Genomic DNA, 55571 nt, shown 5'->3' on the forward strand with positions numbered 1-55571 from the left:
GAATCAGCAGCGCGAACGCCATATAGTTCTTGACAAAAATATTTCTCATGGATCAATCCCTGGTTTCAAATTTATAGCCGACGCCCCAGACGGTTTTCAGCTCCCATTTATCGCTGACGCCCTCCAGCTTTTCGCGCAGGCGCTTGACATGGACATCGACGGTACGGGTATCGCCGAAATAGTCAAAGCCCCAGACATCATCCAACAGCTGTGCGCGCGTGAACACGCGGTTCGGGCTGGACGCCAGAAAATACAGCAGTTCGATTTCCTTCGGCGGCGCATCGACGCGCTTGCCGTCGATAATCAGGTCATACGCCTGCTTGTCTATCGTCAGCTTGTCAAACGAGATTTTGCCGCTGTCCTCCGGCGCAAAGCGGCGGAACACCGCACGCACACGCGCGACAACCTCGCGCATCTCCAGCGGCTTGACGATGTAGTCATCGGCGCCCATCTCCAGACCGTTGACCTTGTCGAAGGTTTCGCCCTTGGCGGTGAGGATAATAATCGGCACCTTACTCTCGGCACGGATGATCTTACAGACCTCCCAGCCGTCCATAACCGGCATCATGACATCCAGCAGGATCATGTCCGGATTGACCTTGCGCCACTGCGCAACGCCCTCCTCACCGTTTTCCGCCTCGGTAATTTCATATCCCTCGCGTTCGAGGTACAAACGCAGAAGCTCACGGATATTGCCGTCGTCTTCCACGATCAAAATTTTCTTACTCATGCCCGCTCCTCCTCTTCGTAACTGCATACTTCGCCTTCTATTATACGGCATTTTATGGCGTAATTCATCACTTTTTTTGTAAACGAGGGAAAATTGGCGCAAAAAATCCGGCCTGCACCCGTGTATCAGCCGGAAATCTGTGTATTCTGTGCACAAAAAACCTCCCGTTTGGGGGAGGTTTCCATATTATTCTTCGTTATCCTAAAAATGGGCATAAGAAAACCGCCTTGCTCGCGCTTGGCGGCTTACAATGCAGAAGCCGCTCGAAAGCGGCTCCGCACGATTTCTTGGTTATCTGGCAGGCGTCCGGTTCTCCTGCATCTCTCGGGTTTCCCCTGTCAAGCCATCGGCGTGTGGATCGGACGAAATTTTCCACCTCAGATAACCATTCTTATTGTACTATTATTATATCATTTCTATTCCTTTTTGTAAAGAATTCTTTTGTTTCGAAGTAAGCGATTCCACTCCTTTCTGTCAATTTTCATAAATGTAATGATCGAGTTCTTATACTTAGGATCATCTTGTGATGTTGCAAGTCTAACAACCATTTTAAAGACTTCCCCATGAATCATGATTTCTTTCAAAACCAAGGCTGAATTAGGTTTGTTTGCCTCAATGATATAATCTGGATTCGATACAATTTCTCTAAAATAAGAACAATATCTCTCAAAATCATTGGGATGCCGGTCTTTAATATGCTGAATCTGTTTATCCGTTATGATAACTTCGTCGGTGACAATATCGTTCGTTACACAGCGATAAATACTTCGATTCAACCTACCTATATGGTGCACATCTGCACCTCCGTTCCCAGTAATATTCGACTTAATTATATCAGGCTCCTTGTTATTTTCAATATCTTTCTTTCGTCCCCTCGTTGTCCTGCGCATAGCAGTCTGTTCCTGGTCAGCCTGTCGTTTGAAGCCGGTCTGCCGAATGAAATCATTCTGCCGTTCGTTCCAGCTGCGTATCTTGACCGCCGCTTCTGTGGTATCCAGTCCTGCTGCATCCATTGCAGCATACTCACGCTTCCAGCGCCTGATTTGCCGTTCGTGGTATCGTTGAATCTGGCTTGCTTCGTACTCCGTCAGTTTATTCTGTGCACAAAAAACCTCCCGTTTGGGGGAGGTTTCCACATTATTCTTCGTCGTCGTACCCATCATCTGAGTCATCTGTGTCATCTGTGTCGTCGGAATCGTCGTACCCGTCCGAATCGTCCTCCTGACTGTATTCGTCCGAATCGTTGTATTCCTCGGAATCATCGGAATAGTCAGAATGGTCATAAGAACCGGTCAGGCGGTTTTCCGCCGCATCCAGCGCGCCCTCACTGTCAGCAACACCATTCAGCGCCGCCGTGCCGTCATATGCGATCCATGCATCCCCACTGTAGAACACCGGGACAACAACCGCGTTTTCCGCCAGCTCGTGGATGGCATCCGTCAGGCTGTCCGCCTCGTCCGTGCCGTCCACCGGGACAAACAGCCGGTCTGCCGCATCCAGCAGCGCACCGACGTCGCCGACCGGAATGCCGTCCTCCGCGCCGTTTGCCGAGAGGTCGGTCAGATCGGACAGCGAATCCGCCGTCAGGCTGACGGCTGCATCGCCTGCCGCATGCCGGATCTCCTCCAGCGCGTCCAGCAGGACAGCAGCCTGATCGTCCGGATCGCGGTCAAACTCTGCGCGGTCGAGATGTCCGCGCGGCGGGAAGGTGAAATCGGCGAGCATCAGCTCATCACAGCCTGCCTCTGCCGCGCTCTTTGCGATGTCACACAGATAGCTTACCGTGTCATCATTCGTCGGATCGAGCCAGCGGGTGTTGTCATAATCCAGCCATGTGCCGCCGTTCTCGAACTGAATCGCAAGGTCGGAATTATAATCGGTCGCCTGTGCATCGTGCAGGCAGTAAATGCGCCCGATGACGTGCACGCCCGCCTCCTTCAGCGCGCCGATGGCTTCTTTCAGCGCATCCGCGTCACTGTCGACCAGATATTCCACCTCATCGATCTCATTGGTGTCGACAGAGAGATTCAGATTGCCCTCATCGTCCTTGATGTTGACCACGACGGTATCAAGTGCGCCGCTCTCCGCCAGCTCCAGAATACGATCCTGTTCGTCCGCGACGGCACTCGCCGCCAGCATGACAATGCGGTCTGTGCCTTCCGGTTCCGGCTCAGGCTGCTCCACAGGGGTCTCCTCCTGCGGCTGCTCCTCCACCGGCTGCGCACTGCCTGTGCTTTCCAGCTGCTGCGCCTCCTGCGCCAGCACACCGTAGCGGTCGATGACATGTGCGCCGTCCCCGTCGAACGACAGGCACTGTGCAACAAGAAAGACGCCCACGGCAACAACCAGCACCGCCACAATCAAGACAGCGGCCACCGTGCGGCGGATGCGGGATTGATTGGGGGTATGATTGCTGTTCATGGGCGTCTCCTCTTTACATACTTAAAATTTCGTTGGACCGACAGAACTTACTTATCTGCCGGAGCGGAAGCAGCTTCCTGTGCCTTCTTGGCAGCGGCAGCCTTTTCCATGGCAGCCTTCTTGGCAGCTGCCTGCTTTGCCTTGAGCTCCTGAAGCTCCTTGACCTTCTCCGGGGTGTTCCACGGCTCGATGATGTGGCGCGGGCAAGCCTTTGCACACATCTGGCAGCCCTTACACTTATCGTAATCGATAACCGGGAGGTTGCCTTCCATATGGATGGCGTCGAACTTACAGGTCTTCTCACACAGACCGCAGCCGATACAGCCGACCGCGCATGCATCCATAACGTCCTTGCCCTTTGCCTTGGAAGAACAGTCGACGCGGACTGCATTCTTCTCCGGAACGAGGGAGATGATGTGCTTCGGGCATGCGGCAATACACTTGGAGCATGCGGTACACTTGGAAGTGTCAACCTTGGCAACACCGTCGACAACATGGATTGCGCCGAACGGGCATGCCTTCTCACAGGTGCCGAGACCGAGGCAGGCAAATGCACATTCCTTATAGCCGTTTGCAACGCGGATTGCGCCCAGGCAATCCTCAATGCCTTCATACTTTGCACGGTTCTTTGCGTTTTCGCAGGTACCGGAGCAGTGTACGTGTGCAACCATCTTTTCCGATTCGGTGACCTCAACGCCCAGGACAGCAGCGATCTTCTCTGCTGCTGCTGCGCCGCCGACCGGGCAGCCGTTGACCGGTGCCTTGCCCTCGACGATGGCGGTTGCCAGGCCGTTACAGCCTGCGTAGCCACAGCCGCCGCAGTTTGCACCCGGCAGGCACTCCTGTACAGCCGGAATGCGCTCGTCTACCTCGACGGCAAAGATTTTGGATGCGAATGCAAGGATCAGGCCGAACAGCAAGCCCATGACGCCCAGAACCAGCACCGCAGAAACAATACTCATCATTTGTGATTCAACTCCTATTCTCTGACCGTCGGGTTTACCAGATCTTCATGCCGCTGAAGCCCAGGAACGCCATCGCCATCAGAGAAGCGGAAATCAGGGCAATCGGGAAGCCCTCAAAGCACTTCGGGCAATCTGCCGATGCAGCCAGACGCTCACGGATGGATGCGAACAGTACGATAGCCAGCGTAAAGCCGAGGCCACCGGTGATGCCGTAAACGATGGATTCGAGGAAATTATAGCTGTTCTGTACGTTCTGCAGCGCAACGCCCAGAACCGCACAGTTGGTGGTAATCAGCGGAAGGAAAATACCCAGCGCCTGATACAGCGACGGCATCGCCTTCATCAGGAACATCTCTACGAACTGTACGAGCGTTGCGATGACCAGAATAAATGCGACCGTCTGCATATAGTTCAGACCCAGCGGAACCAGAACGAAGGTGTTAATCAGCCACGTAACGGCGGATGCCAGACCCATAACGAAGGTTACCGCCATGCCCATGCCGACTGCGGTGTCGATCTTCTTGGATACGCCGAAGAACGGGCAGCAGCCGAGGAACTGGGACATGATAAAGTTGTTAATCAGAATGGCGCTGAGAGAAATCGATAAAATAGATGTCATTGTACATTACTCTCCTTTCTTCAGCAGCTTCTGCATGACAGCAATGACGAAGCCGAGCGTCAGGAAGCCGCCTGCCGGCAGGATCATAATGGTGGCCGGCTGGCTGAATACCGTAATCAGGCCGCCGCCGATGGTTCCTGCACCCAGCAGCTCACGGACAACGGACATGATAACCAGCGCGAACGTAAAGCCGAGACCCATAACCAGACCGTCGACTGCGGATGCGCCGACCGAATTCTTGGAAGCGAACGCCTCGGCACGGCCGAGGATGATGCAGTTTACGACGATCAGCGGGATGAACAGACCCAGCGACGCGGACAGCGACGGGATAAACGCCTGAAGCAGCAGGTCGATCATCGTAACGAAGCCTGCGATAACGGTGATGTATGCCGCGATACGAACCTTATTCGGGATAAACTTACGCAGCAGGGAAATAACGATGTTGGAGCAGATCAGTACCGCTGTAGCGGACAGACCCATGCCCACGCCGTTGACGACTGAGGTCGTGGTTGCCAGTGTCGGGCACATGCCGATCAGCTGAACAAGTACCGGGTTATTGGTAAACAGACCCTCTTTCAGATTTTTTCCAAAGCTCATGATATGGTCCTCCTTAACCCTGTTCCGCAGCGAACTTCACGGCAGCGTTGACGCCTTCCGATACTGCGCGGGAGGTGATGGTCGCGCCGGTCAGTGCGACGATGGAGCCGCCATCCTTCTCAACGGCAACCGTGCCGTCGGCAGGCTGGCCTGCGAACTGCTCCTGGAACTCCGGCTTGGTGCTGTTTGCGCCCAGGCCCGGGGTCTCAGACGATGCGGAAATAATGGAAATACCGGTGATCGTGCCGTCAACGCCGATGCCAACCATGGTATCTACGCCGCCGCCGAAGCCGGTCGGTGCGACTTCAACGCAGTAGCCTGCGTCCTGGCCGTCCTTGGTCATCTTATAAGCGGAAACGATTTCAACAACCGTGCCCTTGTCGGTGGTTGCCGTAGTGCCTTCCGCAACCTCAATCGGCTCGGAATCCGCATCCATGACCTGTGCCAGCGCATTTTCCGTCTTAATCTGGTTCTGCTTGGCAATCGGGTCAACGGTGATTGCGTTTACTGCACCGAGGCACAGTGCAACGACCAGCGTGATTGCACAAAGGACGCCGCCGAGCTGTACAAATTCATTCTTCTGCTTGCCAGCCATTGATTAGCCCTCCTTCTTCTGCTTTGCCGGTGCGCCGAACTTGGTCGGGCGGGTGTACTTATCAATCAGCCATACGGTGGTATTCATCAGCAGGATGGAGTAGCAGACGCCTTCCGGATAGCCGCCGAAGAAGCGGATCATGACGGTCAGCAGGCCGCAGCCGATGCCGAAGATAACCTGACCCTTGCGGGATACCGGGGAAGTCGAGTAGTCGGTCGCCATGAAGAACGCGCCGAGCATCAGGCCGCCGCCGAACAGGCTGTACAGCATGGAATCCAGATGGCCCAGGCCGCCCTGCGGGAACAGGAAGGTCAGAACTGCAACCGTCAGGATGTAAGCTGCCGGGATGTGGATGGTGATAACCTTGCGAACCAGCAGGTAAACGCCGCCGATAATCAGGGCAATCGCGGAAACCTCACCCATGGAGCCGCCACACATGCCGAGGAACATATTGGCAATGCTCGGCAGTTCGCCATCCGCCGTGCCCTTGATGATCGCGAGCGGGGTTGCGCTTGCCATCGCATCGAGCGCCTCGGTGGAATTGGAAATCAGGCCGACGCCGGACTTTGCTCTGACCCAGGTGGTCATGGCAACCGGCCAGGAAGCCAGCAGGAATGCACGACCGGCCAGTGCCGGGTTGATGAAGTTCTTGCCGAGGCCGCCAAACAGGCACTTGGCAACGATGATTGCGACGCCGTCGCCGATAATCAGCATCCAGTACGGAAGCGTAACCGGGCAGACAAACGCCAGCAGCACGCCGGTAACAGCAGCGGACAGATCCGTGATCGTGTTCGGCTTGCCGACAATCTTGTCGTAGATTGCCTCAAATACCATGCAGGCTGCAACGGAAACCACGGTCATCAGAATCGCGCGGAAACCGAAAACATAGGTCGAAACTGCCAGCGACGGGATCAGTGCGAACAGCACGTCGAGCATAATCGACTGGGTATCCTCTTTGCTCTTAATGTGCGGGGAGGATGTAATTACTACTTTACTGAAATCATACATTTCGTTCCACCCTCCTTACTTCTGCGCCGCAGCGGCTGCTGCCTTGCGCTTTTCCTGGACGCGCATCTTCGCAACGCGGAACTGCTGTACCAGCGGGATGCGTGCCGGACATACGTATGCGCACGAGCCGCACTCGATGCAGTCGAGTACGTCGTACTCCTCGCAGCCCTCGAGGTCGTTCTTAGCTGCGAACATGTTCATGTAAACCGGGGTCAGGTGCATCGGGCAGACTCCGACGCAGCGGCCGCAGCGGATGCAGGTCGGATGCGCAACGCGCTTATCCTCATCCTCACAGAACGCGAGGAATGCGTTGGTGCCCTTGAGTACCGGGACATCGGTGGTAAACTGCGCGACGCCCATCATCGGGCCGCCGGCCAGCAGCTTGTTCGGCGCGCTCTTGAAGCCGCCGCATGCATCGATCAGCTCAGTCACACAGGTGCCGGTGCGAACCTCAAGGTTCTTCGGCTCGTTGACCGCGGAGCCGGAAACCGTGACAACGCGGCGGATAACCGGCATGCCCTTGGCAAAGCAGCGGTAAACCGCACCTGCGGTGTCTACATTAAATACTGCGCAGCCTGCGTCTGCCGGCAGCTTGCCGGACGGAACCTCACGGCCGGTAACGGCATTGATGAGCTGCTTTTCTGCGCCCTGCGGGTAGCGGCACTCCAGCGGAGCCAGCTTGATAACCGGGTCGCCGGCGAGCAGCTGCTCGATCTTTGCAAATGTGTCTTCCTTGTTCAGCTCGATGCCGATGAAGGCCTGCTTGACGCCCATGATCTTGACCAGATAGCGGACGCCCTCGACAATCTCCTCCGGGCGCTCGAGCAGCAGGCGGTGGTCGGACGTGATGTACGGCTCACACTCCGCGCCGTTAATCAGGATGGTATCGCACTTGCCGATACCGGACTTGATCTTGACATGCGTCGGGAAGGTTGCGCCGCCGTGGCCGACAATACCCGCATCCCAGATTGCCTGGATGCGCTCGTCGTTGGACATCGATTCAAAGTCCTTCGGCTTGACCGACTCGTGCAGTCTGTCTTCATGGTCGTTCTCAATGACGATGGACAGAACCTTGGAGCCATTCTGGTGCAGCATCGGGATGACGTCGACAACCTTGCCGGAAACCGACGCATGTACCGGAGCGCTGACAAAACCGCCGGCCTCTGCGATCATCTGACCCATGTCGACGATGTCACCCTTCTTCACCAGCGGCTTTGCCGGTGCACCAATGTGCATCGAAACGGGAAGGACAACCTTGTCCGGTGCCTTCAGGACTTCGATCGGCTTTTTGTTTGTTGCGGATTTGAATCCCGGATCATTTTTGGTTCCAGGATGGATACCGCCACGAAACGTGTACGCCATTATGGATTCACCTCTCTGTTCATTCTGTGCGGCAGGATGCCGCACCGCAGACGATAATTAACCTGCGGAACAGCCGTCCCCCCGCAAATCAGGCACGGCTGTCACGCGTGCGCTGCACCCCGTCAACGGGCACAACACTATACCCTAGATTATACCGTCATACCGACCAGAAACGCAAGGAATTTTGCAAAAAAAATAACAGAAATCAACAAATATTTTTGCGGTTTTTCTGTATACGTTGTTATTTCTGTGGACAATTTCTGGTTTTTTTTGGTTCCAGGCCGAAAAACACGCTTATATTCCTTGGTTTTCCGGGCATACTACGGCTGTTCCCGTCCGGGCAGGCACGGCTGTACGGACAGGAAAAAAGCCCCTCCGCACAGCGGGAGGGACCTTCGCCGGCCGGTTTTCCGTTATTCCGTGCGAAATACTGCTGCATCCAGCACATCAGACAATTCGATATCCGCCGCGTTCACGCCCGCGGCGAGATTGGGCTGGTAGCTGCTCGCAGTTTCCAGTCCCGCCTCCTGTCGCAGCGGGATGGAAATACGCGCGGTACAGCCGCCCGCCGCGCCCGGTGCGAACAGCAGTGCGCCGCCGTGCAGTTCGGCAATGCGGCGGGCATACGGGATGCCCAGCCCCCAGCCGCCGACGGATGCATCCGCCTGCCGCCAGGTGTCGTTCATGCGCGCGAGCGCCTCCTGACTCAGCCCCACGCCGTCGTCGTCAACGACAAACACGACGCTGCCGCCCTGCGTGCCGGCATACAGCCGGATATGAACCTGGTCCCCGCCATGGCGCAGGCTGTTGGAAATCAGTGTCATCAGCGCGGACAGCAGCAGACCCTGATCCGCCCACAGGCTGACATCCTGCACCGGGTTCTGTATGTCAACCGTCACTCCCCGGCGCGCAAGCTGCCGTCCGGCATCTGTGAGAAGCTCCGTCGCCGAGCACAGCTCACGCCGCATCGGCCCCAGTGCACCGTTCAGCAGCTCCGCATGGTTTGCCTGCCGGAGAATGCGCAGCGCCTCCTGCCGGATGGCGCAGGCATCTTCCCCCAATCCGTCGGATTCCAGCACATCCGCCCGCATCAACAGCCGTGCCGCGCTCCCGCGCAGACCCGCTGCCGTCATCGACACGCCGACCTGATGCTGCACATCGCACTGGAATACCAGCAGCGCCTGCCCTTCTGCCGGGACAATGCGCATGCTCCAGCGTTCGCCGGACAACGACAGTAATATGGTATGCGCCGTCCCGGTGCGCACGCTGTTCTGTATGGCATCACATGCCGCCGGATCCAACACCTCCCGCAGCGAGTAAAATCCACCGTATGCCAGCAGTGCAGCACAGGAATGCGTCTGCCGCAGCACCATCAGCTGCTCCGAAACAAGCGCCATCGCATGCATCGGCGCATCCAGACCCTGACAGACCGCAGCCAGCTGCTCCGGTGAAAGCCCCGCAAAAAAGGCATCATTCCCTGATGCACCGGCATCCGTCGGACTGCCTTCCTGCGGTTCTGTGACAATTTTCATCATATTTCATCTCCATTCGAGCATGAGTTGCATAAATCGACAAGAAATTGACTATATTATAACAGAAATTAAGAGCTTCTGAACATGGAATATGAAAAAACTTCAGAATTGCTACCGCAATTTATACAAATCTGTTATTGCGAAACAACTTTTTTCCGTGTATAATAAAGTCGTTCCAGTAAAACAGGATATTTAATAAGGAGGATATTACTACAATGGGTATCAAAGTAGGTATCAATGGCTTTGGCCGTATCGGCCGTATGGTTTTCCGCGCTGGTCTTTCTAATCCGAACATCGACTTCGTTGCTGTCAACGATCCGTTCATGACTCCGGATTACATGGCTTACATGCTGCGTTACGACACCATGCATGGTCAGTACCAGGGTACCATCGAGTACACCGACAACTCCATCATCGTCGACGGCAAGGAAGTTAAGTTCTTCGCTTGCATGAACCCGGCTGAGATTCCGTGGGGCGAGGCTGGCGTTGATTACGTTGTTGAGTCCACCGGCGTATTCCTGACCAAGGAAAAGGCTCAGGCTCACATCGACGGCGGCGCAAAGAAGGTTATCATGTCTGCTCCGTCCAAGGACGACACCCCGATGTTCGTTATGGGCGTTAACCAGAACACCTACACCAAGGATATGACCTTCGTTTCCAACGCTTCCTGCACCACCAACTGCCTGGCTCCGATTGCCAAGGTTCTGGACGAAGCATTCGGCATCACCGAAGGCCTGATGACCACCGTTCATTCCACCACCGGCACCCAGAAGACCGTTGACGGTCCGTCCAAGAAGGACTGGCGCGGCGGCCGTGCTGCTTCCGGCAACATCATTCCGTCTTCCACTGGCGCTGCTAAGGCAGTAGGCAAGGTTTACCCGAAGCTGAACGGCAAGCTGACCGGTATCTCCATGCGTGTACCGACCCTCGACGTTTCTGTTGTTGACCTGACCTGCAACCTGGCTACCCCGGCTACCAAGGACGACATCTGTGCAGCAATGAAGAAGGCTTCTGAGACCCCGCTTGAAGAAGGCGGCCTGAAGGGCATTCTGGGCTACACCGAGGACGCAGTTGTTTCTTCTGACTTCCTGGGCGATGCTCGCACCTCTATCTTCGACGCAACCGCAGGCGTTTATCTGACCGACACCTTCGTAAAGGTTGTTTCCTGGTACGATAACGAATGGGGCTACTCCAACAAGCTGCTGATGCTCATCGAGCACATGGCTAAGGTTGACGCTGAATAATTGATATCTTCCTTATTTGCGATTCAGGAAATGGGCTTTCCCTTCTGGGAAAGCCCATTTTTTCTATTCCCAGCATGCCCGCCGCGCCCACATACGATACTGCCAAATCTGTCCGTCTCCGGCAGAACCCGCACCCGCTTCCAGCCTTGCGCCAAATGTCATAATATGGTACAATACTTTCGCCGGCATGTCCGGCAGTACAAAATGGAAGGGACGAAAAACACATGAAAAAACGATTTCTGAGCCTGTGTCTGGCAGCATGTATGCTGACCGGTCTGGCAGGCTGCGGCGGAACCGCCGACGATCTGATGAACTCTGTACTCAAGGAAGAAGATGAAACCTTCGTCACCGGACAGCAGTACAAGGATGAAGCTGCCGCCATCACGATGGAATATGCCGCGCTGTCCGACTGCACCATGGCGCCGCTGACGCTCGAGGATGACGGCAGCGTCAACGCCTATTATGCATCTGACGACGAAAATTCGGATGAAGAGGGCGATTACCTCTATCTCGACTGTGTGAGCACAGTCAAAAATGTGGGCAGTGAAGAGCTGGATCTCGAAGATGACCTGTATTTCTACTGCGCAGATGAGAACGACATGTATGACGACTACATGGTGTTCGTTGAATCCGCAGACGGCACGACGCTGGACGATGCCGGTGAACTGCAAAAGGGAAAGACGGCGCGCGTGCACTATACGCTGGTGCTGCCGGAGGACATTTCGTGGACACAGCTCAAGGTATATTTTATCATGCCGGAATCCTCGACAACCTATGCCGCGCCGCTGAGCGACTGCAAACCGAATGCTCAGGCATTTTCTGCTGATACCCCGGTCAAAACCGCAGGCGGCGCCGTGCTGACGATGAAATCATGCACCGTTGCCGATGAAGCTGCCTCGCTGACCGATGCCGGCGGCAATACGTCCATCCAGCCCATCACCGACGGCGACAAGCTGGTTGATATCGCCATCGAAGTCACAAACAACGGCAGCGAAGCGCTCACGCTCGGCACGCTGTATGGCGGTCAGATGCTTGAGGACGGCTTCAACTCGCTCGGTACGGTCGTTCTGGAGGCAGGCAACGACATGGTCTATTCCGGTTCGATTGCCTCAGGCAGCACCGTTATGACGCACCTGCTGTTCGAGCTTGCGGAAGACCCGACCGAAGACCAGTCGTTCTATCTGTACGCAGACGGCATGTTTTACTCCATCGCCGTCAACGCCGCAAAATAACATAGCAAACAATGAAAATCCCGGAGGCAACTCCGGGATTTTTGCGTGTGGCGTATCTGAGAAAAGAAAAAGCACCGGAACAAAAATTCCGATGCTTTTCTTCTGGCGGAGAAAGAGGGATTTGAACCCTCGCGACACTTTCGCGCCCTACTCCCTTAGCAGGGGAGCCCCTTCACCACTTGGGTATTTCTCCAAAGGCTGACGGCTTAATCAAAAAGAGAATGTGGCGGAGAGGGTGGGATTCGAACCCACGCGCCCTTTCGGACAAACGGTTTTCAAGACCGCCTCGTTATGACCACTTCGATACCTCTCCGGATCGAATCTCTCGTGCTAAGCAAGAAATATTATAGCATACCCAACCCAGTGTGTCAACAGATTTTATCTGCGATTTTGTTACATTACAATTTGGAAAATAGTTTATGAATAGTTGATTAACTTTCCGGAAAACAGATGCATTTTTTTAGACAATATGTTATACTAAAACACACAGGAATGCACTCCTTTTGTGCATCTTGCAAAACCCAAATCCGCTGGATTTCCAGCGGCAGTTCCCGTCAGGAGGTCGCTTTTTATGATCTATACCGTGACATTAAATCCCTGCCTTGACTATCTGGTTGCTGTCCCCGGATTTCAGTCAGGCCGTGTCAACCGCGCCCGTTATGAGCGCATTGTACCCGGCGGAAAGGGAATCAATGTCTCTTATGCATTACATATTTTAAATCAGGACAGTCTGGCACTCGGACTGGTCGGCGGTTTTACCGGCGCTGAAATCGAACGGCTGATGGATCGTGATGGCATCCGTCATGACTTCGTCCAGCTCCAACGCGGCAGCAGCCGCATTGACGTCCAGATGGTGGATGGCATTGAAAGCTCCATCAACGGCGTCGGCCCGGAAATTTCTCCGGAAGACATTGTCGCACTGTGCGGCAAGCTCCAGCAGCTGAAAGACGGCGATACGCTTGTCCTCTCCGGCTCCATCCCACGCGGTGCACGCGATACCGTCTACAGCGATATCCTCGGCACTGTCGCAGACAAAGACCTGTATGTCGTGGTCGATGCAAAGGGTCCGCTGCTGCTCAATACCTTTAAGTACAAACCGTTCCTCATCAAGCCAAACCGGCAGGAGCTGATTGATATTTTCTACCGCAATCCGGACAGCATTGACGATATCATTCACTATGCCCGCTCCATGCAGAGCATGGGTGCACGCAATGTCCTGGTTTCGCTGGATGCAGAGGGTGCTGTCCTCGTCACAGAGGACGGCAATGTATACCGCCACAGCGCCATGGAAGGCACGGTACGCAATACGGTCGGCTGCGGCGATTCCATGCTGGCCGGCTTCCTCAGCGGCTATCATCAGAATCAGAACATGGTAGAGGCGTTCCAGCTGTCGCTGGCGGCAGCATCTGCCAATGCATTCCATGAAGGCCGCGGCACCTATGATGATATCATGGAGCTGTACCAGACCCTGCAAAATGAAATCGAAGAATAACCCTGTTGATATCTGAACCTCTGATATAAAACATGGCTCTGCCTCCTGCCCGGCGTTCCGGCAGGAGGCAGTTTTTTGTGCCCGTCAGGCCTTGTTTTTCCGTCTGGTACAGGTGATGTCAAACGACGGGTTGTAGGCATAATAGTTTTTCGCATCCAGATTTTCCTGTACATCGCGCAGGGCTTCACCGAAGCGCTGGAAGTGCACGATTTCACGCTCACGCAGGAATTTAATCGGATCGCGCACATCCGGATCATCCAGCAAACGAAGCAGGTTGTCATAAGTCAGGCGTGCCTTTTGCTCCGCCGCCATATCCTCGAACAGGTCGGCGAGCGCATCGCCGGTCGATTGCAGCGTTGCCGCAGAGAACGGCGTACCGCTGGCAGCCTGTGGATAGATGCCCGTTGTATGATCGACAAAATAGGCATCAAATCCGCTGCTGCGGATTTCCTCCGGTGTCAGGTTGCGCGTCAGCTGATGGACAATTGCACCGATCATCTCACAGTGTGCCAGCTCCTCTGTGCCGATGTCGGTCAAAATCGCCTTACCCTGTGCATACGGCTGTGCATAACGCTGGTTCAGATAGCGCATGGCCGCACCCAGCTCCCCGTCCGGGCCGCCCAGCTGTGTCAGGATCAGCTTTGCCATCGCCGGGTCAGGCTTGGAAATGCGCACCGGATAGATGAGCTTCTTGTCATAATCCCACATGACTTACACTCCTTCCCACGGCCACGGCTCGTCGATCCAGTCCCAGCGTTTTCCGGTTCCCGCATTGGACAGGTACAGCGGGCCGAAATGCTTCTGATACATCTCCTCTGCCTGTTGATGCTTTTTGGACATCGCACGGAAATACTGCAATGCGGTTTCGTCCTCCGGGTGTCCGTCCAAATACATACCCGCATCAATCATCGCAAATTCCCGGCGGCGCAGCTCCTGCATGGCCTGTTGCTGTTCAGTCACAGCGCACCGCCTCCTCTCCAATAAACGGCTTATCCAGATCGGCAAAGATGGTCCCGCGTGCCAACGCCACATCGTCGTTGTAAATATTCTGCCAGATCTGGTCGGGCACAAAGCCCATCGCCAGCGCAAGCAGATTGTAATTCATGACAAAGCCCGGGCCGGACTGCGTATGCTGTGTCGTGACGGCGGGTTTGGCATTCATTTTTTCCTCAGCCATATAGCTGCCTTCCTTTCTGAAAAAAATTTGAGCCTGTCAGCTCTCACCTTATCCTATGCGCCACGGGAAGTCCGGGTGAAAGCGGAGAAATCTTCCAGCCATCTATTGACAGTTTGATATCATTGTGATATCATTCAAATATCAAAGCAAGGGAGGGATTTCCTGTGAAAGAAAAAATCCGCAACAATCGAAAAAATGGCATGCCTATGCTCATCCTGACCGTTGCACTGTATGCCGCTGCCATTGCCGCCTGTGTCTACAGCGCCATGGCGCATCAGACGCCGCTGCTGGTCACCAGCATTATTTGGCTGTGCATCGGCTGGTTCCCGCTGTGCGGCCTGAAGGTACTCAAGCCACAGGAGGCGCTTGTTCTCACACTGTTCGGCAAATATGTCGGCACGTTGCGCGGCGAGGGCTTCTATTTTGTCAACCCATTCTGCGCCAGCGTCAATCCGGCGGCAAAAACCCGTCTGAACCAGAGTGGCGATGTGGACGGCGGCTCGGCAAAGGGCCTGTCTCTTGCCATGGGCAGAACAGCCGCTCCCGCAGAAACCGCGAGCAATAAAATTTCCCTCAAGGTCATGACGCTCAACAACAGCCGCCAGAAGATCAATGACTGTCTGGGCAATCCGGTAGAAATCGGCATCGCCGTCATGTGGCGCGTGACAGACACAGCAAAGGCTGTGTTCAACGTCGACAACTACAAAGAATACCTCTCACTCCAGTGCGACAGTGCGCTGCGCAACATTGTCCGGCTGTACCCGTATGATGTCGCACCGAATGTCGACACGACGGGCGACGGACAGGCAGATGAAGGCAGCCTGCGCGGGTCGAGCGAGGTTGTCGCTTCGCGTATCCGCGACGAGATCCAGCAGCGTGTTTCCGACGCAGGGCTGGAAATCATCGAAGCGCGCATCACCTATCTCGCCTATGCGCCGGAAATTGCCGCCGTCATGCTCCAGCGTCAGCAGGCATCCGCCATCATTGATGCGCGGAAAATGATTGTCGACGGCGCAGTCGGCATGGTGGAAATGGCACTCGAACGGCTGAATGAAAATCAGGTCGTCGAACTGGATGAAGAGCGCAAGGCTGCCATGGTCTCCAATCTGCTGGTCGTCCTGTGTGGAAATCATGACACACAGCCTATTGTCAACACGGGAAGTTTGTATTAAAATACTCCCATGAGCAGCAAGAAGAAACAAATCCCACTCCGACTGTCCGAGAATCTGTACAACGCCATTGCGGCATGGGCGGAAGATGATTTCCGCTCGGTCAACGGACAGATCGAATATCTGCTGACCGAATGTGTCCGGCAGAGAAAGAAAAACGGAAAATATGTTTCGGAGCACTTGGATGAGCCGATCGAACTGGACATCGAGTGACACCGGAACAGAACTCACTCCCCGATCCCGCAGCAGGACAGACCGGTTTGTTTGCTCTGCATGCAGACGGCCCAATACAAAGGAGCTGCTACTATGATTTTAGTCAACACCGATTACATCGCAGGCAAAGAGCTGGAAATGCTCGGACTGGTCAAGGGAAGCACCATTCAGTCCAAAAATGTCGGCAGGGATATCACACAGGGCTTTAAGACGCTGGTCGGCGGCGAGCTGAAAGCGTATACGGAAATGATGAACGATGCGCGCAAAATTGCCACTGACCGCATGATTCAGGAAGCGGAAGCGCTCGGCGCGGATGCAATTGTCAATGTCCGCTATGCCTCCGCCGCCGTCATGCAGGGTGCTGCCGAGGTCATGTCCTACGGCACCGCTGTGCGGTTTGTGTAATTTCAGACCGCAATTGACAAAGTCCCCCTGTCAATGCTATACTTTTTGCATACAAATACAGATCGCTCTCCCCATCCCGTGGGGAGAGCGATTTTTCCATTCTGTTTTGCCAAAGGAGGCCCCGCGATGCATGACACCGCAGCGAACATCTTGCTGGCGGCATGCGCCTACAACGGCGCAGACCCGAAGCGAAACCATCACCTGCTCAAGGTTCACAATTACTGCCGCATGATTGCCGAGGGGGAACAGCTGGACGCGCACACCCGGTTTGTACTGGAGGCCGCCGCCGCACTGCACGACATCGGCATTCATGAAGCGGAGCGCGTGCACGGCTCGACCTCCGGTGCCTACCAGCAGCTGGAGGGCCCGCCCATTGCGCGGCAGCTGCTCGCGCCGTTTGCGCTTCCCGCAGAAGATGTAGAACGCATCTGCTGGCTGATTGCGCACCACCACACCTACAGCCCAATCGACGGCATCGACCACCAGATTTTACTGGAAGCGGATTTTCTCGTCAACGCATGGGAAGAACCGTTTTCCGACCAGCAGATCCGGCATTTTTACACGCATATCGCCGCGACGGAAACCGGAAAGGCACTGCTACGCGCGCACTACCTGCCGGATATTACGTAATCGTTTACTCTGCCGGGCGAAACACGCACAGCCAGATGCACGGCGCACTGGTATAGCTGACGCGGTGGCGCAGATGCGCGGGCAAACAGGCCGTATCGCCCGCCCGCAGGCGCTGCCTGCTGCCGTCCGCATATTCCAGCTCGCCCTCCCCTTCGAGGACACATACCCACTCATCCTCCGTCTGGTCATACCAGTCCGAGGTCTGCCCACTGGAGACAATGCGTTCAATGCGTGTCGTTCCATTCAGCAGCAGTTCGGTCTGTTCTTCCTCCGGCAGAATATCCGGTACATCAAACAGATTCATTTGTATCAGCCTCCCGATTTTTTTACGAAGAAAGGATTGTTTTTATGTCCGAAACCCGTCAGGATACCTTTACCTGCCCACAGTGCGGCGAGGACGGCCCGATTGACCTCTGGACCAGCATCAATGTCAGTCAGGACCCCGATGCCAGACGCCGTGTCGAAGACCTGTCCATCTTTGAATGGACCTGCCCCAACTGCGGCAAGACCTGCCTTGTCCTGCATCCGTGCCTGTATCACGACATGACCAACGAATTCATGGTCTGGTTCGCACCGGACGGCGAGGTACAGGAGGGTGCAGAGTTCTCCCAGCTCGAGCGCTACACGCTGCGCACAACGAGCACACCCAACGAATTCCGTGAGAAGGTCAACATCTTAGAGCGCCATCTGGATGACCGCGCACTCGAGCTGACCAAACTCATTCTTATTATGCAGCTTTCGCGCGACAATGTCGATGTTGTCGATGTAATTTTTCACAGCATTGACCAAAACGGGCAGTTTGTCTTTGTGCTCGTCCACCCGGACGGCGTGGAGCAATATGTGCGCCTGCCTGCGGCGACCTATCAGAAGCTGGCACACGATGTACGCGAATATCTGTTCACGCCGGCGCATGGCTTCCAGACCATCGACCTGAAATGGGCGAAGGAATCGCTGGAGCTGCTCAAGGATATGTGACGCGCCCCCCAAATATCCCCAACGCAAAAAGCCGCCCCGCTTTCGCGGGACGGCTTTTGGTTTCTATCTTTTGGTAGGTGTATCGTCGATTTATTCGGCAACCTTGACCCAGACACCGCCGTTGCGGCAGGACTCGGTTGCAGCAGCAGCCATCAGAACCGGACGCAGGCCATCGTATGCGCCAACAACGGTCGGCTTGTCATTGACGATGGAATCGATGAAGAACTTGATCTGCTCGATGAATGCGTCGTTGTAGCGCTCGAGGAAGAACCACTTCGGCTTCTCGGACAGTGCGCCGTCAACGGTGGTGATGGTTGCGGTGGAATTCAGGTCGTTCTGATCAGCAGCCATGCCCTTGGAGCCGAATACTTCAACTCTCTGGTCGTAGCCGTAAACTGCCTGACGGGAATTGTTGATGGTAGCGATTGCGCCGTTTGCCAGCTTCATGGTGACAACTGCGGTGTCGACATCCGGAATGCCGGACTCTTCCTGGAGATTCGGGTTAACCAGGCAGGAGCCAACAGCGGAAATCTCAACAGCCTCAGAACCGGACAGATAACGAACCATGTCAAAGTCATGGATCATCATATCATAGAAGATACCGCCGGAAACTGCAACATAGGATGCCGGGGGCGGCTCCGGGTCGCGGGAGGAAACATTGATGTAATGCGGGTTGCCGATCTTGCCAGCCTTCACTGCATCAGCAACAGCCTTGTGGTTGTGGTCGAAGCGGCGGTTGAAGCCAACCTGGAACTTGACACCCTTCTCCTCTACCAGAGCGAGCAGAGCCTTGATCTTTGCGATATCATAGTCAATCGGCTTCTCGCAGAAGACATGCTTGCCAGCCTTGACTGCTTCCATCGAAACCTCACAATGGGTGTCGGTGGAAGAACAAACCATAACAACGTCGACATCCGGGTTGTTGATGACGTCCATATAATTGGTGGAAGCGTTGGTGATGCCTCTCTGTGCCAGCCACTCGCGTGCGCCGGACTTGTCCAGCATCGGATCAGCTGCTGCGATAACCTCAGCGCCTTCGATGTTATTGAGCAGGTTGTTGATGTGGAGCTTGCCGATACGGCCGCATCCGACTACGCCAAAACGTAAATTTGCCATGACCTTTTCTCTCCTTGTCTATACAAATCATGTATGCCAGAAAATTGGATACCCGCGACAAAACCGCCGCAGGGTATCCTTTTTTAGCTCAAATCGTGATTATGTTCGAATTACTTTGCCATTTCTGCGGTGATGTACTCATATGCCATCTTCGCATATTTGAACGGATTTGCCTTAGCCGGGTCCTGCTCAGCCTCGACCATGATCCAGCCTTCGTAGCCGATCTCGTCGAGCTTTCTCAGAACCGGCTCGAAGTCTACGCAGCCTTCCGGATCGCCCGGAACGGTGAATGCGCCGTTACGAACCGACTTCAGGAAGGACCAGCTCTCCTTGATAGCCTGATCGCGAACGTCCTTACGCATGTTCTTCAGATGTACATGACCGATTCTGTTCGGGAACTCGTTCAGAATTGCCATCGGATCTACTTCAGAGAAGGTCCAGTGACCGGTATCGTAGCACAGCAGCAGGTCGTCGCTGGTGTTGTTCAGCATACGCTCGGTCTCTTCCAGAGTCTGTACGCAGGTACCCATGTGATGATGGAAGCAAGCGCGAATGCCGTTGCTCTTTGCGTACTCAGCCAGCTTGTTCAGGCCGTCGCACATCTGAGCGAACTCAGCATCGGTAAAGCGAGCCTTGTTCTCGAAGATGGACAGATCCTGATTGCCCTGAATAGAATAGGACTGCTCAGAAATGTTGATAGCAGTTGCGCCTGCGTAGCACAGGTACTCAATTTCCTTCTTGAACTCCTCGAAGGTCTCCTCGAACGGCTTGGTTCCGAGGAAAGAAGAGAACCACTTGGATGCAACGGTCATGCCGCGCAGATCCAGAGCTTCCTTGAGTTCCTTCACGTCAGACGGATACTTATGACCGATTTCACATCCGGTGAAACCTGCCAGACGCATCTCGGAAATGCACTGCTGGAATGTATTCTCATCGCCGAGATCCCACATATCATCGTTGGTCCAGCCGATCGGGCAGATACCAAGTTTGATATCCTTGTTTGTGAACATAATCACAACACCTCCATGATTTTATACTCCCGCCTGCGCGCCTTTCATCCGCGTGAAATCTCTCCAAATTTCCACGCTGCGCACGGGCAGGCAATAGGCTTTTCTCCTACATTATTATGATATAGGATACAGGGGTGTTTGTCAAATGTTTTGTGCAACTTGGTCAACTATTTTTTATTTCCTGCACGTTCTAATTCATGTTGCACAACAGAACCTTGTTTTTGCCTGCAAACCTGACAATATTTGCCCTCAAATGACCAAAATTTGCACACAAAAAAGCCGCCCCTGCACAAGACAGGGACGGCTCGGTATGCACAAATTTCATTTGCATCTTGCATGTTTCCACGCCCAGCAGCCAATTCCTATTCCGGCAGCTCCCAGTATGATCCAAATGATAGCCGTATGGCCTGCTCCGCTTTCAGCGCCGGTACCAGTGTGCTCATCGGTCGTATCCACCGTGTACTCGCTCATCCTGTCCGCCATGTCCTCCATTGCATAGGCCTGACCGGATTGCAGCGGCTGTTTGGCTGTCCGCGCGCCTTCAGAGCTTTGTACGCCAGTCAGCCGCGGTTCTTCCAGCACAACAATCTGTATGTTGTGATTGATTGTTTCAACAACAGCAACCGCCGAACGCAGCTTGGGCGAACCTCCCATAACAAACGCTCGATGGATGTTCTCTTTTCCCACTGCATCTGCGATTTGCCGGTCTATCTGTTCTGCTGTCTTGTCCTCATCCAATTGTTCCGTCACAACCGGAATCCATTTGCCTGTTTCTTCCCGAATCTGTTCTTTCTGTTCCTCTGTCAGTACCGCCAGCACGGATTCATCCTCCGTGAGCGGCATTCCCTGTGAAATCGTAACGTGAAAATATGCATTTTTTACCTGTACCGGAAGCACCCAGACATAATATTCCATGTGTTGTTTGATTTCATCGTATGTCATTTGTTGTTCTTTATAAGAACTATAGACATCCGATTCATCCGCGTAGACTTTATATGCCCGGCTCCAGTCAATGTCTGCCGCCGTCACATCTGCGCACATCCCGCTCATCGCATCTAAAACACGATTTGTGAGCGTCGATATTTCCGCATAGTCCGCAGAATCTGGCGTAAGCTGCTCCACATATTCCGATGCTGCAAACGCTGTACCGCCCAGAGCAAATGTTCCCAGCAAAACCAAAAGAAGGATTGTATATACTTTTTTCATCTTTTTCCTCCTTTAATTCACCCATACTGAATGCGTCCATGAGCCATATCCAGATTGAAAGCGGACACCACTTGTCATACTAGTATACGTAAAGTCCTTCGTTCCACACCCCGATGCAGGATCAATAACTCTAACATTAGAATTATTGTAACCACCAATAACAACAGCGTGACCACCTCCGCTAGACCATCCCAATCTGGCAATAAATGGTCGGCTTGCATTAATTTTTGATTTTGTAGTAGCAAGGCTCAAAGGAGAATTACTACTATATGCAGTTCTTTCAGTAGTATAAAATAGAGCCGTTTTCATTTGAGAAATATCCGCAGGTATATTGGACGTTTCTCCCATTACATATCTGCAAACTAGTGACTGCGAACGAAGCGTTCCGGTTATGTATTTTCCTACCATTTGTGCAGATGCTGCCCAGCACCAATTACTCTTTTCTTGCTGATACCTTGTTACCGAAAGATTTCCTGCTAACCCTGTTGAAAAAGTAGACAGTAAAAGAATAATCGTACATAACGATATAAATAGTTTACTACGTCTCTTCATAATTCTCCTTTCCGCGTAAAAACTAAAAACACTCCTTTGTCAACAACCAGCTTTGATGTTCCAAACTAAAACTGTAAGTATATTATACTATATACTATTTCCAAAAGACAAAGTCTATAGTATTTCTTAATCGTAACCATATTGTCGCCATATTGTAACATTTCGATTGTTTCTCATTTTTTTAAATTCAAGTTGCAAAAAAGCCGCCCCTGCACAAAACAGGGACGGCTCGGTATGCATAACGAAATTTACTTTCTTGCAATTACCTTCTTGACGTTGGCAACGATCTCCTCTGCGGTCAGCTTGTAAGCTTCCTGCAGGAAGGACTGAGCGCCAACCTGACCAAACTGGTCATGTACGCCAACCATCTCAACCGGAGTCGGGCACTTCTCGGACAGTACGCGAGCAACAGCAGAGCCCAGACCGCAGGTGCAGTTGTGGTTCTCAGCAGTTACGATAGCGCCGGTCTCCTTTGCGGACTTGACGATCAGCTCCTCGTCGATCGGCTTCCAGGTAAACATGTCGATGACACGAACCTTGATGCCCTCAGCTTCCAGCATCTCGTAAGCCTTCAGGGATTCGTCTACCATGATGCCGGAGGCAATGATGGTAGCCTGGTCATCAGCGCTCTCCTTCAGCGTTACGCCCTTGCCGATCTCGAAATCGGAACCGTCAGCGTAAACGGTGGTGAAGCCCTTACGGATCATGCGCATGTAGGACAGGCGGCCCTCAACAGCGGTCAGCTTCTTGGTCAGAGCGTAAACCTGTGCGTAGTCGACCGGATCGATCACGATGGCATCCGGAACGGACATGTACAGTGCGCAGTCCTCGAACGGCATATGGGTGCCGCCGTTGTATGCAGCGCATACGCCAGGGTCAGAGCCCAGGACATGAACGCCCAGCTTTGCATAAGCGGCAGACATAAATGCCTGGTCGAATGCGCGGCGGGAAGCGAAGCAGCCGAAGGAATGAATCCAGGTCTTCTTGCCGGTAGCGGTCAGGCCGGCAGCGATGCCCATTGCGTTTGCCTCTGCGATGCCTGCGTTGATGGTGCGCTCCGGGAATGCAGCGAGCAGCTTCTTGGTGTTGATGCAGCCCATCAGGTCACAGTCGACATGAACGACGGACTTGTCCGCCTCCATGAGCTCGAGCATAGCCTGAACGTAGCCGTCACGGCAGCTGCGCTTATCTTTTTCGTGCTTTCCAATCAAAGTGAAACTCATTTTGCATGCCCTCCTTACTTTGCAGCCTTGACAGCAGCGAGCTCTGCTTCTGCTGCAGCGATTGCTTCTTCCCACTGCTCCGGAGACGGCTGCGAACTGTGTGCACCGGAAGGCTCAGCGAAGGTAGCGCCCTTGCCCTTGATGGTGTTCAGAACGATGCAGGTCGGAACGCCCTTTACGGTCAGCGCTTCCTGAACTGCGTCATAAATCTGCTCTACGTCATTGCCGTCAGCAACGTCGATGACATTCCAGCCAAACGCATCGAACTTTGCGCCGATGCCCTTGCCATGGCTCATGACGGTGTCAACCGGGCCGTCGAGCTGATTCTTGTTGTTGTCTACAAAGCAGGTCAGGTTGTCCAGCTTGTAATGAGCTGCGAACTGAGCAGCCTCCCAAACCTGGCCTTCATCGCACTCGCCGTCGCCGACGAATACATAAACGTGGTTGTCACGGCCGTCGATCTTGTTGCCAAGAGCGGCGCCGGTTGCGGTGGACATGCCCTGGCCGAGGGAACCGGTGGTCAGGTCGACGCCCGGCGTCTTGGTGCGGTCGGTATGGGACGGGAAGTTTGTGCTCGGCTTGTTCAGCGTGCGGGTCTCTTCCAGCGGGTAGAAGCCCTTCAGCGCGAGAGTTGCGTATGCGCACGGACCAGCGTGGCCCTTGGACAGGACGCACCAGTCACGGTCTTCCCAACGCGGATTTTTCGGATCAACCTTCATGACATCGCCATACAGGACAGCCATCGCCTCGACGATCGACATCGAGCCGCCGACGTGTCCAAAACCAAGCGAACCGATGGTCTTCAGGGTCTCAACACGGATTTCTGCTGCGAATTCACGGAGAGCCTGCATCTTTTCTGCTTTCTGCATTGAATACACCTACCTATTCCTAATTCATAAATTGTAGCACGACGTTGCGGCGCAGGAATCTGCGCCTGAAACAGAGGTCGTACAGCAGTTTCTTTGATTTTATCATTTCTGCCCACAGATTGCAATGCTCGCCCAAGTAATTTTATAGATTTTTTCAACACCTCCCAAAATTTTGAGGAAGTTATCGTAATATTTTCACCAACTGTTGCATTGCATCGCGCCATTTCTTCCCCAAAAGACACAAATTTTTTCGGATATATGGTTCCATTTTGTTCAACTTTCTGTTATACTAGTAACATAGGTATCGGAAAGTGTTCCGCATGCCCGGTTCTTTTGATCTTGCAGAACGAAGCAGACGCCCATGCAGATCCTTCCCGGATGTCTGGACGCCCCCTGCGTCGGCTTGCAGTCAAATGTGTTCCGGGGCGCACAGCAGAGGGGTTTTGATGCGCCCTTGTAAATGTTCCATTGTTCCAAGAAAGCAGGGGCTTATGAAAATCAGCAGATTGAATTCCATCGAAGAATACGTACTGTCGCAGAAAACCGTCTCCATCGACGAGCTCTGCGAGGTCTTTAACGTCTCCAAAAACACCATCCGCCGCGACCTGAACGAGCTCGAGGCGCGTGGGCATATCGCAAAGGTCTATGGCGGCGTCACCGCAATCACGCCGGAGGATGTCATGCCGCTGCCGGTTCGTTCCGGTCTCAACCCAACCGCAAAGGACTACATCGGCCAGCTCGCCGTGCGTGAGATTTCCGACGGCGATACCGTCTTCATCGACTCCGGTTCGACCGCTGTCTGTGTGCTGCGCCATCTGCCGCCGCGCACCAAGCTCACCATCGTGACACACTCGCTGCCCGCCATGGTCGAGGCTTCCAAATTCGACAACGTCAACCTGATCTCGCTCGGCGGCGTCTACAACGCCTCCACCAGCTCCTTTGTCGGCATCTCGGCACAGCAGGCGCTGTCCGACCTGCGCATCTCCAAGGCGTTCCTCAGTGCGACCGGCGTCACCGTCGAATCCGGCATGAGCAACACGACCTTCCTCGAAGCGGAGATCAAGCGCGGCGTTGTCGCACATGCATCGCATGTCATCCTCATCGCAGACAACTCCAAGCTGGGGCACGATGCGACCGTGACCTTCTGCCGTTTGCAGGATATCTCTACCTTTATTACAGACCAGCAGCCCGCGCCGAAATTCGTGGAGTTCTGCCGCGCGCACAACGTGCGCATCCTCTGGGAATAACGCAGCAACACATCTGCGCCCTCCGGGAAATCCCGGAGGACTTTTTTTCCGGCTCGCACAGAAACTCCGCTTTTCCGAAGGAATTTTCTGATTTTTTCTTTTTTTACTGTTTCTTTTCCCTTTTTCGGGTATGCTAAACACACAGACAGCAAACCATTTTGCCACACAGAGAAAAGACTGGAGGTAATTTTCATGAAAAAACGGATGTTCTCGCTGCTTTCCGTCACCGCGCTGGCAGCACTCCTGCTGGCAGGCTGCGGAACCGCCACAACCGGAACAAATCAGCAAAATGCAACCACATCGTCCACCGTGACCGGCGCGCAGACCACCGACGGCAGTGCCGCAGGCACCGCGCAGAACAACACCACTGCACAGACCGGTACAGCGCAGGCGAACACAGCGGAAACAGCAGACATCAGCGCGCTGTCGAAAAAGGTATCCGAGGCTGTCGCAGCTGCGGACGCGGCGAAGCCGTCCGGCACGACAGACACCGACCGAACGCTGTTCATGGAACACAAAACCGCACTCGACGCGCTCGACCGCGAGGTTGACGCATACAGTGACGCGCTGGAAGCGCAGTACCGCAACGGTTCCCTGCGCTATGAGGACTTCCGCAGCAAGGATGCGGAAACGGAAAAGCTGGAGGACAGTCTGGATGACGCCGAGGACCGGCTCGAAGACCGGTTTGGCATGGACGACTGACCGCCAGAAAACGCATAAAAAAAAGAGGATGCCCCGGCATCCTCTTTCTCTTTCCTCTGTGATCTACTGTGTGTCCTGCGCGCTTACTCACACGCACAGCCGGCTGCTTTCGTCCCCTCCTGTTCCCGTACATTGTCCAGATAGACGCGCCCCCAGGCGCACATTGCATCGAGAATCGGCAGGACGGTCTGTCCAAAGTCCGTCAACTCATACTCCACCTTTGGCGGCACGACCGGATAGACATGGCGGAGAATCAGTCCGTCATTTTCCAGCTCGCGCAGCTGCTGCGTCAGCATCTTCGGCGTAATTTTCGGCATCATCTTTTGCAGTGCACCGAAGCGCAGCGCGCCTCCCGTCAGATGGTCCAGTATCAGCGCCTTCCACTTGCCGCCAATCAGCCCCAGCGTTGCCTCAATCGGACAGTCGTAGGGGATTTTGCTGCAATCCCGTTTCATCAGGCTCCCTCCTTATGCTTGCCCCTATCAGATAGTTTCCATTCCCATAGTCGCTACCCTAAAAGTGCATTCTTGTTTTTCCGGATTTTTCTGTTACTATGTATTATAACATCAACCGGTGAATTGCACAAGGATGACAACCCCTTGCATACCACAAAAAGCTCCGTTTCCGGCACTGTTTGGGAGAATCCTCCGATTTGACTACGATCGTGCCCTTTTAGGCCGAAATTATTGTAGACCTGCACAACTTTATGTTCGCTTTTTATCATGCGTCTTCTTGAAAACGACAACATGTCATGATATAATAACAATAAATTATGCAAACGGGGACATCATATGCCCTTTTTGCAGCATTGTACTTCAAGGTTCTGCCGGGTTCCGGCACAGAGAAAGGTGTGTTTTACAATGTACATGGATAAGGAAGTCAAGCGCGGCTACAACGAGTATCTGCGCCTTGATGAAGGAGAAGGCAAAGACGGCATGATGGACGTCGCGCTTCTGGTTATGGAAGCCGGCGATACCTACACCATCGAAGAGGCCGACAAGGAAGTTGCATGCCTGCTGTTCGACGGCGACGTCAATATGGCATGGGATGACCAGAGCGTCGACATGGTTCGCCCGAACCCGTTCGACTACAACCCGTGGTGCCTGCATGTTTGCAAGCAGACCAAGATTGTCATCACCGCGAAGGGTCCGTCCAATATTTACGTCCAGAAAACCCTGAACGACAAGGTCGCTCCGGAATTCAAGAACAGACTGTTCACCCCGGACGACACCGACACCTGGGCACGCGGTACCGACGGCGTTTTGCAGAACTGCATCAAGCGCGATGTCCGTACCTGCTTCGATCTCGACATCGCCCCGTACTCCAACATGGTTCTGGGCGAGGTTATCAACCTGCCGGGCAAGTGGTCCTCTTACCCGCCGCACTCCCATCCGCAGCCGGAGGTTTATTTCTACCGCTACGACAAGCCGATGGGCTATGGCGCAGGCTGGGGCAACGGCGAGCTGTATGAAACCCATCACAACGGCTGCGCACTGATTACCAAGGACTGCCACTCCCAGGTAACTGCACCGGGCTATGCCTGCTGCTATGCATGGGGCATCCGTCATCTGCCGGGCGATCCGTGGGATAAGACCCGTATCGATGATCCGACCCACGAATGGCTGGTCAAGGATGATGCCGATGAGCACATCTGGAAATGCCCGACCGGCTATTGATTCATTCGCTTATTGTAACAATAAGGATATATATCTGAAACAATGTGAGAATTGTGTAAGAATTGCATGAGGAGGAAATTCCAATGAAACACATGGAAACCGTCCGTCTGACGACCAGCCAGGCTTGCATCCGCTTCCTGGAGAACCAGTACGTCAGCTACATCGATATGGACGGCAATGAAGTTGAGCAGAAGTTCATCCGCGGTATCTTCATGATCCCGGGCCACGGCAACTGTGTCGGCTACTGCAACGGTATTGAGCAGGAGATCAAGGATCTGGAAGTTTACCAGGGCAAGAACGAGCAGGGCATGGCTCTGGCCGCTGTTGCATTCTCCCGTCAGCTGCGCCGCAAGCAGGCATTCGTCTGCACCTCTTCCGTAGGCCCCGGCGCCTGCAACATGATTACCGCAGCCGCTACCGCTACTGCAAACAACATTCCGGTTCTGCTGATGCCGGGTGATGTTTATGCATCCCGTCAGCCGGACCCGGTACTCCAGCAGATGGAGCAGCCGCAGAACCTGACCATCTCCGCACACGACTCCTTCCAGGCTGTTGTCAAGTACTGGGGCCGTGTCAACCGTCCGGAGCAGATCATGACCGACATGATCTCTGCATTCCGCGTTATGACCGATCCGGGCAACTGCGGCGCTGTTGCAGTTTCCATCCCGCAGGACGTTCAGGGCGAAGCATACGATTATCCGGTTGACTTCTTCAAGAAGCGCGTATGGAACATCGAGCGCCGTCCGGCTACCAAGAAGGCTGCCAAGAAGGCTGCTGAAATCATCAAGAGCGCAAAGAAGCCGCTCCTGATCTGCGGCGGCGGCGTTCGCTACGCAGAAGCACACAAGGTATTCCGTGCATTCGCTGAAAAGTATGGCATTGCGTTCGGCGAGACCCAGGCGGGTAAATCCGCAATCGAGTGGACCCATCCGCTGAGCCTCGGCGGCCTCGGCATCACCGGTACCGAGTGTGCAAACGCATTTGCACATGACTGTGACGTTGTCATCGGCGTCGGCACCCGTTACACCGACTTCACCACCGCTTCCAAGTGGCTGTACGATGTAAACGCAAAGTTCGTCAACATCAACCCGTCCGAGTTCCAGTGCCTGAAGATGGATGCTTACCCGGTCGTTGCTGACGCAAACGAAGCACTGACCGCAATCAGCGCTGAGATCGACGCTCTGGGCGGCTACCACACCTCCGACGAGTACGCTGCTGAGGTCAAGAGACTTCAGGATGCATGGTGGGCTGACGTTGACCGCATGGATCACACCGAGTACATCGACGCGGAGTCCTATGTTCCGGAAATCCAGGACGACAACCGCCGCGCTGTTGAGCACTTCATCGAGTCCATCGGCTCCAAGCTCACCCAGACCGCTGCTCTGGGCTACATCAACACCCACATCGCACCGGATTCCATCGTTGTCGGCGCCGCAGGCTCCCTGCCGGGCGACCTCCAGGCACTGTGGAGAGCTCCGGTTCCGAACACCTACCATTGCGAGTACGGCTACTCCTGCATGGGCTACGAGGTTGCCGGTGCTTACGGCTGTAAGATCGCATGCCCGGATCAGGAAGTTTACGCAATGTGCGGCGACGGCTCGTTCGACATGCTGCATTCCGAGCTGATTGCTTCCATCCAGTACGGCTACAAGATCAATGTCTGCCTGTTCGACAACGCAGCTTACGGCTGCATCAACAACCTCCAGGTTGGTCAGGGCAACAAGTCCCGTACCACCGAGAAGAACATGCACATTCCGGGCACTCCGTACGACGGCTGCGACCTGGGCCCGGCAATGAACATCGACTACGCCGGTGTTGCTGAGGCATATGGCTGCAAGGTTTACCGCGTAAAGACCATTGATGAACTGGCTGCTGCACTGGAGGATTCCAAGAAGCAGACCGTTTCCACCCTGATCGACATGAAGGTTCTGCCGAAGTCCATGTCCAAGGAGTGGGAGGCTTGGTGGCGTGTAGGCGTTGCCTCTGTTTCCGACAAGCCGGAAGTTCAGGAAGCCTACAAGAGACTCCAGGATCATCTGTACGAAGCTCGTCACTATTGATCCCACGCGTCCCAAACGCAAAATCAAACATTCCGCAGGAGCCTGCTTTTTGCAGGCTCCTGTTTTTTTGCGTTTTTCGTTCCAATTCTTACTATTTGCTTACAGTTTCGTAACGAAATGGTACACGCTCTGTTATCCTGCTTCTTTTGTGGTATAATAAAAAAACGCCGGGAAACCGGCGCGATACAGACGAAAAGAGGGGTGCGATATGAAATTCAAACAGACACTCGCCGCACTGCTGTGCGGCATCATCCTGCTGGGCACTGCCGGCTGCGGCCCCAGCCCCGCAACCGGCTCCAAAAAAGACAGTGGCTCCGGCAGCGCAGGCGCACCGGGCAGCGCACAAACCGCAGGAAGCACAGACGGCTCTGCCGTCCCGACAGGTGGGCTGGAGGAGGAGAAAAATCCCATCCCGCAGGGGGACAAATATATGGCAATCACCTTTGATGACGGGCCAACCGGCAATGAGGGCGGCCGCACCGAGCGCCTGCTCGACGGCCTGAAGGCGCGCGGCGTGCACGCGACGTTCTTCCTCTGCGGTTACCGCATCAAAGACTTCCATTCCATGGCAAAGCGTTATCTGGAGGAAGGACATGAACTGGGCAACCATACGATGGATCATCTGCTGCTCGACCGCGAGGTCAGCGACGGCGGCCTCCAGCAGGTCGGCAGCAACAGCGAGCTGATCGCCTCCTATACCGGCGAAAAGCCGACCGTCATGCGTCCGACCGGCGGCGCATACAACGACACCGTTCGGGCATCCATGAAGCAGCTCGGCCTGCCGATCATCCTCTGGAGCGTTGACACGCTCGACTGGAAATACCGCGATGCCTCCAACGTCAAGACCCGCATCGTTGAAAACGCGCAGGACGGTGCCATCGTTCTGTCACACGACCTGTATGAGACCACCGTCGAGGGCGTGCTCACCGCGATTGACGAGCTTCAGGCACAGGGCTATGCGTTTGTCACAGTCTCTGAGCTGGCACAGCTCAAGGATGTGACGCTCGAACCGGGCGAGGTATACACCGATTTTACCTATGAAACGCTGCACCCGGCGGACGCGGAGCCCGCGTCCCAGCCGGAAAGCGACGGCACAGAACCGACAGAAGCCGAACCGCCCGCAGCCTGAATGGACACATGAAAACAGCCGCCCGCGCAAGGTTGCGCGGGCGGCTTTCTATTGGTATGGAATGTTTCCTGTTCCGGAATTTCACAGGATGCGGCGTTACATTACTGTGTAAGTAACAAAGCCCTTTGCTGCTACGCCGATCGGCGAGAAGATGATGTAGGCAATTACCATGACAATCAGGGAAATTGCTGCAACAACCTTGCCATACTTCCACGGCGTCAGATCAACCGCGCTGTGGTTCTCGAGAACGAAGTCGGTCTCACGCGGATGAACCTTGATGACGATGGCAACGATAATCATATCGATGACAAACAGAACTGCGGTGAAATACAGGTAATGTACATTTGCCAGTGCCGCAATGTGGTTGCGTGCCCAGAACTGCAGGAAGCAGTACAGGACAACATGAATCGGAATGATGACCTTCGGCAGAAGTGCGTCCGCCTTCTTGGACAGGAAGCCGACAGCCAGGCAGACGAAAATCGGCGTATTAAACGCTGCGAATGCAGAGTTTACGAAGGACGTGATGCCGCCCATGTACAGCATGAACGGAGACAGGACAATTGCAAATACGGTCAGAACCGTACCGAATCTCTGGCCAACCTTGACGCAGTGTGCATCCGAGCAGGTCGGGTTGAAGATCGGGCGATGGATATCCAGCGCATAGATCGTGGATGCGGAGTTCAGAACCGAGTTGAAGGACGACAGAATCGCACCGAACATAACCGCTGCGAAGAAGCCGAGCAGCCAAGTCGGCATGACGTCGTTGACAATCATTGCATACGCAACATCGCCGTTATTGGTCCAGACCTTCTCGCCGTACAGGAAGTACGCGATGATGCCCGGGAATACGATAATCAGCGGGGTGCAGATCTTCATGAAGGATGCAAAGATTGCGCCCTTCTGCGCTTCCTTCAGGTTCTTCGCACCGAAGGTACGCTGAATGATCGACTGGTTGGTAGACCAGTAATACAGGTTATTGATAACCATGCCGGTGAACAGAAGCGGCCACGGCAGGTACGGTTCGTTCAGGTTTGCCGGGTTCCATACGTTCAGGCGAACCGGGTCAAGGGTCAGGAACTGATGCAGGCCTTCGGAAAAACCGCCGCCATACATGTTGCCCAGCTTGATCAGGCCGAAGACCGGAACCATCAGGCCGCCAATAATCAGGCCGATGCCGTTGATCGAGTCAGACAGTGCAACCGCGTGCAGGCCGCCGAACAGGGCATAGCATGCGCCGACAACTGCGATGATTGCGCCGAGGATTGCCAGGCACCAGAACTTGTTCAGTCCGGTGAGCCCCTCAACGTTAAAGATTTCCACGAATACCTGTGCACCAGCGTACAGGATATTCGGCAGCATGATAACGACATACGAAAACAATACGATGAGCGAAACCAGACGGCGTGCGAACTTGTCGTAGCGGGTCTCGAAGAACTCCGGAACGGTCGTCAGACCGGTCTTCAGGTAACGCGGCATCAGTACGAATGCAAGGAAGGTCAGTGCGATTGCAGAGGTAACCTCCCAGCCCATGGTGGACATGCCAACACGTGCGGACTGTCCGTTATTGCCAACAAGCTGTTCTGCCGACAGGTTTGTCATCAGCAGTGAGCCGGCAATAACAATGCCAATCAGACTGTGGCCTGCCAGATAATAGCCATCCTGCGTGTCCAGCTTATCGCCTCTCGTCTTCCACCACGAGATAACGGCAACCAGAACAGTAAACGCAAGGAATTCCACGGCAGTGATAAGTAAATCCATTGCTCAACTTCTCCTTTTTTCACTTGTGTGCTCTCTCCAAGACAAACTGCCTCCCATGATGTTCCGGATCATCACATTTGGCAATGCCGACCAGGGCTCCAACAATTCCCCAGCCAATGTCTATCCTGTATTATAACAGACGTCTTTACTTGTTTTCAAGATTGGAAAAGCCCTATAGATTGAGAAAAATTTCACCAACAGTTGTGCAATATTTACAAAAAATTCGCCACATTTATGAATTGTAAATATTTTATTACTAACTAAAACTAGGTTAAAAACGAAAAAAGTGCCGCATTCTCCTGAAAATGCAGCACTTTCTCCATCATACAACAACAAAAGGGATAGTATAATTTTTAACAAGAATGAACGCCGAACGGCGGCTCCTGAATTCCGCCGGGATCAGACATGGCAGCCTGCCATGTGTGTCCAATCACCTCGTCGTCTATACATCCTGCCAAACATAAGGATATCACATTTGTTACAGAAACGCAAGTGCAAGTTTGATTTTCGCCCGGATGCGAGAAAAAGCCGCCGGTCAAATGACCGGCGACCTGTGCAGTTTCTTCTCTTCTTTTCGGGGATTACTTGCCCAGCAGCTCTCTCTCGAGGATTTCACGAGCTTCCGGAGCCTGCTTGTCCATCTTCTCCGGGAAACCGAAGTAAGATACACATGCGATGTTGTCGCCGCCTACCTTCGGAGCGTCCGGCTTCAGCTGCTTGTTTGCGAAGTCCATCTCGCGCAGGGTCTCGAAGATGCCCTGGAAGTCGACCTCGCCTTCGCCCATAGCGGTGTGCTGATGGATGGTAACGTCAGCTGCGCCGCGCTGGTTCAGCCAAGGCGGATTGAGGATGTAACGGCAGTCCTTGGTCTGGTTGTAGGTATCCGCAAACAGAACGTGGGTCAGCTCGTCGCCAGCGTACTTCAGCATATGGCGGACATCGCCCTTGCCCTGATCGTAGAAGAAGCCATGGGATGCGGAGTAAACGTAGCCCAGGTTCTTGGAACGGAAGGACTTAACCAGATCGCAAGCCTCGTCGTTCAGCTCACAGAAGTCATACGGATGGGACTGAACCTCAACACGCAGGCCTTCGCGCTCGATGATCGGAAGGAGTTCTTCCATGGAGCGGAACCACATGCCGTTGCAGATCTCCTGCTGGTTCGGGTCGCCGGAGAACTCGGTATTGATAACCGGAACGCCCATGTTGACAGCGATCTCGATGATCTTCTTCCAGTTTGCAACAGCGTGCTGGCGCTGCTCCTCGGTCGGGCCGCTCCAGCGATATACGACGATGAACGAAGAAATCTCAACGCCAGTTTCCTTGAGTGCCTGACGGTACTCAGCCTCTGCCTCCTTGGAGAACAGCGGGTGCTTGTAGAACGGGTTGATGCGCGGATGCGGGGACTGCTCGATGTACTTGTAGCCCCAGTCTGCTACCTTGTGCACCATGTCATTGATGCTCATCTGCTTGGCGAGTACGTCAACGTCAAATGCAATTTTCATTGATAGTATCCTCCTTACTTGTCGTGTTGTCCGCCTTTCGGCGGTCTCCCTTGATGCTTCTATTATATCTGCCTGTGCAGCATCTGCCAATGATAGTATTTGCCGAATAACTGCGATATTCTGCTGTCTTACCTCTTGCAATTGCGGCGCATGCCTGCTACGATAAATAACAGAAAGGATGTGAACAAAATGCTGATTCCGGAAGCCGGCGTACACCAGACCTCCGAGCGATACTATTTTACGCCGTCCGCGCTGGCACATGAGCTGTTTTATTATCCGACGCGCTGCGGGCATTATTTCTGCAACAGCGCATACTCCTTCGGGTGCCAGTCGGAAATCGCACTCCAGGGCGACCACAATCTGAATATCATGCTGTTTGCCGTGCAGGACGGCGCGATGGAGTTGGATCTGGGCGGGAAGCCCACGCTCGCCGCGTCCGGGCAGATCGTGCTGTTCGACTGCCGCGAGCCGTACTGCTACCACGGTACAGACGGACTGGAATTTATCTGGCTGCTGTTTAACGGGCTGAATGCGCACGATTTTTACCGCCGCATTCTTCAGGTGCACGGCGACCGGCACGTGTTTGCGCCGACGTCATACTCAGAAATCCTGCTTGCGCTGGATTCCCTGCTCAGCGGGTGCGCCTCCGGCGACCGCCTGAGCGAAGCCGCCTGTTCCCAGCTGCTGCACCGCATCCTGTGCCAGCTGCTGCTGGAGGACACGGGCACCGTGCGCGATACGGACAGCTGCATCACGCAGGCGATCCGCTACATGAACGAACACCTGTTTGAACAGCTGAGCGTGGCGATGGTCGCAGAGGCGGTCAGCCTCAGCCCCTCGCACTTCTCCCGCCAGTTCAAGCGGCACACCGGCTACTCGCCGTATGAATACATCGTACTGCGCCGACTGGACAAGGCAAAATACATGCTGACCTCCACGACGCTGACCGTCAAGGAAATCGCCTACCATATCGGCTACAACAGCGAGGAAAATTTTATCCACAGCTTCCAGAAAAACGTGGGGATTTCCCCCAGCCTGTTCCGAAAATACCCGATTTAATACCCCAAACGCAAAAAGCCGCCGGCGAACAGCCGACGGCTTTTGATCTGCTTAAGGGAAAAATCTGTTTTCGCTGTGGCAAATTATTTTTTATAAAATTCCGGGACAACGCCGATGTCAATCGGAACGACCTCGCCGGTCTGCTGGCTGGCAACCAGTGCGTCGGCGGTCAGGTTGGCGACAAAGCCATCCCATGCGCTCGGCCCGTTCATCTCGCCCTTGCGGGTGGAATTGATCCATTCCTGAATTTCGGTGTCATACGCCTCGATGAAGCGCTTCTTCCAGTCGTGACCGATCGGGGTGGTCAGGCCGCCCGACTTGCGGTAGGTCGGCACTGCGGGGGACGGCAGGTCGATGACGCCTTCCTCGCAGACGATCTGACAGTTGATGTCATAACCGAAGCGGCAGTTGACGAAGACCTCGACCATGGCGATCAGGCCGGAACGGCACTTGAGGAACATCAGCTGCGGATCCTTCAGATCCGGATGCGTATGCTTGGTCTGGCGCGGCATCATGATCTGTGCAGACTCGTATTCATCGCCGACGAGCCAGTGCAGCACGTCGATTTCATGGATAGCAGTGTCATAGACTGCCATCGGGGTGTCGTAATTGGTGCCGACCTCCGGGTTCCAGTGGGTGCACTTGAGGTACAGCGGTGCGCCGAACTCGCCGGATTCCAGCATTTCCTTTACCTGACGGTAGCCCTTGTCATAGCGGCGCATAAAGCCGACCTGAATGAGGTGCTTTCCGCCCGCGATCTCCGCCTCGACGATGTCCATCGAGTCCTCCGCGGTGGTGGTCAGCGGCTTCTCACAGAAAACCGGCTTGCCGATCTCAATCGCCTGCATGACAGTTTCCTTATGGGCAAATCCCGGGGTGGTGCAGATGATCGCATCTACATCGGGGTCATTGACCAGATCCGCGCTGTTGTTGTACACAGTTGCACCGATGGGATCACCCACCTTATGTGCGCCTTCGACAAAAACGTCGGATACAGCAACGACCTTACCGCCGGAAAGCTTATTGGTAATGCGGTCAATGTGTTCACGGCCGATCGCGCCGCATCCCACAACGCCGATTCGTAACAGTTCCATTGGTTTAGCCTCCATGTCTCTTCAGTGTCCTTTGCCGGGTGTTATCTGATAGAACCCAACATTCTCCGATAGTATGATTATACGGATTTTGCAGGCACTTTGCAATACAGAATCCCACGATTTCCAAAATTCTCCGTCATATTACACAAATTTACCCATCAATTCCTATGTCCGGTGCGTCCCTGTACAACTTTTCGGTAGTCTCTTGGGGTCATTCCAACGGTTCTGCGGAACAACTCTGTGAAATAATTATAGTTGCTGTAGCCGCACTGTGCCGCCACATGCCGGATGGTCTGGTCGGTGGAGGCGAGCAGTGTCTGTGCGCGCGCCATGCGGCGGCGGATGATGTACTGCACGGGCGAACAGCCCGCGCTCTCCGCAAACACGCGGTCGAGATGGTACTTGCTCACGCCCATCACCTGTGCGATCCCGTCGAGCGTCAGCGGTTCGAGATAATGGCGGTCGAGGTACATGCGTGTGCGCACGCCCAGCTCATAATGTGCCTGCTCCGCCTGCTCGGCGGCGGTGCGGTGAATGCGCAGCGCGACGGTCACGACCGCCGCAGACAGATAGCTGCAAACCTCCTCACTCGCCGTGCTCGGGTCGAGTGCCGCCTTTTCCAGCACGGAGAGCAGCGTATCCAGCGCCGCACTGCCTCCGCCCGCGTGCACAACCGGCTGGTCAGAGTGCGCGATAAAGCTGTTTTCCTCCATACCGCGGCACATCAGCCGCGCAAATCCACAGGAAACGCCGGTCATCGGCTCCTCTCCGACCGAGTGGTAGCTGTGCGGCTCGCCTGCGCCGCACAGGACAAAATCCCCGGCGGAAAGGGTCTCCTGCCGTCCGTCCACGTTGACGACTCCCTTTCCGGTGCGCACCAGCATCAGCTCCGCGTAGCCCGGATGGGAATGCATCTCCTGCCCCGCCGCATTCAGCTCCAGCGGGCAGATATAAATGAGTACCGGCAGGCGGTTGTCCTCAAAACTGCCGCCCGTCATGCCCTGTGCAATAAAATCCTGCATGGCTGCCTTCCCCTTTCTTCGACATTCTGACAGTATTATACTATATTTCCTGCACCGGACACAACAAACGCCGAATACTGTTCACAAAACAATCACACAGCAATGATAAAATGAGGACAATATAGGGCGACAGCTTCTGCTCTTCCCTGTTTTTTATCTATTATCCCCTCAGGAGGCCTTTTATGATACAAGTGAACGGGCTCACCCGTCGGTACGGCGATATCGCCGCGGTTTCCGATCTCTCGTTCTCCGTCGCGGAGGGCGAAATCATCGGATTCCTCGGTCCGAACGGCGCGGGAAAAACCACAACCATGAACATGATAACCGGCTGCCTGCGCGCAACAGCCGGTACCGTGACGGTAGACGGCGCGGACATCGAGACCGATGCCGACCGCGCGCGCAAAATTATCGGCTACCTGCCGGAAAATCCGCCGTTGTATCCCGACATGACGGTGGACGAATATCTCGAATTTGTCTACAGGCTGAAAAAATGCCGGCTGCCGCAAAAGGAGCATCTGGACAGCGTTTATGATATGGCAGGACTGTCCGATGTGCGCGGGCGGCTGATCCGCAACCTGTCCAAGGGCTACCGCCAGCGCGTCGGACTGGCACAGGCGCTCATCGGTGACCCAAAGGTGCTGATCCTCGACGAACCGACCGTCGGCCTTGACCCGCGCCAGATTATCGAGATCCGCGAGGTCATCCGCAGTCTCGGACAAAAACACACCGTCATTCTGTCCAGTCATATCCTGCCGGAGGTGCAGGAAGTGTGCGACCGCATCCTCGTCATCGACCACGGCAGAATTGTCGCGGACGGCACGCCCGCCGAGCTGAGTGAGCGCGTCGAGGGCGCGGAACAGCTGAACATGACCATCGAGGGCGAGCCCGCCACCGTGCTCGGCGTGCTGCGCGCAGTACCGGGCGTTTCCGAAGCCGTTGTCACGGCGGAGGACGGCATGAAATCCATTTACCGCATCACGGCAGAGCCGGGTGCGGACATCCGCCGTGCCGTGTTTGACGCGCTCAGCCAGCATCAGCTCGCCATCCTGTCCATGCAGCAGGTCGAGCTGAGCCTGGAAGACATCTTCCTCGAGCTGACCGGCGCGGAGCCCGCGCCGGAGGAAGCGCCGGCACCTGCGGACGAAGCACCGAAGAAAAAACGCCGTCTGTTCGGCAGAAAGCGGGGTGAGGACAAGTGAATGCCATCCGTAAGCGCGATTTACAGGGATTTTTCCGTTCCCCGCTGGGATATGTCTACATCGGCGCGTTCCTTGCGATTATGAACCTGTACTTTTTCGCCATCTGTGTGCTGTCCTCCTCAAGCGATATGGGCAGCGTCTTTTCCAACATGCTCATCGTATTTCTGTTCCTCATGCCGATCCTGACCATGCGGCTGTTCAGCGAGGAATACAAGCAGGGGACTGACCGCCTGCTGCTGACCGCGCCGGTCAGCGTGTGGGAAATTGTCTTCGGCAAATTCCTCGCCGCTGTCAGTGTCCTGCTCGTCGCACTCGCGTGCACACTGCCGTGGATTGTCATCGTCGCAATCTTCGGAACACCCGCCTGGGCGAGCATCCTCGGCTGCTATATCGCCGTGCTGTGCGCCGCAGCCGTCTTTGTCGCCATGGGCATGTTCCTCTCCAGCCTGACCGAGAGCCAGCTGATTGCCGCCGTGCTGTCATTTGCGCTGTTCCTCGGGCTGTATGTCGCGGATATGCTGAGCTATTCGCTGGACAGCAGCAGCCTGCCCGGCATGCTGCTCAGCTGGCTGTCCATTTTCACCCGCTATGATTCCTTTATGTCCGGTCAGTTCTCGTTTGGAAACCTGATCTACTTCCTCTCGCTCACCGGGCTATTCCTGTACCTGACCGCCCGCGTGCTTGAGCGGCGCAGGCTTTGAGGAGGTGTGACCCGATGAAACGATTTCACAAAAAAAATAAGGCGCCCAAGGCGCCGGTATCGCCCGAGCAGAAGGCACAGAAGCGCAAACGGTTGCGCCGCGTGTCGGTTTCCGCCGCAGGACTCGCATTTGCACTCGCAGCCGTCATCCTGCTCAACCTCGTGTGCACCAATCTGACCGACCGCTTCGACCTGACGCTCGACCTGACGGCAAACCAGCTGTATGAAATCACCGATGACACCAAAACCATGCTCGAGAGCATGGAGGACACCGTGGATATCACCATTCTGGCCGCAGAAGACGATTTCCGCAACGACAGCTATTATGGCAAGGTATACACGCTGCTGAACAAATACGTCAATCTGGCAGGCGATAACATAACCGTCGAATATATTGACCCATACACCAACCCGAATGTGGTCAGCCGCTACAGCGACCTCGCCGCGACCATTCAGGCGGGCAGCGTCATTGTCTCCTGCGGTGACCACACGCGCGTCCTCAACGACTCGGATTTTTATACGACCGAATCCAGCTCATCGTACAGCGGCTATTCCACCGTCACCGGTTTCCAGGGTGAGCAGGCGCTGACCTCCGCCATCACCGCCGTGACGAGCGACCAGACGCCGGTTGCCTATCTTTTACAGGGGCACAACGAGAGCGTTTCCACAGCCTTTACTTCCATGCTGACAAATGCAGGCTTTACGGTAAGCCTGCTCAACCTGACCGAGGAGAAAGAAATCCCGGATGATGCGTCCATTGTGGTCATCAGCCTGCCACAGGCCGACCTGACCGAGACAGAGGCCGATCTCATCGACGCCTTTGTCAAGGGCGGCGGCGATTTGATGGTATTTGACGGCACATTGTCCCCGACCTCTCTGCCGGTGCTGTATTCCTACCTGAAGGAATGGGGCGCAGATGTCCAGGCGGACATGGTGCTCGACGCGGATTACAACATCAATGAAGAACCGGATATCCTCGCGCAGCTGACCGATTCCGACGTCAACAGCGCGCTGGACAGCAAGACCGACATGGTACTCGTCACACCGAACGCAAAGTCGATCACGGCGAAGCTGGACAGCTCCGTGACCGACCGCACGATTGAAACACTGATGGAGAGCCGTGACACCGCATATGCCAAGGTTCTCACCGACGAGACCGAATATGACAGTTATGCCAAGGCGGACGGCGATACCGACGGCCCGTTTGCGCTCGCAACGCTGTCCACCTATACCGGCAACGACGACGGCGGACAGGTGTTTGTCTGCTCCGCCGCACTGATGATGACGGATGACCTGATGAGTGCCTCCAGCCTGCTCAACCGGTCGTTCCTGAGCAATGTTGTCAGTGAAATGCAGCCGGATCTCGATGTCGTCACCATCGCTGCCAAAAGCCTGAGCGCAGAGCCGCTGATTGCCGGCACGACGGCACAGTTTGTCATTTTCCTGCTGCTCGCCCTGTTCCCGCTCGCCCTGTTCGGCGCGGGCATCGCGGTCTTTTTCCGCCGGAGGAAGCTATGACAAAGAATACCAAACGCCTTTTGTTCGGCGTCATCGCAGTCGCCGTGCTCGGCGGCACCTATGCCGCGCTGCTGCTCCATCCCGCGGAGGAAGAGGCAGACAGCGTCCCGTCGGAAGAGCTGGTGTCGATGGACACCGCCGATCTCGCCAGCGTGCAGGTCACGCTGCGCGACGGCAGCAGCTTTACCATGACAACCTCCTCTGACGACAGCGGCACCTCCTATACGATGTCCGGTGCGTCGGAGGATGACTACAGCGAATCGCTCATGCAGGGACTGATGGATGCCGCCTGTGATATCTCCGCCCGCCCGATCGAAGAAACCTGTTCTGATCCGGAAAAATACGGCTTGTCGGCAGAAGATGACACCAATACGCTCGTCATCACGGACACGGATGGCACGGCGGTCACGCTGACCATCGGCCTGTCCGGTGAATTGGGCACCTATTGCTCCACAAACGGCGGAACGGCGGTCTACCTGCTGGACAGCGATACCGCGGAGACGCTCACACAGGCACAGTCCTATTACCGCAATCTGACCGTGCTCGGCGGCTATTACAGCCTGTCGGACGAGCTGAAATCGCTGACCATCGATCATATGGACGACGGCACGACGGTCACGCTCTCCGCCCGCGATACCTCTGATATGGACAGCGATGTGGCACAGGCATATTCCAAATATGTGTTCACCGCGCCGCTGTCCTGTGACGCGGATGACGACGAACTGAGCACCGGGCTGCTGTCCGGTTTGCAGTCCGGTCTCACAGCACAGTCGATTGTGGAGGACAATCCGTCTGATCTCAGCAGATACGGTCTGGATGACCCCACTCGCATTGAACTTGCCGCAAGCAGTCTTGACGCGGCAATCCTCATCGGCGATGAAACCGATGACGGGGGCATCTATGTCATGAAGGAAGGCGGCAAGACCGTCTATCTGTGTACCGCGTCGGATTATTCCTTCCTCGAGGAGGACTGGAACGACTGGCGCTCCACCAATCTGCTGCCGTGCGCGCTGTCCGAGGTGGACAAAATCACCGTCACGCAGGGCGATGAAACACACACCGTCGACATCACGCATGTGGAAGCCGACGAAAATGAATCCGATGACGCGGATGATGATACCGCGACGCTGGACGGTGCGGATATGACGGACGATGCGCTCGAACAATTCTTCCTCGCCATCACCTCGGTCAACTACACCCGCCTGATCGATGACCCGCAGGATGCAGCTGCATCCGCAACAGTCACGCTGACCATGAACGACGGTTCTACGCGTTCGCTCGCTTTTACCAAGGGCGGCTCACGCGAATACCTCGTCAGCGTGGACGGCGGCGCCTATGCCTATGGCGTGCCGCAGGACGATCTGACCAGTATTCTCGACGCATTGACCACCGGCGCATAAACCTCTCTCACAACACAGCAAAAGCCGCACAGGACGTTGCCCGTCCTGTGCGGCTTGGTTTTTTTAGAGAGAGAATGAATCGTTGTTTTACTTGGCGTACCGGCGTTCAAATTCGTCCATCGACGCCATGACAGCGCCCTTGTGCGCGACAGTCATCGCGGCATATTTTGCGGAAAAGTCGAGGTATTCGCCCAGCGTTTCCTCAGACAGTGCGGTGAGGTCATTCAGCTCGACCTTGTCGCGCACCAGCTGGAACAGGAACGAGCCGGCGAACGAATCGCCCGCGCCGGTTGTATCCACCACCTGCGCCTCCAGCGCCGGGCGGTGTGCCTCGGCGTGCGGCGTATAGACCGATGAGCCGTCCCCGCCCTTTGTGATGAGCAGCAGGCGGCAGCTGCCTGCGAACAGCTGCTCTGCCGCTTCGCGTTCATCGCGGCAGCCGGTGACAAATTCCAGCTCATCATCCGACAGCTTGACAATGTTTGCATACGGCAGAAAGGCACGGATTGCCTCACGACACGCCGCCGGGGAATCCCACAGCGGCAGGCGCACATTCGGGTCAAAGCTGACAATCATACCCGCCTGTTGTGCCAGCTCAATCGCACGGCGGTGCGCTTCGCGCACCGGCCAGTCGACCAGGTCAACCGAGCAGAAATGCAGCACGGCACAGTCCGCCATCATTTCCGGCACAATCTGCTCCGGAGAGAGGAACAGGTCTGCGCTCGGATTGCGGAAAAAGGAAAATTCACGGTTGCCTGTCGCATCGAGCGACACAAATGCCAGACCGGTGTTGGCGCGCTTTGTCTTGTAAACATAGTGCGTATCCACGCCGTTTGCGCGCAGCACATCGATGATATGCTCGCCAAATGCGTCCTCGCCGACCTGTGAGATCATCACACCGCTGCCGCCCAGGCGGCTCACCGCCGTCACCACATTGGCAGGCGCGCCGCCCGCCACACGTTCAAAATGCGTGACCTCCCGCAAGGCACAGCCCTTCTGCTGCGGGACAAAATCAATCAGCAGTTCCCCGATTGCCGCCACTCGTCTCATCGTAACGTCCTCCTTATTCCGCCATATATGCCAGCTCCATGGCATCCATATCGTAAAGCTCCGCTTCACCCTGTCCGCCGATGCGCAGGGAAACTGGGCCGGACGGGTAATAGCGTGTTGTCATGACCTGCTCGCCGCCGCCCACAAACAGCTCCAGCGAGGAGGTATCCGCGAGAATGCGCAGCTCGGAGAGGTGGTCCACCTCTGCCACGCGCTGTGTCCGCCCGCTGCCGCTTGTTTCGGTCAGCGTCAGTGTCAGCAGCCCATGGCCGTATTCCACCGCCGCCGCATCCCCCAGCATCAGGTGCAGGCTTTCCCCGCGGTTGTGAATGCGGATATCCGCACCCGCCGCCAGCTCACACTGTGCCACGCCGTCAAACGACAGCGTGCGGCGGCTGCGATGCAGGGCATCCAGTTCGCGCACCGGATTTGCGGTCAGGCAGGTGCCTGTCCAGTGCAGCTCACGCGGCACGCTCATGCCGTGCTGCCAGCCGTTTTCCGCCGCCGTCGGATTGGTGTAATCCGCGTCCGGCATGCCCATCCAGCCGATGGCAATGCGGCGGCCATCCGGCGCTTCAAACGTCTGCGGCGCGTAATAATCAAAGCCGGTGTCCCATTCGATGTATTCGCCGAGCGTGTATTCGCCGCGAAAATCGCCGTACAGTGGGAAATAGCCGCAGGAATAGACGTTCTGGTATTTGTTGCCCTCGCGGGTCACGCCCTGCGGTGACATCGCAACAATATACTGCCCGTCCACGCAGAACAGGTCGGGGCATTCCCACATGTAGCCGAACACCTCCGGCGTCGTGATGGTGTTGATATGCTTCCAGTGCAGCCTGTCCGCCGATTCATATACAAGGATTTCGCCGCGGTCGCACTTTGTCCGCGCGCCGAGCACCATATAATACATCCCGTCCTGCTTCCACACCTTCGGGTCGCGCACATGACAGGTCAGGTCATCCGGATAATCCTTATTTTCCATCAAAAGCTGTTTGGTGTCAACCTGTACGCCGTCCCGCGAGATGGCGAGCGCGAGATTGTGCCCGCGACCCGTGTTGATATAGTCGTAATCGCCTGCGTACTTGACGTTGCCGGTGTAGTACAAATACAGTGCGTCATCCTCTGCCAGCGCGGAGCCGGAATAGACACCGTGAATGTCCCAGGTCTGGTCAGGGCACATCGCGACCGGCTGCTGCGTCCAATGCAACAGATCCGGGCTGCTCCAGTGACCCCAGAACTTGACGCCGCCGTTCGGGTCAAACGGGCCGTACTGATAGAATACATGATAGCTGCCGCGATACCAGCACAGACCGTTCGGATCATTCATCCAGCCGGTGGGCGGCATGAGGTGAAAGCGCAGGCGGCGCGGGTCAGCGTCCACCTTTGCCCGGTCCTCCGCTTCGATGCGGGGAACCAGGCGGGTCAGATCTCGATGCAGTGCATTCATAGAAACTCCTCAGACTCCTCACTTATCGTTTGACCGTCATCAGGCAATCCATTGCGCGGATATCGCCCAGATTGCCGGTGACATCGGCATACTCCTCCGAATTGGTGACGATTACCGGTGTAACCGTCCGGTAACCCGCCTTGCGGATTGCCGGAATGTCAAATTCCATCAGCAGGTCGCCGGCGTTTACATGCTGGCCCTCCTGCACATGCGGGGTGTAGTGCTGACCGTTCAGCTGAACGGTGTCGATGCCGATGTGGATGAGCAGCTCCAGGCCGTTGTCGCATTCCAGACCGACCGCATGACCCATCAGTGTGGACACAGTGCCGGCGCACGGTGCGACTGCTCTGCCCTCCGCCGGGTCTACGGCGAAGCCCCTGCCGAGCACTTCGGCGGCAAAGGTCTCGTCTCCGGTGTCCGCGAGAGAGACCGCTTTGCCGGTCAGCGGGGAAGCAACCGTGATGTCACCGGTCTGCGGGGCAGCCTTGCTCTCTGCTGCTTTGATTTCCGGCTGTGTCTGCGGTTCCGGTGCGCCGTTTGCGGTCTCCGGCTCCGTGTCCTTGTAGCCGAACAGCCAGGTCAGGACGAACGCAACACCTGCCGAAATGAGGAACATCAGGATATACTTGACCGGTGCGTTGAGGCACAGCAGGATGCCGAAGATGCCGGTGACGCCGGTGCCGGTCGCACCCAGTCCGGTGATAGAGGCAAACATGGCGCCGCAGCCGCCGCCGATGCAGGCGCAGACAAACGGACGGAAAAACCGCATGTTGACGCCGAAGATTGCCGGTTCCGTGATTCCCATAAAGGCGGACAGCGAGGACGGCAGTGCCATCGACTTCAGCTTGCCGTTGCGCGTCTTGAGTGCAACAGCCAGTGCGGCAGCGCCCTGTGCGATGTTCGCGGCGGAAGCCAGCGGCAGCCAGTAGGTATAGCCGAACTCCTGAAGCTGTCCGAGGTCGATGATGGTGTACATGTGATGAATGCCGGTGACAACGGTCGGCGCATACAGTGCGCCCATGACCAGAGAGCCAATACCGAACGGAAGGGAAATCAGTGCCTGAATGCCGGAGATAATGCCGGTTTCAACGACGTTGAAGACCGGGCCGATGATCGTGAGGGTGAGGAAGCCGGTGACAAAAACAGAAACCAGCGGGGTGATGAACAGGTCGAGCATCGCCGGCACACGCTTGTGCAGCCACGTTTCAATTTTTGCCATGACAAAGACCGCGATGATGACCGAAATGACATGACCCTGGTAGCCGACCATCGGCACCTGCCACAGGCCAAAGACATCGAGATAATTTTCCACGCCGCCGCTCATCGTCCATGCGTTTTGCAGGTTCGGATGCACCATAATCATACCGATGACCGCACCGAGGAACGGATTTCCGCCAAACACCTTTGCGCCGGAGAAGCCGATGAGCACCGGCAGGAAGACATAGGCGGTATTGGAGAACAGATTGGCGAGCACAAACAGCGTGCTCTCGTTGGACAGGTTGAGGTAGCCGTTGTTGATGAGGAAGTTGAGCGACTCCATGATACCCATCAGGAAGCCGGATGCGACGATCGCCGGAATGATCGGTACAAAGATATCGCCGAGTGTCTTGACGAAGCGCTGAAGCGGATTGCCCTTCTGTGCGGCGGCCGCCTTGACATCCTCCTTGCTGGCGGCCTGTACGCCCGCCTGTGCGATGAATTCATCATAGACCTTGTTGACGACGCCGGTGCCGAAGATGATCTGCAACTGACCGGACGCTTCAAATACGCCCTTGACGCCCTCTACATCCTCCAGTGCTTTTTTGCTGCACTTGCTGTTGTCCGCAATGACGAGGCGCAGGCGCGTCGCGCAGTGCGCTGCGGATACCAGATTCTCTTTTCCGCCGATTTGTGCCAATACGCCGGCGGCCGCTTTTCCGTAATTCATACGATTCTCCTTCTGATTTACCCGTGATGTCTGTGATTCTTTTATGAAATCGATTTCATTTGATGTTTCATATTATAAACTCGTCCGCCCGAAAAAGAAAGGGCAATATGTTACAAAAAAATTGCATTTTTTGCAGCATATTGCCCGGTTGTCTCGGATTTATTCTATGCTCTTTGTGTTTTCACTATGAAATTGATTTCATATATATTACAGTGAATCCTGCCGGATGATTTCATATCCCAGCTTGAGCTGTTTTTTCATGTCGATGCCGCTTTCCAGAATTTGCAGCAGCATCTTTGCCGCTTCCGCACCGCCGTCCTCATAGAACAGGTGCACCGTGGTCAGGCGGGGTGAAACGATTTCCGTCATGCGCGAATGACCGACGCCGACAATCGCCACATCCTCCGGGATGCGCTTGCCGACGCCCTTGATGTACTGCATTGCGCCGACCGCGAGCGTATCCGTCGCGCAGAACACCGCGTCCACCTTCGGCGCGCGTTCAAACAGCTGCTGTGCGGCGGCGTTGCCGTCCTCCAGCGTGAAGCCGGTGACAATCATGTGCTCGTCCGCAATTTCAATGCCGCGCTCTCTGAGTGCCTCCAGAAACCCTGCACGCCGCGCCGCGCCGACCGCGCGGTCGCGGTTGGTCACGCCGATGTAGCCGACATGCTTCCGACCGGAATCGAGCAGCTCGCGCGTAATCTCCCGCGCCGCATCGTGGTCGTTGTTGTACACGCACGACAGATAATCCACCTGCTGGCTGAGTACAACGACCGGAACCGGATAATTCTGCAAAATCTGGCGATGGCGCGGGGTCAGCAATGTGCCGAGAAAAATAACGCCCTCGACCTGTCCCTGCTGGAACAGCTCCAGATAGCGCAGTTCTTTTTCCACATTGTTTTCCGTGTTGGCGAGCAGAATGCCGAACCCCCGGTCACCCAGCGCGGAGGAAATGCCCGCGACCATCCCGCCAATGCTCTCCGAATTGATTTTTGGCAGGATGACACCGACCAGCCTGCTCTTCCCGGTGCGCAGAATCTGCGCCTGCCGGGAGGGAACATAGCCGGTTGCATCAATCACCGTCTGAATTTTCCGTTTTTTCTCCTCACTCACATAGCCGTGGTTGAGATATCTGGACACGCATGCCTTGGATACGCCCGCCAGCTTTGCAATTTCCGCAATGGTCATAATCTTTGTTATCCTCTTCTGTTTCCGGGGCTGTCACAGTCCTGCCAGCCACATAAGCTCGGCTTCATTCGGCTGGTACACCGTTTGCCTGTCGCGCCCGACAAATACCGTCGTGCCGCCCAGCATACCGTACCACATGCCGTCGTTCATCTGCCCGGAAAACAGGATGCTCTCTTCTATCTTCACTGTGCGCTGTCCGGTTTTGTCCTCCAGCACAACACTGCCATATACGGGGCCTTTCTCCGGTGCGCCCTCGCAGCCGAAGTCCGGCTCTTCAATATATAACAGCCGTCCCTTCGGGCGGAAGATCGATCCATTTACATCAAACGGTTCCCATTTGTTTGCCATATCCTTATCCTCCTCCTGCGTCTCTGGTTGATATGTTTATTATACCAAGATTAGATGCGGTTTCAAAGTGCAAATTTTGCGGCAAAAGACCCTTCTTGTCATGTACACCGGATACATCCACCGAAACATTTCTCCCGGACTTCGCCGCGTTTCTTACTTCAGCACGCCGTCAATTTTTGCCTGCACTTCATCCAGCACGCTGAATGCGCGGCGCAGCATCTCCCAGCACACGCGCGCAGCGGTGCCGGGTGTAATCACGGCATCCATGGCGGCGGCAACCTCGCTGTCACTGTCGATATAAAACCGCAGCCATGCGTATGCCTCATTGATCTCGTTGAGTGTGCGCAGCATCGGGCGCACCCGATCCTTCGGCACCTTGCCGAGCTGGAAAATACGGATGCGAAATTCTGTTCCGTCCGCGCCGAACACCATGACGACATTGTACAGGCTGCCGTCATTGCCTGCCAGCTCGACCGCGACATAATGGCTGCCGTCCGGCTGTGGGTTTTCCATATATTTGATATCATGGCGCTGTAAGCGCTCGATAAATGCTTCTGCCGACTGATTCATGCCTGTATTTCCTCCTGTTTTCCGTTGCAATGATACGGTTTATCTGCCCACCCAGCGCAGTCCTCTGGGATAATGGTTTTTCATGATGCCGCCCGCGCATTTGCCCCATCCCAGGACAAATCCGTCTGCGGCAACTGCTGTCCAGCCCTTTTCCCCGTCCCACGGGAAGGTTTCTCCCCGCAGGTATTGTTCCACGCGCGGGTCATCCGCGGGCAGGTCGCATACGCGGTAAAATGCCGCCGGCGGCAGCGCATGGGCGAGTGCGTGCGACGGCTCAAAGCGATTTTTGCGCAGCGTACCCAGTTCCACGCCGCACGCGCGGACGCGCAACTCATCCACTTCCTGCATGCGCGGGTCGGTCAGCAAATACAGCCGGTCTTTCCGCTGCCGGACACAGCCGTTCGGCAGCTCTCTGACATGCTCCAGCACAGGCTGTATCATGCGTTCATATGCCTCCTGCTCCTTTTTCGTGCGCGCAGCCGGGAAAGTAACTTCCGGTTGTTCCGCAGGCGCGCCGGTTTTGCGCAAAACAGCGGCAAAATGCCCTTCGCCATCCAGCTGATGCGGCCAGAGCCGGAATGCCGCCGCGACCGATGGATTGCCGTTTTCTGCCCAGTCCGGGCGCGCGGGTGCGAACAGTATCGGCGGGTCGGCCACCTGCACCATTTCAAAATCGGGATGCCGTTCGAGGAACCGCGACAGCGTGCCTTCGTCCTCCTCCGGCGCGAACGTACAGGTCGAATAGACCAGTATCCCACCGCCGCGCAGCATGTCCGCCGCACAGTCGAGAATCCCCGCCTGTCGTTCCGCACAGAAAGCCGGAAGCTCCGGCGTCCATTCGTCCTGCGCCGGGTTGCCATCCTTGCGGAACATGCCCTCACCGGAGCACGGCGCATCTACGACAATTTTATCAAAAAATCCGGGAAAGTACTGCGCGAGCCGTTCCGGAGTCTCATTGAGCACCACACAATTGGGAATCCCCATGCGCTCGACGCTCTGCGCGAGCACCGCCGCGCGCGAGGTATTGATTTCATTTGCCACGAGCAGACCCGCGCCGCGCATGCGTCCCGCCAGATGGGTGGTTTTCCCGCCCGGTGCGGCACACAGATCGAGCACGGTTTCTCCCGGCTGTGCATCCGCCAGCGCGCCGACCGCCATTGCGGACGGCTCCTGAATATAATATGCCCCCGCTTCATAATACGGATGCCGTCCGGGGCGTTCGGTCTCCGGATAGAAAAATCCTTCTTCTGCCCACGGCACCGGTGTAAGAGAAAACGGTGCATGTCCGGCAAACGCCGCCGGAGAAATTTTTAAGGGATTGACGCGCAGTCCGCGCGCCTGCGGGCGCGCCAGCGCATCCTGAAAGGCGGGGTATTCATCCCCTAGCAGGCGCTGCATGCGCTGTTCAAATTCGATTGGCAGTGCCATAGATGTGTTACTCCTTCCGCTGGTAATAGATGGTCAACATTCCCGTCGCAATCGCGCACAGCAGCAGCACCAGCATCAGTACCTTGGGCACGCTGCCGGTCAGAAACTGCATCATGGGGTTAAAATAATCCAGAATCCACAGCACGACAAACGCGATGGACAGCACAATCGTCGCGTGCGGGAGCAGAGCTTTGATGTATTTCATCCGTTCATTCCTCCTCTGCGGCGAGATAAATGCAGTCACTGATTTCACGGCCCATGCCAATCGGATGGTTGATCCAGTCGCCGTCATAATACATGACCGCCGATTTGCCGCCATCCAGATTATAGGCGGTCTGGCAGCCCTCCTCCTGCATGAGAGCGGCGAGCTGCGACATGGTCACGCCGGCGGAATAGCCGTCCTGTCTGCCGTCCACCAGCACAAACAGGTAATGCCCGGGTGCGATATAGCCGATGGCACAGCGCGGGTTTACCTTATTTAGATATTCTGTCGAGTGAAACGAGTCGAGAATTTCGCCGCTGTCCAGCAGCGCGGGGCCGAATGTCCACGTCTGCCAGGCGCCGTCCTGTATCGCCTGTTCTGCATCGAACTGTGATGCGCTGTAGGTTTTCATCGTGCCATCGAGATACAGCACGCAGACATCCGAGGTTCCCGGATCACTGTTATACAGCGTGCCGTTGCGGATGACACAGGTGCGGCTGCTCTCGCCGTAGGAATCACCGGAAATCGCAAGCAGGGCGTTGTTGTCGCGCGCCATTTTGTCCACATAATCGCGGATATTGCGCCCATAGGTGGACTGGGCAAAGGCAGTTTGGATGCAGCGCGTGGAGGTCACATAGAGATCCGCCGTAAAATACACCAGCGGCTCGCCGTTGATCGTACACGAAACCTGTTCGATTGTGAATTCAGCGGTTTTTCCCGCATATTCCTGCACGGTTTTACGCGTTTTCTCCGCCGCGTGGAACGCGTCAATTTCACTCTGGTCTGCCGCCAGTGACGAGGTATCCGCATGGCTCCAGTCATTGGTGCTGGCCGGTGGAATGCCGAGTGCGCCGTCCGCGGACTCGCCGCTGCCCTCCTGTGACGGCAGCGTGAATTGCTGCTGTGATGCAATGTCCGTGCTGCTGTCCTCATCCTGTATGACGGCGCTGCCCTGCGGCAGAATATACGTCACCAGCAGCACAGCGCCCACGCAGACAGCCGCCGCCGCGAGGTCGAGCAGTGCCAGCGCCCAGACCGGAAGTTTTTTCTTCATTCGTCCCGCTCCTCCATATCGCCAAAAAATTCGTCATACAACCGGTCAGACTGTTGCTGGACCGCATGTACAAAGGCATCATACCGCTGTAAGAAAGCTTTTCCCTCCGGTGTCAGTGCTGCATTGCCGCCGCCGCTGCCGCCCGCCTCTCGGCTGAGCAGCGCAAAACCCAGATCGTCCTCCGCGCGGTTGAGGATTTTCCACGCCTTGGAATATGCCATGCCCATATCGCGGCAGGCGGCGCGGATCGAGCCGCGGTTTTCGACGCCGTGCAGCAGCTCCGCCACGCCGGGGCCGAAAAATTTCTGGTCACGGAACAACCGCAGGCGCAGGTCATATCGCAATGGTTCCATTGCCCATCTCTCCTTTGCATGATACGTATGGGTTTTATTATACCATGCCTGCATGCAAAATGTCTGTACTTTTGGTGAACAGAATCGGGCAGCAAAAAGCCTCCCTCCATTTGAGGGTGCAACTTAGGGATTTTCAGAAAACGAGAATTTTTGAGTGACACCTTCAGATAGTGGGCCAAAACGGAATAGCGACCATGCAAGAGTAGAAATGCTCCTGCATGGTCGTTTTCTTTATGCACAAATCCTGCTGCTAATGTTTGTCAGTATTATGCCTCCGAATTGACTTGCTATAGTGCCGCCGTAGAGCGAATATGTACCTACCAAATATCAAGGAGGTACACACTATGGAATTCAACTACAATGTCACCGGAGAGCGCAGAAAGGCACTGGTCACCACCATTTCCGAGGTTCTCGGTATGAAGGCTGTTTACAAGGGAATGCCCACCGCCGCATACGCAATCGACAACCTCACCGTTACCAAGGAAGGTACCCTGATTGCTGATGAGCGCACTGACGAGGCCACCCTGAACAAGGTGCTTGCAACACTGGCAGATGCCGGATTCACCACCGAGGCCCCGGATGGCGCTGACGCAGAGGAACCGACCGGGCTGGTCATTTCCATGCCGATGGACGGTTTCAGCGAGGCCGCAATAGACAATCTCCGCAAGCTGGTGGATAGCAAGGCCACCCTCATCAGGAAGGCGCTGGCGGTCGAGGCCCTGCCCATCGAAGTGAACGATGACCGGGTTTCCTTCCCTTGGTTCAGCGAGATGCCGGAGTCAGAAGATACACAGGCTTACATGGCGCTCATCACGGCACTGTGCGAGATGGCCAAAAATCAGAAGCGAGTGACCGCTATCGACAAGGCTCCCGCCAACGAGAAATATGCCTTCCGGTGTTTCCTGCTGCGCCTCGGCTTTATCGGTGATGAGTACAAAACCGCTCGGAAAATCCTGCTCCGCAATCTGACGGGCAACACTGCATTCCGCAATGGTCGGCCTGCTAAGGAGGAACTTCCATGCGAGTGATTTTACCAGCAGCCCTCCATGCCCTCCGAGCCAGTATACTCCCGGTACACGGGTGGAGCTGCTCCAAATGGAGGACACACAGGCCCCACCGATAGGCACCAAGGGAACGGTCATCGGCATTGATGACACAGGCTCCCTGATGGTGCATTGGGACAACGGCTCCGAACTGAATGTTCTCTACGGTATCGACCGCTGCCGGATTATCACCGAATAAGCCAAAGGCCACACTGATTGGATGTTCCTTTCAGCGTGGCCCCGGTCGTTTAAGGCCTATTCAGTAGAGTGGATTATTCCTTGGAAACACGGAATGCGGATTCCACAGCGGTGGTCATGTCATAGTACATCACACGATTCTCCGCATCGAATTCGCCGCTGACCTTGTAGCGCTTCTTCGGGTCGAAGTTCGGGATGAAAGCCACCAGCACCTCACGCAGATTCTTGTTGCCGACACTGAGGGTGGTGGTCTGTTCGCTCTTGGCCTTGGAGAAAGCAGTAGCCTTCGTCTCATTGCTCTTGCAGACACGGACAGCAAAGACCTTGTTAGCGGCATCGGTGCAATACTGCACATTGGCCGGGTAGCCCAAGTCCTCCAGAACACGCTTGCTGAAGGTGACCGCATTCTGATTGATGAACAGGTCAGGGGTAGCGTTGGTGGTGATGTCGATAACCTCAAGGTTGATGTTCGCAAAATTGATAGCCATAGTAATTACATCCTTTCTTCGGGCATTTCGCCCATTTCGTTTATAGTGTTGATAATATTCAGAAATTGCTCCCGTTCGTCCTTCGTCCATTCCATATCCAGCAGAAAATAACCACGCAGCACACCGGATTTGACTTTTGCTACAGTGAATTTCTTCTTCATGGCCTCAATCGGGGTGCTGCGTTTTCCGAATTTACCGGATGCAATGAGTTCCTGAACACGGTTCCATTTTTCTCTGTCGATGATTGCCGGGTGGTTATTTTCCCAGAACCACTGCGGCAGAATGTCCTTGTTCTTGACAGTTTTATGGGAGAGGTAGTCCTTGGAGTAGGTTTTCTGGTACAGAACATCACCCACATATTTCTCGTTGCGGAGAATGCTGCGGATGGTGCTTTGGCCCCAGCGCTCCATACCCTTCGGTGACCGGATTCCCTGTTGGGTGAGCGAATCCGCAATCTCCTGCGGCGATGCACCCTCAAGGAATGTGTCGTAAATGTAGTGTACGATTTCGGCCTCGGCAGGCTCGATTTTTACCCGGCCTGAGTAATCCCGATAATATCCGATGGTGTTTTTGACCGAGAATTTATACAGCCCCTCCTGCATCCGGTAGCGTATGCCCTCCTTGATGGCGATGCTTTTCTGCTGGCTCTCCAGTTCGGCCAGCGCCGACAGGATGGAGATGACCAGCTTGTTTTTGCCATCGCTGGTGAATATGCCCTCGGATTCAAAATTCACGGCCACGGGTGGATTGAGGTCACTGAGTTCCCGTAATGTGGTGAGGATATCCACGATATTGCGTCCGAAGCGGCTGATGCTCTTGGTCAGAATTAGGTCGATTTTGCCAGCCTTGGCATCCTCAATCATTTCCTGAAAGCCTTTCCGCTTGTCCACTGAGGTGCCGCTGATGCCTTCATCCGTGTATATCTTGACCATCTCATAATTGGGATTGTTCTCAATTTCGGATGTGAAGTGCTGCACCTGCATCTCAAAGCTGCCAGCCTGTGCGTCCTCCTGTGTACTGACACGGCAGTACGCCGCCACACGCACCTTGGCAGCTTCTTGAAAAACATACTCTTTGCGCTCCGGCATGATGACACGGCCTTTGCGCTCACCGCTGCGATTCTGGGCGATGGTCTCCTTGATTAGTTTCTTTTCCAGTTCCCGGCGGCTGGTACCCTCATTTTTATGACGGGCCTGCTCAATGCGCTCTGCATCTAACTTTTTTGCCATTTAGCTATCCACCATGTTCATACGATGAAACACATTCATAAAGAACGCCTCCTTTCCCTAAATTTTGATGTGCTTGCATTGGCCTCACCTCCTTTCAGCCACAGACGCAAAAAAACCCGGTACAGTGGAACATCCGCCATAGCGGTATTCGTTGCTGTACCGAGGTTTCGCTCAATTATTCAAACAAAAAGCCTTATTTATTTACATCCTTCAACGGAGTGCCATCTTTCAGCACCCACATATCATTTCCGCTGACACTCGACCCGCTGACAAAAGATGCAGCAGAGGAAGGGCTTGGAAACAGGATGTCCTCCGTAGTTGTCCAATCTGCAATGTGTGCAGAGTGCTTTTCACGCATATTGATTGTAAACTGCGGACAGCTATTGACTGTTGTCGGGGAAATCTGACTGCCTTTCAGCAGTACAATACCCTCGCTGGTGATGATAGCCTTGGCATCAAATTTGTTGCTCTTGAAATGGAAGGTTTTTGTATCCGAGGCCAATTCTGCCGGAGAGACCAGCGGCTCGAAAACCTTATACCCCATTACACCAGTGATGAGAACTGCATAATCGATGAATTCATCCATCTCGGCTTCTTTCTCTTCAGTCAGATTCCCGATGGACGGCTCGTTGCCATTT

59 protein-coding genes and 2 tRNA genes (2 of these 61 running past the window's edge) are annotated in these 55571 nt (G+C 55.2%); 20 read left to right on the forward strand and 41 right to left on the reverse strand.

Translation table 11 applies throughout. The features are described from left to right. The 11 genes from CBW42_RS07415 to CBW42_RS07465 form a co-directional block, all read right to left on the reverse strand. Positions 1–49 carry the 5' portion of a HAMP domain-containing sensor histidine kinase gene (locus CBW42_RS07415; protein WP_087019308.1) on the reverse strand. 1421 nt of this gene lie to the left of the window's left edge, so the window shows 49 of its 1470 coding nt (coding positions 1–49); the start codon lies at positions 47–49; the stop codon falls past the left edge of the window. A 3-nt stretch (positions 50–52) separates the two neighbouring features. Further along, entirely contained in the window at positions 53–730 is a 678-nt protein-coding gene (locus tag CBW42_RS07420) for a response regulator transcription factor (protein ID WP_087019311.1), read from the reverse strand. Between the two features lie 416 nt (positions 731–1146). Beyond that, positions 1147–1902, reverse strand: coding sequence for a phage minor capsid protein (locus CBW42_RS14810; RefSeq protein ID WP_205703621.1), 756 nt, complete (start codon positions 1900–1902; stop codon positions 1147–1149). Continuing rightward, positions 1868–3151: a putative glycoside hydrolase gene (locus CBW42_RS14815; RefSeq protein ID WP_087019317.1), complete on the reverse strand. Its 1284-nt coding sequence runs from the start codon at positions 3149–3151 to the stop codon at positions 1868–1870. Before CBW42_RS14815 ends, CBW42_RS14810 begins: the two co-directional genes overlap by 35 nt. 47 nt (positions 3152–3198) lie before the next feature. After that, entirely contained in the window at positions 3199–4116 is a 918-nt protein-coding gene (locus tag CBW42_RS07435) for an RnfABCDGE type electron transport complex subunit B (RefSeq protein ID WP_087019320.1), read from the reverse strand. 34 nt (positions 4117–4150) lie between these two features. Beyond that, on the reverse strand, positions 4151–4735 hold the full coding sequence (rsxA, locus tag CBW42_RS07440; RefSeq protein ID WP_087019323.1) for an electron transport complex subunit RsxA: 585 nt from the start codon (positions 4733–4735) through the stop codon (positions 4151–4153). A 6-nt stretch (positions 4736–4741) separates the two neighbouring features. Beyond that, complete coding sequence (locus CBW42_RS07445) at positions 4742–5332, reverse strand: RnfABCDGE type electron transport complex subunit E (protein WP_087019326.1); 591 nt, start codon at positions 5330–5332, stop codon at positions 4742–4744. A gap of 13 nt (positions 5333–5345) precedes the next feature. Next, complete coding sequence (locus tag CBW42_RS07450; RefSeq protein WP_087019329.1) at positions 5346–5927, reverse strand: RnfABCDGE type electron transport complex subunit G; 582 nt, start codon at positions 5925–5927, stop codon at positions 5346–5348. A gap of 3 nt (positions 5928–5930) precedes the next feature. Further along, positions 5931–6935 carry an RnfABCDGE type electron transport complex subunit D gene (locus CBW42_RS07455; RefSeq protein WP_087019331.1) on the reverse strand — a complete coding sequence of 335 codons (1005 nt, stop codon included), beginning with the start codon at positions 6933–6935 and terminating at the stop codon, positions 5931–5933. Between the two features lie 15 nt (positions 6936–6950). After that, positions 6951–8297: an electron transport complex subunit RsxC gene (gene rsxC, locus CBW42_RS07460; protein WP_087019334.1), complete on the reverse strand. Its 1347-nt coding sequence runs from the start codon at positions 8295–8297 to the stop codon at positions 6951–6953. A gap of 413 nt (positions 8298–8710) precedes the next feature. Beyond that, a complete protein-coding gene (locus tag CBW42_RS07465; RefSeq protein ID WP_087019337.1) occupies positions 8711–9832 on the reverse strand; it encodes a sensor histidine kinase in 1122 nt (373 codons plus the stop codon). A 212-nt stretch (positions 9833–10044) separates the two neighbouring features. Between CBW42_RS07465 and gap the strand changes: the two genes are divergently transcribed. Both gap and CBW42_RS07475 read left to right on the forward strand, forming a co-directional pair. Continuing rightward, positions 10045–11073 carry a type I glyceraldehyde-3-phosphate dehydrogenase gene (gap, locus tag CBW42_RS07470; protein ID WP_087019340.1) on the forward strand — a complete coding sequence of 343 codons (1029 nt, stop codon included), beginning with the start codon at positions 10045–10047 and terminating at the stop codon, positions 11071–11073. A gap of 224 nt (positions 11074–11297) precedes the next feature. Beyond that, on the forward strand, positions 11298–12305 hold the full coding sequence (locus tag CBW42_RS07475; RefSeq protein WP_087019343.1) for a hypothetical protein: 1008 nt from the start codon (positions 11298–11300) through the stop codon (positions 12303–12305). Positions 12306–12408: 103 nt separating this feature from the next. Here CBW42_RS07475 and CBW42_RS07480 read toward each other — a convergent pair. Both CBW42_RS07480 and CBW42_RS07485 read right to left on the reverse strand, forming a co-directional pair. Continuing rightward, positions 12409–12498, reverse strand: a tRNA-Ser gene (locus tag CBW42_RS07480). A 31-nt stretch (positions 12499–12529) separates the two neighbouring features. Continuing rightward, a tRNA-Ser gene (locus CBW42_RS07485) sits at positions 12530–12618 on the reverse strand. 258 nt (positions 12619–12876) lie between these two features. On the opposite strand from CBW42_RS07485, the gene pfkB reads away from it, so the two are divergent. Beyond that, positions 12877–13797: a 1-phosphofructokinase gene (pfkB, locus tag CBW42_RS07490; RefSeq protein WP_087019346.1), complete on the forward strand. Its 921-nt coding sequence runs from the start codon at positions 12877–12879 to the stop codon at positions 13795–13797. A gap of 84 nt (positions 13798–13881) precedes the next feature. Here pfkB and CBW42_RS07495 read toward each other — a convergent pair whose 3' ends face one another. Genes CBW42_RS07495 through CBW42_RS07505 form a run of 3 tightly spaced genes read right to left on the reverse strand, consistent with a single transcriptional unit; the run spans position 13882 to position 14974 of the window. Beyond that, a complete protein-coding gene (locus tag CBW42_RS07495) occupies positions 13882–14505 on the reverse strand; it encodes a manganese catalase family protein (RefSeq protein ID WP_087019349.1) in 624 nt (207 codons plus the stop codon). A 3-nt stretch (positions 14506–14508) separates the two neighbouring features. Further along, entirely contained in the window at positions 14509–14757 is a 249-nt protein-coding gene (locus CBW42_RS07500) for a spore coat protein CotJB (RefSeq protein ID WP_165761100.1), read from the reverse strand. Then, positions 14750–14974 (reverse strand): spore coat associated protein CotJA, encoded by a 225-nt coding sequence (locus tag CBW42_RS07505; protein ID WP_087019355.1) that lies wholly within the window; start codon positions 14972–14974, stop codon positions 14750–14752. Before CBW42_RS07505 ends, CBW42_RS07500 begins: the two co-directional genes overlap by 8 nt. Positions 14975–15138: 164 nt before the next feature. Between CBW42_RS07505 and CBW42_RS07510 the strand changes: the two genes are divergently transcribed. From CBW42_RS07510 to CBW42_RS07525, 4 genes are all read left to right on the forward strand, one after another. Then, positions 15139–16146: an SPFH domain-containing protein gene (locus CBW42_RS07510; protein ID WP_087019358.1), complete on the forward strand. Its 1008-nt coding sequence runs from the start codon at positions 15139–15141 to the stop codon at positions 16144–16146. Between the two features lie 9 nt (positions 16147–16155). Beyond that, positions 16156–16356, forward strand: coding sequence for a PTS ascorbate transporter subunit IIC (locus CBW42_RS07515; protein ID WP_087019361.1), 201 nt, complete (start codon positions 16156–16158; stop codon positions 16354–16356). Positions 16357–16449: 93 nt separating this feature from the next. Next, complete coding sequence (locus tag CBW42_RS07520; protein WP_087019366.1) at positions 16450–16761, forward strand: YbjQ family protein; 312 nt, start codon at positions 16450–16452, stop codon at positions 16759–16761. Positions 16762–16887: 126 nt separating this feature from the next. After that, positions 16888–17391, forward strand: a complete 504-nt coding sequence (locus CBW42_RS07525; protein WP_087019369.1) for an HD domain-containing protein — start codon at positions 16888–16890, stop codon at positions 17389–17391. 4 nt (positions 17392–17395) lie between these two features. Here the strand turns inward: CBW42_RS07525 and CBW42_RS07530 are convergent, their stop codons facing one another. After that, complete coding sequence (locus CBW42_RS07530) at positions 17396–17695, reverse strand: cupin domain-containing protein (protein ID WP_087019371.1); 300 nt, start codon at positions 17693–17695, stop codon at positions 17396–17398. A gap of 44 nt (positions 17696–17739) precedes the next feature. Here CBW42_RS07530 and CBW42_RS07535 point away from each other — a divergent pair, with 44 nt between their 5' ends. Then, entirely contained in the window at positions 17740–18366 is a 627-nt protein-coding gene (locus tag CBW42_RS07535; protein WP_087019374.1) for a CpXC domain-containing protein, read from the forward strand. 90 nt (positions 18367–18456) lie between these two features. Here the strand turns inward: CBW42_RS07535 and iolG are convergent, their stop codons facing one another. The 6 genes from iolG to CBW42_RS07565 all read right to left on the reverse strand — a co-directional run bounded on the left by iolG (position 18457) and on the right by CBW42_RS07565 (position 24342). Next, a complete protein-coding gene (gene iolG / locus CBW42_RS07540) occupies positions 18457–19482 on the reverse strand; it encodes an inositol 2-dehydrogenase (RefSeq protein WP_087019376.1) in 1026 nt (341 codons plus the stop codon). 110 nt (positions 19483–19592) lie between these two features. Next, entirely contained in the window at positions 19593–20492 is a 900-nt protein-coding gene (gene iolE / locus CBW42_RS07545; RefSeq protein ID WP_087019380.1) for a myo-inosose-2 dehydratase, read from the reverse strand. A 321-nt stretch (positions 20493–20813) separates the two neighbouring features. Next, entirely contained in the window at positions 20814–21698 is an 885-nt protein-coding gene (locus CBW42_RS07550; protein ID WP_087019383.1) for a hypothetical protein, read from the reverse strand. Positions 21699–21710: 12 nt separating this feature from the next. After that, on the reverse strand, positions 21711–22250 hold the full coding sequence (locus CBW42_RS07555) for a papain-like cysteine protease family protein (protein WP_087019386.1): 540 nt from the start codon (positions 22248–22250) through the stop codon (positions 21711–21713). Positions 22251–22498: 248 nt separating this feature from the next. Then, positions 22499–23473 (reverse strand): transketolase family protein, encoded by a 975-nt coding sequence (locus CBW42_RS07560; protein WP_087019389.1) that lies wholly within the window; start codon positions 23471–23473, stop codon positions 22499–22501. Between the two features lie 14 nt (positions 23474–23487). Beyond that, positions 23488–24342: a transketolase gene (locus tag CBW42_RS07565; RefSeq protein ID WP_087019391.1), complete on the reverse strand. Its 855-nt coding sequence runs from the start codon at positions 24340–24342 to the stop codon at positions 23488–23490. Positions 24343–24833: 491 nt separating this feature from the next. Here CBW42_RS07565 and CBW42_RS07570 point away from each other — a divergent pair, with 491 nt between their 5' ends. Then, positions 24834–25589: a DeoR/GlpR family DNA-binding transcription regulator gene (locus CBW42_RS07570; protein ID WP_087019394.1), complete on the forward strand. Its 756-nt coding sequence runs from the start codon at positions 24834–24836 to the stop codon at positions 25587–25589. Between the two features lie 192 nt (positions 25590–25781). Continuing rightward, positions 25782–26291 carry a hypothetical protein gene (locus tag CBW42_RS07575; RefSeq protein ID WP_087019397.1) on the forward strand — a complete coding sequence of 170 codons (510 nt, stop codon included), beginning with the start codon at positions 25782–25784 and terminating at the stop codon, positions 26289–26291. An 83-nt stretch (positions 26292–26374) separates the two neighbouring features. On the opposite strand, the gene CBW42_RS07580 is transcribed toward CBW42_RS07575, so the two are convergent. Continuing rightward, complete coding sequence (locus CBW42_RS07580) at positions 26375–26746, reverse strand: winged helix-turn-helix transcriptional regulator (RefSeq protein WP_087019400.1); 372 nt, start codon at positions 26744–26746, stop codon at positions 26375–26377. Positions 26747–27151: 405 nt separating this feature from the next. On the opposite strand from CBW42_RS07580, the gene CBW42_RS07585 reads away from it, so the two are divergent. The 3 genes from CBW42_RS07585 to CBW42_RS07595 all read left to right on the forward strand — a co-directional run bounded on the left by CBW42_RS07585 (position 27152) and on the right by CBW42_RS07595 (position 31156). After that, positions 27152–27967: a 5-deoxy-glucuronate isomerase gene (locus CBW42_RS07585; RefSeq protein ID WP_087019403.1), complete on the forward strand. Its 816-nt coding sequence runs from the start codon at positions 27152–27154 to the stop codon at positions 27965–27967. Between the two features lie 92 nt (positions 27968–28059). Next, on the forward strand, positions 28060–30027 hold the full coding sequence (iolD, locus tag CBW42_RS07590; protein WP_087019804.1) for a 3D-(3,5/4)-trihydroxycyclohexane-1,2-dione acylhydrolase (decyclizing): 1968 nt from the start codon (positions 28060–28062) through the stop codon (positions 30025–30027). A gap of 208 nt (positions 30028–30235) precedes the next feature. Next, entirely contained in the window at positions 30236–31156 is a 921-nt protein-coding gene (locus CBW42_RS07595; protein ID WP_087019406.1) for a polysaccharide deacetylase family protein, read from the forward strand. 96 nt (positions 31157–31252) lie between these two features. Here CBW42_RS07595 and CBW42_RS07600 read toward each other — a convergent pair whose 3' ends face one another. Further along, positions 31253–32914 (reverse strand): solute:sodium symporter family transporter, encoded by a 1662-nt coding sequence (locus CBW42_RS07600; RefSeq protein WP_087019409.1) that lies wholly within the window; start codon positions 32912–32914, stop codon positions 31253–31255. Positions 32915–33495: 581 nt separating this feature from the next. Continuing rightward, positions 33496–34416: a sugar phosphate isomerase/epimerase family protein gene (locus CBW42_RS07605; RefSeq protein WP_087019412.1), complete on the reverse strand. Its 921-nt coding sequence runs from the start codon at positions 34414–34416 to the stop codon at positions 33496–33498. 189 nt (positions 34417–34605) lie between these two features. Between CBW42_RS07605 and CBW42_RS07610 the strand changes: the two genes are divergently transcribed. Continuing rightward, positions 34606–35475 carry a helix-turn-helix domain-containing protein gene (locus tag CBW42_RS07610; RefSeq protein ID WP_087019415.1) on the forward strand — a complete coding sequence of 290 codons (870 nt, stop codon included), beginning with the start codon at positions 34606–34608 and terminating at the stop codon, positions 35473–35475. An 83-nt stretch (positions 35476–35558) separates the two neighbouring features. Here CBW42_RS07610 and CBW42_RS07615 read toward each other — a convergent pair whose 3' ends face one another. Together CBW42_RS07615 and CBW42_RS07620 are read right to left on the reverse strand one after the other, a co-directional pair. Continuing rightward, on the reverse strand, positions 35559–36569 hold the full coding sequence (locus tag CBW42_RS07615) for a Gfo/Idh/MocA family protein (protein WP_165761101.1): 1011 nt from the start codon (positions 36567–36569) through the stop codon (positions 35559–35561). A gap of 158 nt (positions 36570–36727) precedes the next feature. Then, positions 36728–37591 (reverse strand): AraC family transcriptional regulator, encoded by an 864-nt coding sequence (locus CBW42_RS07620; RefSeq protein WP_087019419.1) that lies wholly within the window; start codon positions 37589–37591, stop codon positions 36728–36730. Between the two features lie 182 nt (positions 37592–37773). Between CBW42_RS07620 and CBW42_RS07625 the strand changes: the two genes are divergently transcribed. Genes CBW42_RS07625 through CBW42_RS07640 form a run of 4 tightly spaced genes read left to right on the forward strand, consistent with a single transcriptional unit; the run spans position 37774 to position 42408 of the window. Then, positions 37774–38790, forward strand: coding sequence for an ABC transporter ATP-binding protein (locus CBW42_RS07625; protein ID WP_087019422.1), 1017 nt, complete (start codon positions 37774–37776; stop codon positions 38788–38790). Further along, positions 38787–39491 carry an ABC transporter permease gene (locus CBW42_RS07630; protein WP_087019425.1) on the forward strand — a complete coding sequence of 235 codons (705 nt, stop codon included), beginning with the start codon at positions 38787–38789 and terminating at the stop codon, positions 39489–39491. Before CBW42_RS07625 ends, CBW42_RS07630 begins: the two co-directional genes overlap by 4 nt. 14 nt (positions 39492–39505) lie before the next feature. Then, positions 39506–41008, forward strand: a complete 1503-nt coding sequence (locus tag CBW42_RS07635; RefSeq protein ID WP_087019428.1) for a GldG family protein — start codon at positions 39506–39508, stop codon at positions 41006–41008. Further along, a complete protein-coding gene (locus CBW42_RS07640; RefSeq protein WP_087019431.1) occupies positions 41005–42408 on the forward strand; it encodes a DUF4340 domain-containing protein in 1404 nt (467 codons plus the stop codon). Before CBW42_RS07635 ends, CBW42_RS07640 begins: the two co-directional genes overlap by 4 nt. Positions 42409–42495: 87 nt before the next feature. On the opposite strand, the gene CBW42_RS07645 is transcribed toward CBW42_RS07640, so the two are convergent. From CBW42_RS07645 to CBW42_RS07690, 10 genes are all read right to left on the reverse strand, one after another. After that, positions 42496–43458 (reverse strand): carbohydrate kinase family protein, encoded by a 963-nt coding sequence (locus CBW42_RS07645; protein ID WP_087019433.1) that lies wholly within the window; start codon positions 43456–43458, stop codon positions 42496–42498. 13 nt (positions 43459–43471) lie between these two features. Continuing rightward, positions 43472–44905 carry a glycoside hydrolase family 32 protein gene (locus CBW42_RS07650; protein ID WP_087019436.1) on the reverse strand — a complete coding sequence of 478 codons (1434 nt, stop codon included), beginning with the start codon at positions 44903–44905 and terminating at the stop codon, positions 43472–43474. Positions 44906–44927: 22 nt separating this feature from the next. Further along, entirely contained in the window at positions 44928–46832 is a 1905-nt protein-coding gene (locus tag CBW42_RS07655; protein ID WP_087019439.1) for a PTS beta-glucoside transporter subunit IIBCA, read from the reverse strand. A gap of 207 nt (positions 46833–47039) precedes the next feature. After that, complete coding sequence (locus tag CBW42_RS07660; protein WP_087019442.1) at positions 47040–48020, reverse strand: LacI family DNA-binding transcriptional regulator; 981 nt, start codon at positions 48018–48020, stop codon at positions 47040–47042. A gap of 33 nt (positions 48021–48053) precedes the next feature. Beyond that, the gene (locus CBW42_RS07665; RefSeq protein WP_087019446.1) at positions 48054–48368 is read right to left on the reverse strand and encodes a hypothetical protein; all 315 of its coding nucleotides are present in this window, start codon (positions 48366–48368) and stop codon (positions 48054–48056) included. 153 nt (positions 48369–48521) lie between these two features. Then, positions 48522–48938, reverse strand: a complete 417-nt coding sequence (locus tag CBW42_RS07670; protein WP_087019449.1) for a YbjN domain-containing protein — start codon at positions 48936–48938, stop codon at positions 48522–48524. 39 nt (positions 48939–48977) lie between these two features. After that, positions 48978–50366, reverse strand: a complete 1389-nt coding sequence (locus CBW42_RS07675) for an RsmB/NOP family class I SAM-dependent RNA methyltransferase (RefSeq protein ID WP_087019452.1) — start codon at positions 50364–50366, stop codon at positions 48978–48980. 7 nt (positions 50367–50373) lie between these two features. Then, positions 50374–50571 (reverse strand): hypothetical protein, encoded by a 198-nt coding sequence (locus CBW42_RS07680; protein WP_087019455.1) that lies wholly within the window; start codon positions 50569–50571, stop codon positions 50374–50376. A gap of 4 nt (positions 50572–50575) precedes the next feature. Beyond that, positions 50576–51622, reverse strand: a complete 1047-nt coding sequence (locus tag CBW42_RS07685; RefSeq protein WP_087019459.1) for a phosphodiester glycosidase family protein — start codon at positions 51620–51622, stop codon at positions 50576–50578. Next, complete coding sequence (locus CBW42_RS07690) at positions 51619–51975, reverse strand: winged helix-turn-helix domain-containing protein (RefSeq protein WP_087019462.1); 357 nt, start codon at positions 51973–51975, stop codon at positions 51619–51621. Before CBW42_RS07690 ends, CBW42_RS07685 begins: the two co-directional genes overlap by 4 nt. A 344-nt stretch (positions 51976–52319) precedes the next feature. On the opposite strand from CBW42_RS07690, the gene CBW42_RS07695 reads away from it, so the two are divergent. Both CBW42_RS07695 and CBW42_RS14820 read left to right on the forward strand, forming a co-directional pair. Next, on the forward strand, positions 52320–53003 hold the full coding sequence (locus CBW42_RS07695; protein WP_087019465.1) for a virulence protein: 684 nt from the start codon (positions 52320–52322) through the stop codon (positions 53001–53003). Positions 53004–53070: 67 nt separating this feature from the next. Beyond that, positions 53071–53217, forward strand: a complete 147-nt coding sequence (locus CBW42_RS14820) for a DUF4314 domain-containing protein (protein ID WP_087019467.1) — start codon at positions 53071–53073, stop codon at positions 53215–53217. A gap of 73 nt (positions 53218–53290) precedes the next feature. Here CBW42_RS14820 and CBW42_RS07705 read toward each other — a convergent pair whose 3' ends face one another. From CBW42_RS07705 to CBW42_RS07715, 3 genes are all read right to left on the reverse strand, one after another. Then, on the reverse strand, positions 53291–53704 hold the full coding sequence (locus CBW42_RS07705; RefSeq protein ID WP_087019470.1) for a hypothetical protein: 414 nt from the start codon (positions 53702–53704) through the stop codon (positions 53291–53293). 5 nt (positions 53705–53709) lie between these two features. Then, complete coding sequence (locus CBW42_RS07710) at positions 53710–54933, reverse strand: recombinase family protein (protein WP_087019473.1); 1224 nt, start codon at positions 54931–54933, stop codon at positions 53710–53712. A 193-nt stretch (positions 54934–55126) separates the two neighbouring features. Next, positions 55127–55571: the 3' portion of a GIY-YIG nuclease family protein gene (locus CBW42_RS07715; protein WP_087019476.1), read on the reverse strand. Its footprint extends 407 nt past the window's final position; 445 of the gene's 852 nt are visible here — the last part of the coding sequence; its start codon lies beyond the right edge, outside the window — the gene reads right to left on this strand; it ends in the stop codon at positions 55127–55129.

It is taken from the genome of Butyricicoccus porcorum, from assembly GCF_002157465.1.
Taxonomy (GTDB): domain Bacteria; phylum Bacillota; class Clostridia; order Oscillospirales; family Butyricicoccaceae; genus Butyricicoccus_A; species Butyricicoccus_A porcorum.

What these genes read in the sequence shown, in the direction of transcription:
- CBW42_RS07680 (WP_087019455.1), bottom strand. Translation starts at nt 50,571, where the DNA reads ATGAAATACATCAAAGCTCTGCTCCCGCACGCGACGATTGTGCTGTCC.
- CBW42_RS07690 (WP_087019462.1), bottom strand. Translation starts at nt 51,975, where the DNA reads ATGGAACCATTGCGATATGACCTGCGCCTGCGGTTGTTCCGTGACCAG.
- CBW42_RS07515 (WP_087019361.1), top strand. Translation starts at nt 16,156, where the DNA reads ATGAGCAGCAAGAAGAAACAAATCCCACTCCGACTGTCCGAGAATCTG.
- CBW42_RS07450 (WP_087019329.1), bottom strand. Translation starts at nt 5,927, where the DNA reads ATGGCTGGCAAGCAGAAGAATGAATTTGTACAGCTCGGCGGCGTCCTT.
- CBW42_RS07475 (WP_087019343.1), top strand. Translation starts at nt 11,298, where the DNA reads ATGAAAAAACGATTTCTGAGCCTGTGTCTGGCAGCATGTATGCTGACC.
- CBW42_RS07625 (WP_087019422.1), top strand. Translation starts at nt 37,774, where the DNA reads ATGATACAAGTGAACGGGCTCACCCGTCGGTACGGCGATATCGCCGCG.
- CBW42_RS07575 (WP_087019397.1), top strand. Translation starts at nt 25,782, where the DNA reads ATGAAAAAACGGATGTTCTCGCTGCTTTCCGTCACCGCGCTGGCAGCA.
- CBW42_RS07705 (WP_087019470.1), bottom strand. Translation starts at nt 53,704, where the DNA reads ATGGCTATCAATTTTGCGAACATCAACCTTGAGGTTATCGACATCACC.
- CBW42_RS14810 (WP_205703621.1), bottom strand. Translation starts at nt 1,902, where the DNA reads ATGACTCAGATGATGGGTACGACGACGAAGAATAATGTGGAAACCTCC.
- CBW42_RS07505 (WP_087019355.1), bottom strand. Translation starts at nt 14,974, where the DNA reads ATGGCTGAGGAAAAAATGAATGCCAAACCCGCCGTCACGACACAGCAT.
- CBW42_RS07585 (WP_087019403.1), top strand. Translation starts at nt 27,152, where the DNA reads ATGTACATGGATAAGGAAGTCAAGCGCGGCTACAACGAGTATCTGCGC.
- CBW42_RS07595 (WP_087019406.1), top strand. Translation starts at nt 30,236, where the DNA reads ATGAAATTCAAACAGACACTCGCCGCACTGCTGTGCGGCATCATCCTG.
- CBW42_RS07670 (WP_087019449.1), bottom strand. Translation starts at nt 48,938, where the DNA reads ATGAATCAGTCGGCAGAAGCATTTATCGAGCGCTTACAGCGCCATGAT.
- iolE (WP_087019380.1), bottom strand. Translation starts at nt 20,492, where the DNA reads ATGTTCACAAACAAGGATATCAAACTTGGTATCTGCCCGATCGGCTGG.
- CBW42_RS07530 (WP_087019371.1), bottom strand. Translation starts at nt 17,695, where the DNA reads ATGAATCTGTTTGATGTACCGGATATTCTGCCGGAGGAAGAACAGACC.
- CBW42_RS07645 (WP_087019433.1), bottom strand. Translation starts at nt 43,458, where the DNA reads ATGAGACGAGTGGCGGCAATCGGGGAACTGCTGATTGATTTTGTCCCG.
- CBW42_RS14815 (WP_087019317.1), bottom strand. Translation starts at nt 3,151, where the DNA reads ATGAACAGCAATCATACCCCCAATCAATCCCGCATCCGCCGCACGGTG.
- CBW42_RS07685 (WP_087019459.1), bottom strand. Translation starts at nt 51,622, where the DNA reads ATGAAGAAAAAACTTCCGGTCTGGGCGCTGGCACTGCTCGACCTCGCG.
- CBW42_RS07620 (WP_087019419.1), bottom strand. Translation starts at nt 37,591, where the DNA reads ATGCAGGATTTTATTGCACAGGGCATGACGGGCGGCAGTTTTGAGGAC.
- CBW42_RS07580 (WP_087019400.1), bottom strand. Translation starts at nt 26,746, where the DNA reads ATGAAACGGGATTGCAGCAAAATCCCCTACGACTGTCCGATTGAGGCA.
- CBW42_RS07615 (WP_165761101.1), bottom strand. Translation starts at nt 36,569, where the DNA reads ATGGAACTGTTACGAATCGGCGTTGTGGGATGCGGCGCGATCGGCCGT.
- pfkB (WP_087019346.1), top strand. Translation starts at nt 12,877, where the DNA reads ATGATCTATACCGTGACATTAAATCCCTGCCTTGACTATCTGGTTGCT.
- CBW42_RS07570 (WP_087019394.1), top strand. Translation starts at nt 24,834, where the DNA reads ATGAAAATCAGCAGATTGAATTCCATCGAAGAATACGTACTGTCGCAG.
- CBW42_RS07665 (WP_087019446.1), bottom strand. Translation starts at nt 48,368, where the DNA reads ATGGCAAACAAATGGGAACCGTTTGATGTAAATGGATCGATCTTCCGC.
- CBW42_RS07600 (WP_087019409.1), bottom strand. Translation starts at nt 32,914, where the DNA reads ATGGATTTACTTATCACTGCCGTGGAATTCCTTGCGTTTACTGTTCTG.
- CBW42_RS07435 (WP_087019320.1), bottom strand. Translation starts at nt 4,116, where the DNA reads ATGATGAGTATTGTTTCTGCGGTGCTGGTTCTGGGCGTCATGGGCTTG.
- iolG (WP_087019376.1), bottom strand. Translation starts at nt 19,482, where the DNA reads ATGGCAAATTTACGTTTTGGCGTAGTCGGATGCGGCCGTATCGGCAAG.
- iolD (WP_087019804.1), top strand. Translation starts at nt 28,060, where the DNA reads ATGGAAACCGTCCGTCTGACGACCAGCCAGGCTTGCATCCGCTTCCTG.
- CBW42_RS07495 (WP_087019349.1), bottom strand. Translation starts at nt 14,505, where the DNA reads ATGTGGGATTATGACAAGAAGCTCATCTATCCGGTGCGCATTTCCAAG.
- CBW42_RS07525 (WP_087019369.1), top strand. Translation starts at nt 16,888, where the DNA reads ATGCATGACACCGCAGCGAACATCTTGCTGGCGGCATGCGCCTACAAC.
- CBW42_RS07660 (WP_087019442.1), bottom strand. Translation starts at nt 48,020, where the DNA reads ATGACCATTGCGGAAATTGCAAAGCTGGCGGGCGTATCCAAGGCATGC.
- CBW42_RS07710 (WP_087019473.1), bottom strand. Translation starts at nt 54,933, where the DNA reads ATGGCAAAAAAGTTAGATGCAGAGCGCATTGAGCAGGCCCGTCATAAA.
- CBW42_RS07455 (WP_087019331.1), bottom strand. Translation starts at nt 6,935, where the DNA reads ATGTATGATTTCAGTAAAGTAGTAATTACATCCTCCCCGCACATTAAG.
- CBW42_RS07610 (WP_087019415.1), top strand. Translation starts at nt 34,606, where the DNA reads ATGCTGATTCCGGAAGCCGGCGTACACCAGACCTCCGAGCGATACTAT.
- CBW42_RS07605 (WP_087019412.1), bottom strand. Translation starts at nt 34,416, where the DNA reads ATGAAAATTGCATTTGACGTTGACGTACTCGCCAAGCAGATGAGCATC.
- CBW42_RS07550 (WP_087019383.1), bottom strand. Translation starts at nt 21,698, where the DNA reads ATGAAAAAAGTATATACAATCCTTCTTTTGGTTTTGCTGGGAACATTT.
- CBW42_RS07560 (WP_087019389.1), bottom strand. Translation starts at nt 23,473, where the DNA reads ATGAGTTTCACTTTGATTGGAAAGCACGAAAAAGATAAGCGCAGCTGC.
- CBW42_RS07675 (WP_087019452.1), bottom strand. Translation starts at nt 50,366, where the DNA reads ATGGCACTGCCAATCGAATTTGAACAGCGCATGCAGCGCCTGCTAGGG.
- CBW42_RS07565 (WP_087019391.1), bottom strand. Translation starts at nt 24,342, where the DNA reads ATGCAGAAAGCAGAAAAGATGCAGGCTCTCCGTGAATTCGCAGCAGAA.
- CBW42_RS07465 (WP_087019337.1), bottom strand. Translation starts at nt 9,832, where the DNA reads ATGATGAAAATTGTCACAGAACCGCAGGAAGGCAGTCCGACGGATGCC.
- CBW42_RS07420 (WP_087019311.1), bottom strand. Translation starts at nt 730, where the DNA reads ATGAGTAAGAAAATTTTGATCGTGGAAGACGACGGCAATATCCGTGAG.
- CBW42_RS07635 (WP_087019428.1), top strand. Translation starts at nt 39,506, where the DNA reads ATGAAACGATTTCACAAAAAAAATAAGGCGCCCAAGGCGCCGGTATCG.
- CBW42_RS07555 (WP_087019386.1), bottom strand. Translation starts at nt 22,250, where the DNA reads ATGAAGAGACGTAGTAAACTATTTATATCGTTATGTACGATTATTCTT.
- CBW42_RS07655 (WP_087019439.1), bottom strand. Translation starts at nt 46,832, where the DNA reads ATGAATTACGGAAAAGCGGCCGCCGGCGTATTGGCACAAATCGGCGGA.
- gap (WP_087019340.1), top strand. Translation starts at nt 10,045, where the DNA reads ATGGGTATCAAAGTAGGTATCAATGGCTTTGGCCGTATCGGCCGTATG.
- CBW42_RS14820 (WP_087019467.1), top strand. Translation starts at nt 53,071, where the DNA reads ATGGAGGACACACAGGCCCCACCGATAGGCACCAAGGGAACGGTCATC.
- CBW42_RS07640 (WP_087019431.1), top strand. Translation starts at nt 41,005, where the DNA reads ATGACAAAGAATACCAAACGCCTTTTGTTCGGCGTCATCGCAGTCGCC.
- rsxA (WP_087019323.1), bottom strand. Translation starts at nt 4,735, where the DNA reads ATGACATCTATTTTATCGATTTCTCTCAGCGCCATTCTGATTAACAAC.
- CBW42_RS07650 (WP_087019436.1), bottom strand. Translation starts at nt 44,905, where the DNA reads ATGAATGCACTGCATCGAGATCTGACCCGCCTGGTTCCCCGCATCGAA.
- rsxC (WP_087019334.1), bottom strand. Translation starts at nt 8,297, where the DNA reads ATGGCGTACACGTTTCGTGGCGGTATCCATCCTGGAACCAAAAATGAT.
- CBW42_RS07535 (WP_087019374.1), top strand. Translation starts at nt 17,740, where the DNA reads ATGTCCGAAACCCGTCAGGATACCTTTACCTGCCCACAGTGCGGCGAG.
- CBW42_RS07445 (WP_087019326.1), bottom strand. Translation starts at nt 5,332, where the DNA reads ATGAGCTTTGGAAAAAATCTGAAAGAGGGTCTGTTTACCAATAACCCG.
- CBW42_RS07520 (WP_087019366.1), top strand. Translation starts at nt 16,450, where the DNA reads ATGATTTTAGTCAACACCGATTACATCGCAGGCAAAGAGCTGGAAATG.
- CBW42_RS07695 (WP_087019465.1), top strand. Translation starts at nt 52,320, where the DNA reads ATGGAATTCAACTACAATGTCACCGGAGAGCGCAGAAAGGCACTGGTC.